At 58.8% G+C, this 57,671-nt stretch carries 53 protein-coding genes (2 of these 53 only partly in view); 8 read left to right on the top strand and 45 right to left on the bottom strand.

Features of this window, described 5'->3' with window-relative positions:
- The 12 genes from FJE54_RS07895 to FJE54_RS07840 all read right to left on the bottom strand — a co-directional run.
- On the bottom strand, positions 1–865 hold the 5' portion of the coding sequence (locus FJE54_RS07895; protein WP_255467279.1) for a lipase family protein. 464 nt of this gene lie to the left of the window's left edge; 865 of the gene's 1,329 nt are visible here — the first part of the coding sequence; its start codon is at positions 863–865; the stop codon falls past the left edge of the window.
- A 300-nt stretch (positions 866–1,165) separates the two neighbouring features.
- Positions 1,166–1,909 carry a TorD/DmsD family molecular chaperone gene (locus tag FJE54_RS07890; RefSeq protein WP_139652135.1) on the bottom strand — a complete coding sequence of 248 codons (744 nt, stop codon included), beginning with the start codon at positions 1,907–1,909 and terminating at the stop codon, positions 1,166–1,168.
- The gene (locus FJE54_RS07885; RefSeq protein ID WP_139652134.1) at positions 1,902–2,375 is read right to left on the bottom strand and encodes a DUF4405 domain-containing protein; all 474 of its coding nucleotides are present in this window, start codon (positions 2,373–2,375) and stop codon (positions 1,902–1,904) included. Before FJE54_RS07885 ends, FJE54_RS07890 begins: the two co-directional genes overlap by 8 nt.
- A gap of 8 nt (positions 2,376–2,383) precedes the next feature.
- Positions 2,384–2,740, bottom strand: a complete 357-nt coding sequence (locus tag FJE54_RS07880; protein WP_139652133.1) for a hypothetical protein — start codon at positions 2,738–2,740, stop codon at positions 2,384–2,386.
- A gap of 73 nt (positions 2,741–2,813) precedes the next feature.
- Positions 2,814–4,040 carry an NrfD/PsrC family molybdoenzyme membrane anchor subunit gene (nrfD, locus tag FJE54_RS07875; protein WP_139652132.1) on the bottom strand — a complete coding sequence of 409 codons (1,227 nt, stop codon included), beginning with the start codon at positions 4,038–4,040 and terminating at the stop codon, positions 2,814–2,816.
- A 19-nt stretch (positions 4,041–4,059) separates the two neighbouring features.
- A complete protein-coding gene (locus FJE54_RS07870) occupies positions 4,060–4,689 on the bottom strand; it encodes a 4Fe-4S dicluster domain-containing protein (RefSeq protein ID WP_139652131.1) in 630 nt (209 codons plus the stop codon).
- Between the two features lie 2 nt (positions 4,690–4,691).
- Positions 4,692–7,241, bottom strand: coding sequence for a molybdopterin-containing oxidoreductase family protein (locus FJE54_RS07865; protein WP_139652130.1), 2,550 nt, complete (start codon positions 7,239–7,241; stop codon positions 4,692–4,694).
- A gap of 288 nt (positions 7,242–7,529) precedes the next feature.
- A complete protein-coding gene (locus FJE54_RS07860; protein ID WP_139652129.1) occupies positions 7,530–8,486 on the bottom strand; it encodes a slipin family protein in 957 nt (318 codons plus the stop codon).
- A gap of 41 nt (positions 8,487–8,527) precedes the next feature.
- Positions 8,528–8,941 carry a GntR family transcriptional regulator gene (locus FJE54_RS07855; protein WP_255467278.1) on the bottom strand — a complete coding sequence of 138 codons (414 nt, stop codon included), beginning with the start codon at positions 8,939–8,941 and terminating at the stop codon, positions 8,528–8,530.
- A 16-nt stretch (positions 8,942–8,957) separates the two neighbouring features.
- Entirely contained in the window at positions 8,958–9,986 is a 1,029-nt protein-coding gene (gene nrfD, locus FJE54_RS07850) for an NrfD/PsrC family molybdoenzyme membrane anchor subunit (protein ID WP_255467277.1), read from the bottom strand.
- Positions 9,987–10,655: 669 nt separating this feature from the next.
- A complete protein-coding gene (locus tag FJE54_RS07845) occupies positions 10,656–11,798 on the bottom strand; it encodes a DUF362 domain-containing protein (protein ID WP_139652127.1) in 1,143 nt (380 codons plus the stop codon).
- 128 nt (positions 11,799–11,926) lie between these two features.
- Complete coding sequence (locus FJE54_RS07840; RefSeq protein WP_218971900.1) at positions 11,927–13,123, bottom strand: MFS transporter; 1,197 nt, start codon at positions 13,121–13,123, stop codon at positions 11,927–11,929.
- A gap of 157 nt (positions 13,124–13,280) precedes the next feature.
- On the opposite strand from FJE54_RS07840, the gene FJE54_RS07835 reads away from it, so the two are divergent.
- The gene (locus tag FJE54_RS07835; protein ID WP_139652126.1) at positions 13,281–14,186 is read left to right on the top strand and encodes a LysR family transcriptional regulator; all 906 of its coding nucleotides are present in this window, start codon (positions 13,281–13,283) and stop codon (positions 14,184–14,186) included.
- Between the two features lie 695 nt (positions 14,187–14,881).
- Here the strand turns inward: FJE54_RS07835 and FJE54_RS07830 are convergent.
- From FJE54_RS07830 to FJE54_RS07780, 11 genes are all read right to left on the bottom strand, one after another.
- Positions 14,882–15,373, bottom strand: coding sequence for a DUF4405 domain-containing protein (locus tag FJE54_RS07830; protein WP_139652125.1), 492 nt, complete (start codon positions 15,371–15,373; stop codon positions 14,882–14,884).
- Positions 15,374–15,733: a hypothetical protein gene (locus FJE54_RS07825; RefSeq protein ID WP_139652124.1), complete on the bottom strand. Its 360-nt coding sequence runs from the start codon at positions 15,731–15,733 to the stop codon at positions 15,374–15,376. It lies immediately after the preceding gene.
- Positions 15,734–15,798: 65 nt separating this feature from the next.
- Positions 15,799–17,025 carry an NrfD/PsrC family molybdoenzyme membrane anchor subunit gene (gene nrfD / locus FJE54_RS07820; RefSeq protein WP_139652123.1) on the bottom strand — a complete coding sequence of 409 codons (1,227 nt, stop codon included), beginning with the start codon at positions 17,023–17,025 and terminating at the stop codon, positions 15,799–15,801.
- A gap of 18 nt (positions 17,026–17,043) precedes the next feature.
- Complete coding sequence (locus tag FJE54_RS07815) at positions 17,044–17,664, bottom strand: 4Fe-4S dicluster domain-containing protein (RefSeq protein ID WP_139652122.1); 621 nt, start codon at positions 17,662–17,664, stop codon at positions 17,044–17,046.
- Between the two features lie 10 nt (positions 17,665–17,674).
- On the bottom strand, positions 17,675–20,164 hold the full coding sequence (locus tag FJE54_RS07810; protein WP_139652121.1) for a molybdopterin-containing oxidoreductase family protein: 2,490 nt from the start codon (positions 20,162–20,164) through the stop codon (positions 17,675–17,677).
- A 224-nt stretch (positions 20,165–20,388) separates the two neighbouring features.
- On the bottom strand, positions 20,389–21,336 hold the full coding sequence (locus FJE54_RS07805; protein ID WP_255467275.1) for a slipin family protein: 948 nt from the start codon (positions 21,334–21,336) through the stop codon (positions 20,389–20,391).
- 25 nt (positions 21,337–21,361) lie between these two features.
- A complete protein-coding gene (locus tag FJE54_RS07800) occupies positions 21,362–21,769 on the bottom strand; it encodes a GntR family transcriptional regulator (RefSeq protein WP_255467274.1) in 408 nt (135 codons plus the stop codon).
- Between the two features lie 28 nt (positions 21,770–21,797).
- Positions 21,798–22,730 (bottom strand): NrfD/PsrC family molybdoenzyme membrane anchor subunit, encoded by a 933-nt coding sequence (gene nrfD / locus FJE54_RS07795; RefSeq protein ID WP_139652119.1) that lies wholly within the window; start codon positions 22,728–22,730, stop codon positions 21,798–21,800.
- Between the two features lie 178 nt (positions 22,731–22,908).
- Complete coding sequence (locus FJE54_RS07790; RefSeq protein WP_139652118.1) at positions 22,909–23,889, bottom strand: Rieske 2Fe-2S domain-containing protein; 981 nt, start codon at positions 23,887–23,889, stop codon at positions 22,909–22,911.
- Positions 23,890–24,089: 200 nt separating this feature from the next.
- A complete protein-coding gene (locus tag FJE54_RS07785; RefSeq protein ID WP_139652117.1) occupies positions 24,090–24,536 on the bottom strand; it encodes a type II toxin-antitoxin system VapC family toxin in 447 nt (148 codons plus the stop codon).
- On the bottom strand, positions 24,533–24,838 hold the full coding sequence (locus FJE54_RS07780) for a type II toxin-antitoxin system RelB/DinJ family antitoxin (RefSeq protein WP_139652116.1): 306 nt from the start codon (positions 24,836–24,838) through the stop codon (positions 24,533–24,535). The genes FJE54_RS07785 and FJE54_RS07780 overlap by 4 nt, the downstream gene beginning before the upstream one ends.
- Positions 24,839–25,064: 226 nt before the next feature.
- On the opposite strand from FJE54_RS07780, the gene FJE54_RS07775 reads away from it, so the two are divergent.
- Positions 25,065–25,508 carry a DUF6541 family protein gene (locus FJE54_RS07775; protein ID WP_139652115.1) on the top strand — a complete coding sequence of 148 codons (444 nt, stop codon included), beginning with the start codon at positions 25,065–25,067 and terminating at the stop codon, positions 25,506–25,508.
- Positions 25,460–27,163, top strand: a complete 1,704-nt coding sequence (locus FJE54_RS07770) for a DUF6541 family protein (RefSeq protein ID WP_180326633.1) — start codon at positions 25,460–25,462, stop codon at positions 27,161–27,163. The genes FJE54_RS07775 and FJE54_RS07770 overlap by 49 nt, the downstream gene beginning before the upstream one ends.
- A 169-nt stretch (positions 27,164–27,332) precedes the next feature.
- Here the strand turns inward: FJE54_RS07770 and FJE54_RS07765 are convergent, their stop codons facing one another.
- From FJE54_RS07765 to FJE54_RS07725, 9 genes are all read right to left on the bottom strand, one after another.
- Positions 27,333–27,992 (bottom strand): TorD/DmsD family molecular chaperone, encoded by a 660-nt coding sequence (locus FJE54_RS07765; RefSeq protein ID WP_139652113.1) that lies wholly within the window; start codon positions 27,990–27,992, stop codon positions 27,333–27,335.
- Between the two features lie 98 nt (positions 27,993–28,090).
- Positions 28,091–29,311 (bottom strand): NrfD/PsrC family molybdoenzyme membrane anchor subunit, encoded by a 1,221-nt coding sequence (nrfD, locus tag FJE54_RS07760; RefSeq protein WP_139652112.1) that lies wholly within the window; start codon positions 29,309–29,311, stop codon positions 28,091–28,093.
- Positions 29,312–29,323: 12 nt separating this feature from the next.
- Positions 29,324–29,941, bottom strand: a complete 618-nt coding sequence (locus FJE54_RS07755) for a 4Fe-4S dicluster domain-containing protein (RefSeq protein WP_139652111.1) — start codon at positions 29,939–29,941, stop codon at positions 29,324–29,326.
- 10 nt (positions 29,942–29,951) lie between these two features.
- The gene (locus FJE54_RS07750; RefSeq protein ID WP_139652110.1) at positions 29,952–32,381 is read right to left on the bottom strand and encodes a molybdopterin-dependent oxidoreductase; all 2,430 of its coding nucleotides are present in this window, start codon (positions 32,379–32,381) and stop codon (positions 29,952–29,954) included.
- 268 nt (positions 32,382–32,649) lie between these two features.
- Complete coding sequence (locus FJE54_RS07745; RefSeq protein ID WP_139652263.1) at positions 32,650–33,588, bottom strand: slipin family protein; 939 nt, start codon at positions 33,586–33,588, stop codon at positions 32,650–32,652.
- A gap of 78 nt (positions 33,589–33,666) precedes the next feature.
- Positions 33,667–34,149, bottom strand: a complete 483-nt coding sequence (locus tag FJE54_RS07740; protein ID WP_139652109.1) for a GntR family transcriptional regulator — start codon at positions 34,147–34,149, stop codon at positions 33,667–33,669.
- Positions 34,150–34,200: 51 nt separating this feature from the next.
- The gene (gene nrfD / locus FJE54_RS07735) at positions 34,201–35,166 is read right to left on the bottom strand and encodes an NrfD/PsrC family molybdoenzyme membrane anchor subunit (RefSeq protein ID WP_255467273.1); all 966 of its coding nucleotides are present in this window, start codon (positions 35,164–35,166) and stop codon (positions 34,201–34,203) included.
- Positions 35,167–35,168: 2 nt separating this feature from the next.
- Positions 35,169–36,473, bottom strand: a complete 1,305-nt coding sequence (locus tag FJE54_RS07730; RefSeq protein ID WP_139652107.1) for a radical SAM protein — start codon at positions 36,471–36,473, stop codon at positions 35,169–35,171.
- Between the two features lie 245 nt (positions 36,474–36,718).
- On the bottom strand, positions 36,719–37,270 hold the full coding sequence (locus tag FJE54_RS07725; RefSeq protein ID WP_139652106.1) for a hypothetical protein: 552 nt from the start codon (positions 37,268–37,270) through the stop codon (positions 36,719–36,721).
- A gap of 249 nt (positions 37,271–37,519) precedes the next feature.
- Between FJE54_RS07725 and FJE54_RS07720 the strand changes: the two genes are divergently transcribed.
- From FJE54_RS07720 to FJE54_RS07710, 3 genes are all read left to right on the top strand, one after another.
- Positions 37,520–37,975 (top strand): protease inhibitor I42 family protein, encoded by a 456-nt coding sequence (locus tag FJE54_RS07720; RefSeq protein ID WP_139652105.1) that lies wholly within the window; start codon positions 37,520–37,522, stop codon positions 37,973–37,975.
- Positions 37,976–38,646: 671 nt separating this feature from the next.
- Positions 38,647–40,509: an ABC-F family ATP-binding cassette domain-containing protein gene (locus FJE54_RS07715; protein WP_139652104.1), complete on the top strand. Its 1,863-nt coding sequence runs from the start codon at positions 38,647–38,649 to the stop codon at positions 40,507–40,509.
- Positions 40,510–40,563: 54 nt separating this feature from the next.
- Positions 40,564–41,799: a DEAD/DEAH box helicase gene (locus tag FJE54_RS07710; protein WP_439653128.1), complete on the top strand. Its 1,236-nt coding sequence runs from the start codon at positions 40,564–40,566 to the stop codon at positions 41,797–41,799.
- Between the two features lie 125 nt (positions 41,800–41,924).
- Here the strand turns inward: FJE54_RS07710 and FJE54_RS07705 are convergent, their stop codons facing one another.
- From FJE54_RS07705 to FJE54_RS07665, 9 genes are all read right to left on the bottom strand, one after another.
- On the bottom strand, positions 41,925–42,569 hold the full coding sequence (locus FJE54_RS07705) for a TorD/DmsD family molecular chaperone (protein ID WP_180326632.1): 645 nt from the start codon (positions 42,567–42,569) through the stop codon (positions 41,925–41,927).
- Between the two features lie 80 nt (positions 42,570–42,649).
- Complete coding sequence (gene nrfD / locus FJE54_RS07700) at positions 42,650–43,879, bottom strand: NrfD/PsrC family molybdoenzyme membrane anchor subunit (RefSeq protein WP_139652101.1); 1,230 nt, start codon at positions 43,877–43,879, stop codon at positions 42,650–42,652.
- A gap of 13 nt (positions 43,880–43,892) precedes the next feature.
- Complete coding sequence (locus FJE54_RS07695) at positions 43,893–44,510, bottom strand: 4Fe-4S dicluster domain-containing protein (RefSeq protein WP_139652100.1); 618 nt, start codon at positions 44,508–44,510, stop codon at positions 43,893–43,895.
- A gap of 7 nt (positions 44,511–44,517) precedes the next feature.
- Positions 44,518–46,935: a molybdopterin-dependent oxidoreductase gene (locus tag FJE54_RS07690; RefSeq protein WP_139652099.1), complete on the bottom strand. Its 2,418-nt coding sequence runs from the start codon at positions 46,933–46,935 to the stop codon at positions 44,518–44,520.
- Between the two features lie 206 nt (positions 46,936–47,141).
- A complete protein-coding gene (locus tag FJE54_RS07685; RefSeq protein WP_139652098.1) occupies positions 47,142–48,101 on the bottom strand; it encodes a putative endonuclease domain-containing protein in 960 nt (319 codons plus the stop codon).
- Positions 48,102–48,670: 569 nt separating this feature from the next.
- Complete coding sequence (locus FJE54_RS07680) at positions 48,671–49,612, bottom strand: slipin family protein (RefSeq protein ID WP_139652097.1); 942 nt, start codon at positions 49,610–49,612, stop codon at positions 48,671–48,673.
- Between the two features lie 10 nt (positions 49,613–49,622).
- Positions 49,623–50,024, bottom strand: a complete 402-nt coding sequence (locus FJE54_RS07675; RefSeq protein WP_255467272.1) for a GntR family transcriptional regulator — start codon at positions 50,022–50,024, stop codon at positions 49,623–49,625.
- 84 nt (positions 50,025–50,108) lie between these two features.
- Entirely contained in the window at positions 50,109–51,026 is a 918-nt protein-coding gene (gene nrfD / locus FJE54_RS07670) for an NrfD/PsrC family molybdoenzyme membrane anchor subunit (protein ID WP_180326631.1), read from the bottom strand.
- A 149-nt stretch (positions 51,027–51,175) separates the two neighbouring features.
- Positions 51,176–52,447, bottom strand: a complete 1,272-nt coding sequence (locus FJE54_RS07665) for a helix-turn-helix transcriptional regulator (protein WP_139652094.1) — start codon at positions 52,445–52,447, stop codon at positions 51,176–51,178.
- A gap of 341 nt (positions 52,448–52,788) precedes the next feature.
- Between FJE54_RS07665 and FJE54_RS07660 the strand changes: the two genes are divergently transcribed.
- Positions 52,789–54,048, top strand: coding sequence for an aminopeptidase (locus tag FJE54_RS07660; RefSeq protein WP_139652093.1), 1,260 nt, complete (start codon positions 52,789–52,791; stop codon positions 54,046–54,048).
- Positions 54,049–54,103: 55 nt separating this feature from the next.
- Here the strand turns inward: FJE54_RS07660 and FJE54_RS07655 are convergent, their stop codons facing one another.
- Positions 54,104–55,060, bottom strand: a complete 957-nt coding sequence (locus FJE54_RS07655) for a DMT family transporter (protein WP_139652092.1) — start codon at positions 55,058–55,060, stop codon at positions 54,104–54,106.
- Between the two features lie 178 nt (positions 55,061–55,238).
- Here FJE54_RS07655 and FJE54_RS07650 point away from each other — a divergent pair, with 178 nt between their 5' ends.
- Positions 55,239–56,201 (top strand): LysR family transcriptional regulator, encoded by a 963-nt coding sequence (locus FJE54_RS07650; protein WP_139652091.1) that lies wholly within the window; start codon positions 55,239–55,241, stop codon positions 56,199–56,201.
- On the opposite strand, the gene FJE54_RS07645 is transcribed toward FJE54_RS07650, so the two are convergent.
- The 3 genes from FJE54_RS07645 to FJE54_RS07635 all read right to left on the bottom strand — a co-directional run.
- Positions 56,111–56,815 carry a Pr6Pr family membrane protein gene (locus FJE54_RS07645; RefSeq protein ID WP_139652090.1) on the bottom strand — a complete coding sequence of 235 codons (705 nt, stop codon included), beginning with the start codon at positions 56,813–56,815 and terminating at the stop codon, positions 56,111–56,113. The two genes, FJE54_RS07650 and FJE54_RS07645, sit on opposite strands and share 91 nt — an antisense overlap.
- Positions 56,816–56,903: 88 nt before the next feature.
- Positions 56,904–57,203, bottom strand: coding sequence for a helix-turn-helix domain-containing protein (locus tag FJE54_RS07640; protein WP_139652089.1), 300 nt, complete (start codon positions 57,201–57,203; stop codon positions 56,904–56,906).
- 278 nt (positions 57,204–57,481) lie between these two features.
- Positions 57,482–57,671: the 3' end of a radical SAM/SPASM domain-containing protein gene (locus tag FJE54_RS07635; protein ID WP_255467270.1), read on the bottom strand. 1,019 nt of this gene lie beyond the right edge of the window; only the last 190 of its 1,209 coding nucleotides appear in the window; its start codon lies off the right edge, out of view; its stop codon occupies positions 57,482–57,484.

The raw sequence follows: 57,671 nt of genomic DNA, 5'->3' as shown, positions 1-57,671 counted from the left end.
CTTGGGCGGGGGCAAGCGCGCGTTCGGTGCCGCTCGCGTTATCGAGGTCGGCGGCGAGCAGGTTCGCAACCGCGCCTCCCCTGCTGTGTCCTGAGACGAGGATTTTCGTGTGCTCGGGATCCGCGCCGATTTCCTTCGCATAGCCTTGCAGCGACTCCATGACCTCGGCTTCGGCCATCTTGAATCCTTGGTGATCACGGCCCTCCGCAGATTCGCCCTCGCCGACCATCTTGAAGTTGCTCAGCCACTCGATGCCGTAGCTGCCGCGCACGCCGACGAAAATGAGCGTCTGGTCGGGCGAGCCGTTTTGCCCTGGGAGGGTTTTCGAAGCGAACGCGTAGGCGGCGACATCATGCGAGCCCGCGAACAACGCGCCGATCTGGTCGAGCACGTGGCTGCGCAGCGCGAAGGATTCGGTGCGGATGTTTTCGAACCCGAGGGCACCGAGCGTCTTTTCCGCATAGGGCACCGAACCCGCCACGCTTCCGTAGAACTGCGATTCGGAATTGACGATCGCGCTTAAAACGGCGCACGCTGTGGCGAGCTCATGGTTGTACGTGCGCGAATCGTGTGCGAACCACGAATCGTCGAACGTGAGGGCAGTCGAGGTGAGGCCCGAAGGGTTCTGAGGATCACTCGAGGCGACGACTTCGCTACAGTAAGAAGCGAGCACGGTTGCCCGACTACCGGGAGCCATCCGTTGCTCGCCCTCCCCCGGCTCGTAGGCGTTTGCCTGCGGCACCGGAAGCAATCCGACAAGAGCAGCGTTGTAGCGCATTTGTACCGAGAAGAACGAGACGAGCACGAGGCAGAGGCACGTGGTCGCCATGATGCGCAGCACCGATCGCACACGTTCGCGGGCCACAAGCCGTCCTTTCTCGTCAAGGTGCGCATCTGCCGCACACCCGTCGCGGTGGGTTTTCGACAGTATAGAGGCCGAAAGCGCAATCCACGCACAGGTGAGCCGAACCGAAAGAGGATCTCCACGTTTGTAAGGGTGATGTAAGGTTTTGCGGAAAAGAGCGACTTGCCAACACACGTCTGTTCGACAAGCACCGATGTTCGCGTGGGAGACAGCAGCTCCCATAGACCCACTACGGTGTCGTCGAAGCGAGCAGGTCTTCCGAACAACAATGCAGCGTGCGTGCAATCCGGCATCGACCGATCAGGCCTTCTCGAGAACGGCTTTCAGCAGCCCTGCAGCCACCCGGTAGAACGGCTCGCGGGCCTCTTCGGCCACCCTGTCGGCAAAGCGAGGCATCCAGGTGAGCGCGTGCTCTTCGAGAAAGCGCTTATGGGTGGCTGCCCATGAGCCCGCGGGGTTGCCGAGCGCGCGGCCCGCGGGCGTGTCCGGGCCCCCTGCGGTTTCCGATCTCGCGGGCGGCTCGGCACTTCCGGGCGCGGCGGCCATGCCCGCCTCGAGCATGCAGAGGTACTGGAGGAACTCGAGCTCCGTATCGACGCGGTCCAAGGGCTCGTTCGTGCCCTCGGGGCGGCCGAGGCCGCACGACCTCATGAAGCGCTCGACGGCCATGGAGTGGGGGTTCACGAACAAAAGCGCCTGCACCCCGTCGTCGGCTGCGCGCTGCACGCCCTCGTAAGGGCTGACAGCCGGCTCGGGCGCCCCCACGAACAGGCGGGTTGCCTCGGCGCGCAGGGCGTGCAGGAGGGCTTCCGGGTTCCAGCCCGCGTACTCGTCGAGGCCTTCGTCCCAGCCGTCGGGCAGTACGAGGCCGAGCGCGCCCGCGACCTCGGCGGCGGCTTCGGCCCACTCCCCGGAGGCGACCGCTTCAGCGAGCTCAAGCGTCGGGTAGCGGAGGGAGAGCGCGAGGAGCTCGTAGGCCACAGCCCATGTCCGCAGGTCCGCGGACGTGCAGCCTTCGGCCTGGTTCTTCTCAGATTCAGCCATCGGTCCCCCCTTCGTTGTCGTTTTCGGCTCGCACGGCTTCGCTTTTCTTCCGAATGAAGTTGTACAGCCACTTCCAATGCACGACGACGTGCACGAGCAGCAACGCCAACAGTACCTTGGCTGCTATCGAGTGCAGCGGATCCCAGAAGTAGTAGCCGTCCGCGTACAGCCCGAACGCGGGCAGCACGGCCCCTGAGATGCATATTCCCGACACCGTAACCACCATGAACGCGACGAGGATGAACGCGTCAAGGATTACGTTACCCGTTCGCACCCATGATCCAGAAATAACGTTTCGCAGCGCCTCGACTACCCAATCGAAATGCACGATGCCGTGTACGAAAAAAACCAGCAGCACTCCGAGACCCAACCACTCGTGTAACCCTATTCCAGTAAGCGATGGATTAGCTACTATCAAGTATATAAGAAGCGCCACAACGTCGATGATCATGTGTTTCTTATCCACTATGCCCCCTAAAGCTTTCTTACCAGCAGAATCAAACCGACGACGAGCGCAACAGGTGCGAGAATCCACACGTTCAGGCTCATATCGGACGGCTGGTAGTAGCGGTCGACGAGCGTTTCCCACGCATGGCACTCGGCTGACGTACATGTTGCCTCGGGACACGTCATCTCGTGTAGACCGTCTGGTTCGGGAACGGCTTCGAAGCCATGACACTCGCCCGAAGCGCACCTCGTCGCTGGGCACGGCGAGTCCTCGGCTATCGCCTGCGGGATACCCACCGATCCGTCGGCGAGCATCCCGGCGCCAAAAACACATGTTCCGATAAGAACGAACACTGCAAGTGCAATGAGAGTCTTGCGTATCATTTCGACATCCAGTTCTCAAAAGGGGCGTGCGAAGACCCATTGGGGCCATCCGCACGCCCTTCCAACGGAGAGGTTAGTGGGATTCGGACACGGGCCTCAACGGAAGGAACTTGAGCCCCAGAAGAAGCACCAGCGCACCAAGACCTATCACGCCAAACACGATGCCTAGCTCCAAAGGAGTCGGCCAGTACACCATTCCCTGGTAGGCCTGCCCGAGCGTACCCGAAGCATCGGTAACCGTATAGCCTGACATCGGACCTGCGTAGTCGAGGTTCGGGATCTGGAAGCCGCCGACAAGCAGCTGCACACGTTTGCAGAAGATGGCGACAACCGCCGCGAGGGAGGCCACGACTATCAGGCCATTGCGACGCAGAGCCGGTACGAATGCGACAACAGCAGCGAACACGCTAAGCGCTATCTCTGCCCAGAAGAACGGCGCGAGGGGACCCGTGGTGAGCATTGCGACAACGTCAGCACCCGAACCGCCGGGGAAACCCTCGGTGAGCAGATCGCACGCGAAGAAGTAGAGGTCAACGCACACGAATGCGCCGAGCATCTTCGCCATTTTCACGACGTTCTCCTGCGCGAGCTCCATATAGCCCGCACGGCGAAGCGCTATCACAACGACGAGCACGAGCGCGGTGCCGCACACGAGCGCAGAAGACACAAACCATGGAGCCATGAGTGCCGTATGCCACATCTCGCGACCAACGTTCAGCGAGAAAATCCACGCGGTCACGCTGTGGACGAGAATGGCACACACAAGCGCTATCACCGAGATCACGCGAAGAACCTTTTGGGAGGCCTTGCCGGCCTCGGCACGCAACGTCGCCCATAGGTAAACGATCGACAGGATCAAGTACACAGCAAGTACGATGATATCCCACATAAGCGGAGACGAAAGATTCGAGTAGGCAAAGAGCTCCCACAGTCGCAACGGCTGCCCAAGGTCTACGATCACAAAGCCGATGGCGAGCACCGTGCAGCAGATCGATGTCCACACGGCGACCTTCGATACGCCGCCGAAGCCTTTGATGCCCAACGCCTTCGGTACCGAACTGATGATGAGGCCACCCGCAGATAGCCCTACAAGAAACATGAACATCGTAATGTAAAGGCCCCACGAATCGAGGTTGCGCATCCCAGTCTGCGCGAGGCCACCCGTAAGCTGTATTCCCCACAGCACGATCCCGGCAATGGCCACGGCGGCTGCAATGACGATTGCGACGTTAATGCCTTTGCCCCCGAACCTGGCAGCAGGAGCCTTTGACGACGGTGTCGCCTGGTTGTTCTCAGACATTTGTTATCTCCCTTTCTGCTTAGACGAGGTAGTAGACGGAGGGGTTGGTTCCTTCGCTTGGAAGGAGCTGCATGTATTCTCGCGTTGCTACGAGCTGTGATACTTCCGATTCGGGATCGTTGAGATCTCCGAAGTATCGGGCATACGCGGGACAGCCGTCGACGCAAAGTGGGTTTTGACCTTCGGCAATACGGTGGTAGCACATCGTGCACTTCTCGACCACATGCTTCTGATGAGCAGGCACGCTCGCCTCCCCCATGGCAAAATCGACCGAGTAGGTCGGATCTTCCCACGTAAAGGACCGAACACCCGTATAAGGGCAAGCTGCCATGCACATGCGGCAACCGATGCACTTGTCAAAGTCCTGCCGCACAGCTCCCGTTTCAGGATCTTTGTAGGTAGCGCCCACAGGGCACACTTTTACACATGCAGGATTATCGCAATGCTGGCATGCGATGGTGATGAACGTCCGAGATGCCGCCTTGTATGTTCCGCCGAACGAGTCCATACCTTCGCCGCCATCGGTCATGACGCGGTTCCACCACATGCCATCGGGAATGTTATTCTCCATTTTGCACGAGACTGCGCAGGTGTGGCATCCTATGCAGCGCTTTGTGTCAACAACAAATCCAAGTCTCTGAGCAGCCATTGCTAGTTCCCCCCTTCCCATTTACGTACCTCAACGCAAGTATCGCCAAACGAAGCGTTCACGGCGAACGGCTCGCAGCGTAAAGAGCACAGGGAGGCGAGATCGCCTGATTTGTATTGACGTCCCTGGAACCCTTTTGGATACGTCATCATGCCGGGGCGTTTGCCTGCACAGAGCCGCGCCTTGGCAACACCCCTGCCTCGATCGTTATACACTTCGACGTAGTCGCCTTCTTCGATGCCTCGTGCCTTGGCGTCGTCGATGTTCATCCGCACGATCGGCTCAGGCTCGATTTCGTTCAACCAAACCCCATCGAATCCTCCCGTATGGAATCGTCCACGCGAATGCTCGGGGATCAGGATGAGCGGATACTTCTTCATAGCTTCGGTTTCCGGCCACGCTTCGTAAGGCGGATAGAACCGAGGGAGGCGCTCGGGGGCAACATCCAACTCAAGTCCAAGGTCAACGCGCGGAAGGGGCTTTTCGCAATAGAATTCGACTTTACCCGTAGGAGTCGAATAAACGCCGTCCGCATACGCCACACCACCGGGCATGAAGCGCATATTCTTCTTTTCTCGAAGCGCATCAAGTGTGATTCCCTGTGCCGTCAAAGCAGGCGTATCAAGCTGCTCGCGAAGCCATGATTCATCGTCGCCTTCAAAGTACTGCCCCAAACCCAACCCTTCGGCGAGAAGCTTGGCGATTTGCAGATCGGGCTTAGCCTCGAACGCAGGCTCGACGATTTTTGGACCGTGCTGCACATGGTAGGACAGGGTCGAGCCGTAGATGTCTTCGACTTCGTAATAATGCGCGGCGGGAAGCACGATATCAGCATACACGGCAGAATCAGTGAATGCGACGTCTTGGCATACGATGAATTCCATTTTGTCGATAACGTCGGAAATGATCTTGTTCTTATCGGGACGCCCGCCCACAAAAGCCGATCCCTTGATCCACAACGATTTCGCAGGGGGGTAGTCTTTGTTCTTAAACGTGCCCGTCTGTATCACCTCGGGAAGCTGAAGTACCGGGATGCTCGTGGTGAACGTGCCGGTCGGAAATAAGAATGCGGCGTTTCTCAACCCGATGAAAGCAGTTGCCTGCACGCCGGCTCCAGGTTTTCCCACCATACCGGTCACCGCGAGAAGAAGTCCGAGAGCCGACCCGAACTGCAACCCGTTATCGTAAGCTTGAGACCCGAGACCAAACATATGGGAAACAGGGCCATCAACCGCCAACCGGGCCAGTCTGCGTATATCTTCCGCAGGCATATCAATGATATCAGCAACAGCTTCGGGCTTGTATTCTTGAACACTTTCGACCATGAGGCTGTAAGCCGTTGTGACCTTGAAACCTTCGATAATCCATGAGCCCACAAGTTCGGGATCCACCGCTTCAGTCGATGACACTTCTTTTCCAGAGGACGTATCCCACACTACCGGTGGATCGATGGTGGTTGGTTGACCCGTCATGGGATTAACGGGACCTTCGGTAGGCTCGACACCGAGATCGCTCATGCGCAGAAACTCTTTGGTATCATCGCGAACGAGGAAGGGGCCTACGGTGTCGCTTTTCAGATAAGCGACATCTTGCAGATCTTCGGCTATGATCTCTTGAACCATCGAGAGCATCAACGCAGGATCGGAGCCGGGGCGCAGGGTATACCATTCGTCCGACCGCGCTACCATGGTTGTCTCGTTGGGATCAATCGAAACGATTCTCATTCCTTTTTCCTGCGCTTCCACAAGGTAGCGCCAGCGTTGGGGGTATGCCTCTGACAGATTGTTACCCCACATGAAAACGGTTTTCGTGTTGAAGATATCCTCTTCAAACGGCTCGTTTCCAGGAGCTGTCATAGTGCCCGGAGCAGGGTTGCCGTATACACGGTGCAACCCGTGGTACACAGCCCAGTCCGCGCACATCTCGATATTGGTCAACTGAAGAATGTTGTCAAGGCGCATGGATCCCGATACGCTGAAACGAGCACCCGACGACCCCGTGCTCACAAGTATTGACTGGCCGCCGTACTGCTCGATGTATCCTTTCCATTTTTCGGTAATGGTTTGGATGGCTTCTTCCCAAGTTATACGCTCCCATTTGTTTTCCCCACGCTCACCAGCGCGCTTCATGGGATATTTGATGCGATCGTTTGAATACATCCACTGCGGAAGGGAATAACCCTTGAGGCATGGCCTTCTTCCAAATAATGCATCGGGATCAGGCGATACCTTAACTGCGCGCCCATCTCGCACGGTGACGTTGTAGTTACACGAAAAGCACCCGCCAAAATAGCATCGACCAGGTACCACCTTTTCCTCGGATTGACTTTCATCCGCTTTTTGATCAGCGGCTAACGCGTACAACACGGGCTGCGCGCCACCCGCAACGGCGGCAGCACCTGCAGCCAATCCGGTTGTCTTCAGAAACCCCCTCCGCGTTAACGTGCATGCCGAGCCTTTCGCTTCTGACATTTCTCCTCCCAACTTCGTAGAAAAGAATGCTTTGAGAACAGGTTCTAGCGGCTGAGCCTTAGCGAAGCGACTAATCCCCAATTCCCCCTATCAGAATCGGCCGATCCTTCTTGTCCTAGTCTGCCATACGTCACTATGATTATCAAGAGTAAAGTATGACAGTCTATGACAAAGAATTATTCTATTTCGTAGATGATCGCGCTACACGGGAGCATATCCAGTGCTTTATTTCGTTTAAATAAATAGAGTCCCATCTGATTGATGCGCTGCAATCTGCGAAAAAGCCCGATTGCACTTTGGACTTACGGCGGCATATCGTCAGCGGAAGGAACATCACGCAGAGCCTCCAGGCGATCAGCGCCTTCCTACTTACTCGCTCTTCTCCCCCGCCCCATCGGTGAATCCCTCGCTGAACGCGCTCGGGATCACGAGCGTGCCGCCCGACTTCTTCACGCTCTCGTAAGCGAGGTGCATCGTGCGCAGCTTCATGGCCTCGGGATTGTCTTTGTATGCCCCGGAAGCATCGGCGAGCATATCGGAGATGTCCCTCTCGGCTTCAGCGAGCACCATGCGGGCGTTCTTCTCCCGCTCGGCGATGGCCTCGAGCGACATGGCCTCCTGCAGCTCCTTGGGCACCACGATGTCGCGCACCTCCACATCGATGATGTCGATACCCCAGGGGCTCAGCTTCTCTTCGATGGCCCCTTTGAGCTCCTCGTCGAGCTGATCGCGCCGCATGGCCACCTCGGCCACCGTCGCGCGTCCGATGGCCTTGCGCATGGCGGTTTGGGCAACCCATGCCACCGCAGCCGAGTAGTCCTCGACCTCGACGGTTGCCTTCTTCGGGCTGAACACCATCCAGAACAGCACCGCGTCCACGTTGATGGGCACGAGATCGCTCGTGAGCGTTTCTTCCGCACCGAAGTACGTGGCCGACACGCGCTGATCGATGCGCAGCGTGTAGAACTCGACGATGGGAATGGTGAATACGACGCCAGGCCCTGCCACGCGGTTGAATTTGCCGAGCCTGAGCACCACCGCTTTCTCCCACTCGAGCACGATGTGGACCGACGATGCAGCGAGCCAGCCCGCAACCGCCGCCACGATGAGCGCCGCAATGCCGATCCCGCCGAAACCGAGCTGTGCAATCACCAGCACGAGAGCAAACGCCACGGCGAACATGACGATGGCGAACACCACGGCACCGTTTCTCGATGCGCGTCGGCGGGTCGATTCAAAGCGGGGATCATTGGCGGACCGGCCCCCTTCGGGAGCAAACGACGGGCTCGAGACCGTACCTGCTTGCTGAGTCTTGTTGCGATTCATCGTGCATACCTCCTCAACGCATGCCTGCGCATGCGGTAGCGTTAGTTTCGTTTCGCCTTCGCATCCGCGAGGCAGATGCCGAACTGCTCCTCTATATCCTCAAGCGTCATACCGAGCTCGTTGCAGCGTTTCAAATACTCGATCGTCACGATCTCTGCGGTCGAGGCGATGCTCACGCCCGGTTTATCGCTCACGTCGAGCACGAATGCACCCTGGCGGCGCTTCGATTCGATGTAGCCGTCCTGCTCGAGGCTCATGTACACCTTGCTCACCGTGTTGTAGTTCACCTCGACGTCGGCTGCGAGACCGCGTACCGTGGGCAGCTGATCGCCCGGCTTGTAATACCCCGACGTGATAAGGTAGATGAACCGGTTCTTCAGCTGCAGCCAGATGGGGATGCTGCTCTTCTCGTTGATCTCGAACAGCGCTGCGTTGGTGTTTTCCTTATCCCTCAAATGCGACAACCCACTCTCATGTTCCGAACATTTCATCGGTAATGGTAAACGTTTCTTCCGTCGCTGGCTCCAATACCAGCTCGCGATGCACCCCTGCCTCGACAATGCCGAAGCGCAGGCAGAACGCTCCGACGAGCACGAGTACCGCGGCGATGCCGAGAAGCACCTGCGCCGCCCGGTTTCGCACGCTTACCGCCTCGATGACCAGCGGAGCCGCAAGCCCGCACGCAACAAAACCGAACCACCATACGGCGGCAACGCTTCCTTCGGTAAGCGCGAAAAGCGATTCGCGAATACCCGAATGCTCGCTCGTGCCCGCTAAGGCGACGAACGCAGCCGCGCACACCGCTTCCAGCACGATAAGCACCGCGTCAGCGCGCACGAGGCCTCGCAGCATGCGCACGCTCGCATAATCCTGCTCCACGAAACACGCCACCGCGAACAGCAGCGCCGCGCCGCTCGAAAGCGACGACAGCACGAACAGCACGGGCACGAAGGGCGACGCCCAAAACGCAACGCCCCCGATAGTCTGCAGCAAAAGCCCCGTGTACAGCATGACCGCCACGCCTACGACGAGCCCCGCACCCTCGAGCACCACCACTGCCGAGCGCGGCACGTCGGGAAGGTACAGAAACCTCACGAGCGCCAAACATGCCCCGATGAGCGCCAACGCCGCAAGCGCGTACGACCCCACAGTCAACAGCGTTGGCGACGGGCTCAAGAACAGATCGAGCGCCCGGTCGATGCGGCCGAGGTCGAACAGCAAGCTCACAATGCCCATGACGAGCGCGATAAGGCCGACGAGGAACCCGAAGTCGACGATACGCCCGCGCGGATCGATCGAGGGCCCGGGAACGTAGGCCGCCGTACCGAACGGCTGCTTCACCCAAACGAGATCGATCAGCGAACACAGCGCGATGGCTCCCGCCCCGGCACCGCCGAGGAACAGATAGACCACTGCAAGCGTACCGAACATCGCTTTCCCGTCTGTAGAGAACCCGCACCCGCAGGATGCACCCACCGTATCCGGTTCAGTATGACACAAAAGAAGCGTTCCGTATATGACAGCGTGTCATAGGCAGAACGCGCCCTGTTCGGATCAGTTGGCGTTTTAGAGGAAGCCCCCTTGGCATTTTAGAGGATTTATCGCTTGGCATTTTAGAGGCTCCGCAAGATGCGGTTGCAAGATGCACTACTGCAGCAGCCCTCTGCATCAGGCGAGAAAGTCAGATACCTACCGTAAAACCAGGGGCCTTACGGATTTAGCAACGCCGCATTGGGACAGTCCCTTTGCAGTGTATATGGAAAACGCCGCATGCTCCGCTGTCAACCGGGGCGCGGGCGTATGCCGACGGCGGTTCAGCGGCGGAAAAGCCGTCCCGAAGCCCAAAAATCGCCGTCGTAAAGCGTTCGGCGAGCCTTAAGGCACCGACGGGACGCGCAGACGAAAGACTTCCGCATGCACCGAGGAACCGACGAGCCGATGATCAGGGGTTAACTTTGCCGAGGAATTCGCCTGCATCGGTAATGCATTATGGAACCCTTCACAGCGGCGATTTTAGGGCTTCGAGGGGCTCCGCCGGCATGGGGTCCACCACTTTTAGCCAATATCGACACGGCCCCGCAAAGCACCCGGCGACGCCCCGGACGAGCGCACGGCGCCCGACGGCGATTTGGCGCATCAATGCTCCGAGCCGGCGCGCAACCCCGTCTCCTACCCCGAAGCACCGAACTCCCTCGCCACCAGCTCGATGCCCTCAGGTCTACCGAGATTGCGACCGTAAAGCTTCTCGGCCGCGTTGTTCCAGTGCTCGTGCACGCCGAGGTTGGCCGGCGAAGCGCCGACTGCGGCTCCGTAGACTGCACCCGACGGCGATCCCGCGGCGGCAAGAGCGGCTTCGTGGAGGTAGTTTTCCACGTTGGGGTTGTTGCGGAGAGCCCCGTTGCGCTCGGTGACGGCAGGCTCGTTTCCGTTGAGAAACGATCCGAAGTGGTTCTTGCCGCAGAGCGTTATGCCGTAGCTGTGACCTTTGAGGTTTGCGAGGTTCACGAGGTAATCGGCTTCGGTTACGCACGTGGGAAGATAGCACGTCGACCCTGAGAATTTGTGCGACCACCGGATGGGCGCGCTTTCGTCGGCGACGGCGGTGTCGCGACCGACGAAGCGGACGTCTGCAAGATCGCCCTGCCTGACGTATTCGACCAAAGGACGCGGAAACAGCCGCGAGGCGTCGTACACGACGATGTCGCCCGCAGCAATGCTCGCGTCTTCGACCATGGATGCAATAAGAGCGCGCAGGAGCACCGGGTTCGTGTAGCTGAGCTGCGTTTCCCCCGAGTCATCGTCCCCGAATACGCCCGAACCGTTGATGTTCGCCTTGATGGCTATGGTTTGCCCCGGCTGGTATCCGCCCAATCTCCCGCTTCGCTCGTTGTGGGCGCGGAACAGCTCCTGCCAGCCTGCGGCTGCGGAATCCTGGCCGCCGAGCACGGCGATCGCATCGTCGACGAGCCTTTGCACCGCCTCTTCGTCGAAGTTTTCGGTTCGCCACCAGTACCCTTCGCCATCCCAGGCAACCGTTGCCGCATCATGCTCCCACACGACACGGCCCGGGCATGCGCCGATCCCCTCGCCGTAGGGTTCGTGGCCTGGAAAGACCCCATCGTAGGGAAGAGGGGGATCGGGTATCGCGCCTCCCGAAGCGTCGTCTTCGGGAACGGGTGCCGCGCCGTTGCGTTCGGGGACAGGAACCTCATCCGAGGCTGCGCACCCGCCCAGCACTGCCGTAGCCCCCAAGGCCACCGACACTTTCAGAAACGTCCTGCGCGGGATTCCCTGTTTTCGGTTATCGCTCATGTTGTGCGCCTTTCTAATCGCTCCGCTGCTTCCAGATGAGTGCGCACCGCCCATGCGAAGCCCCATCACGAAAGAAGCGCTTCGCCCGACAACCTTCGCCCGAGCGTTGGCGCTTCCGATGCATCCAGCTACCGAACGCCTGCGGCGGCGGCCTGGGTACGTATGCCACCAGCCCTGCGGGCCAGAGTCTGCCGAACGCCAATGAGCACGATCGCCGTTGCAACCAAAACGAGTGATCCGACAAGGGCGAACCGGGTATCGACAGCATCGATGAAGACGCCACACAGCGCAGTGCCCGCCGTAACGCCCAGGTTCGCAGCGGTGAGGTAGAGGCCGTTCGCGAAATCGGGCGCTTCGGGCGCCGCAGTCGAAACGAGGTACTGGTTCACGTTGTTCGCGATGCCCACGAACACCCCGAGAACGCTCACGGCGATGGCCGATCCCACGCTCAACTGTCCGACGAGGAACAAGACGGCAAAGGCAACGCCGAGGGCGAAGGGAATGACTGCGATCGTCTGCGCCGCCCGGGAAGCGAGCGTCCGACCCGCAATCAGGTTACCCACGATGTTGGCCAAGCCGTACACGAGCAGCATAGCGCTCACGCCCGCAACCCCCAACCCCGTCACGGTGCTAAGAAAATCAGCCAAGTAACCGTAGAATCCGAACATGGCTCCGTTGAGGGCGACGACCGAGATAAGAGACATCCACACCAGCGGCTTTTTGAGAACAGCGATCTGACCTGCATAGGAAATTCTCTTCTCAACGGGCATCGTCGGCACTAAAAACACGGTCATAACAAACACGGCCGCGGTGCCGACGGCAAAGAACGCCATGGAAGCCTCGAACGATACGACGCTCGCAAGCAGCGCGGCCACAGGAGCACCGACCACCATGCCCGCCGAGACCCCCACGAACACCCGCGCACTTGCTTTGGCCGCCTGCTTCGCATCGCCCATCTGCGAGGCGACGGCAAGCGCCATCGAAACGTACAGCGGATGGAAGGCCGCAGGAATCACACGAAGCGCCATGAGCACTTCGAAGCTCGGCGCGAACACCGCCGCGGTGTTGCACACGGTGAAAACACCCAGCGACAAAAGCATGACCGTTTTCCGATTCACCTTTGAGAACAGAAGCGGCATCGTGGGACCGGCAAGAGCCACCACGAGCGCAAAGCCGCTCACGAGCAGCGCTGCGTCGACCACGCTGACCTGGAAGCACTGGGATACCTCGGGTATGATGCCGACCACGCCCATCTCGGTGTTCAATATGCCGAATACGCCCACGGCGAGGATGAAGGTCATAAGACCTGGTTTCTGCTTGATCACGACTTGCTAGCCTCCTTGCATCAGCCGGCAGCATCCATGGTTGAGCGCCAGCACCGGTTATCGTGTTTGATTCTATGCTTGTTCTGATTTCATGTAAAATATCTATATTACATAGTTATTCATTCAATATTCGAATACTTTGGGAAGAGGAAAACCTATGGAACTGAGGGTGCTGCAATACTTTCTCATGATTGCACGCGAAGGAACCATCTCGGACGCGGCAAGCGCCTTGCACGTGTCGCAACCCACGCTATCGCGCCAGATCATGGAACTCGAACGGGAGCTGGGCACCACCCTGTTCACCCGAGGCGGCGGACGGCGTATCGAGCTTACCGATGCAGGAAACCGTCTGCGAAAACGGGCCGAAGAGATAGTGGACTTGGTTGGCAGAACCGAATCGGAGTTTCGCGTTTTAGGCAACGCAGTCGAAGGCGAAGTGCGCATCGGAGGCGGAGAAACGCCCGCAATCGATCTCATCGCCCGCGTGATCGAAGAGATTCGGCTTGAGCATCCGGGCATCCGGTTTCAATTGTTCAGCGGTAATGCCGAAGACGTGACCGAAAGGCTTGATACAGGCCGTTTGGATTTCGGCTTGTTCGTAGGGGAAGCCGATTTAGGCAAGTACGACGAGGCGCCGCTTGCCGCCGTCGATACGTGGGGCGTGTTCATGCGCCCCGACGATCCGCTTGCGCACCTTGACGCCGTTGGCCCCCGCGATTTGAGGGAAAAACCGCTCATCCTTTCGCGCCAGGCGGTAGGCGAGATGGAAGCGTGGCTCGGCCGCGAAGCATCCCGGTTGAACATCGCTGCTACGTTCAACTTGCTGTATAACGCGTGCGCACTCGTGAGGGCCGGCGTCGGGTACGCCATCAGCATCGACGGTATCGTGCGTGCGGAAGGAGTCGCTGACGGCTTGCTCTTCAAACCGCTTGCGCCGGAGAAGACGGCCCGCCTTACCCTAGCTTGGAAGCGCCATCAGGCGTTCTCCCCCGCCGCGCGCGTGTTCTTAGAGCGGGTGAGGAAGATGGACAACAGCTTTGCAGGTGCAGAAGAGGGACATTGATCGCAATTTGCCTATGCCCCGAGCGACCTGAGAGGAATTACGTACACGCCATCTTCAACCTTCCGTGCATACTCAGACACTCCCGCTATGACGGCGACGAACTCCGGGGGACGCGTTCGCACGTTCGGATTCTCCGACACCTTCTTCCGCAATCGCTTGAGGCTTGCCACCCCTTCCCCGATCTTCGACTCCCGCATGGTTTAGAAAATCCGAACTTTCAGCCGTTTCGGCTACGAGAGTCCGACTACAAGCGTTACCAAAAAACGCAGAGAGAAACCCTGAGCGAAGGGCGGTTTCGAAGTTGATAAGCAGGTACGATTCGCACACACTTTGCGCGAACCGCTCTGCCAGGGTGCTTTTACCGGTGCGTCGCGCCACCGATGAGCACGACCGATTCTCCGCCGTTCTGCTTCGAATAAGGAGACATCGTAGGCCTTACGTTTGAAAAGCATTTTCGACCTCAGCATTTCAATTATTTTGCACGAAATGATGAGTATAGATTCCCGAATATTTCTCGAAATGGGGGCAAGATATAGACTCAAGCAGCACGGTAAGCATTAACCCAAAGTACGTATCAGCAGAGCGCGAGGAGCTCGCAGGCGGTGGCGAGAACCTGCGGGCTCACGGGCGCGCCGCTTTCGGCCGGGTCGTTCTCGGTCATTGCAGCCCCCTCTGTCGGCTTTTACTCGGCATCATCATCGTTTCGGCCGCACTCGGGCCCTTCCTGGGTCGCACCTTGGCCCCTCGCCTGGCCCGCCCTTCTTCTGCTTCGCGAAGTTGCACAGCCACTTCCAATGCACGACCACGTGCACGAGCAGCAGCGCCAGGAGCGCCTTGGCCGCTATCGAGTGCAGCGGATCCCAGAAGTAGTAGCCGTCGGCGTACAGCCCGAGCGCCGGCAGCACGGCGCCCGAGACCAGCAGCCCCGACACCGTCACGACCATGAACGCGACCAGGATGAGCGCATCGAGCGCAAGGTTTGCTATGCGCGCAGGCGCAGGCGACTTCACGGCCGTGCTGACGGTATCGGCGATCCATCCGGCATGCTGGACGGCGTGCGCGAGGAACACGACGAACACGGCGAGCCCCAGCCATTCGTGGACGGCGATGCCGGTAAGGGCGGGGTTGGCGACAACGAGGTAGACGGCGAGTGCGATGGCGTCTACGACGAAACGCTTCCGGTCCATCTACTTCACCTTCTTCACGAGCAGCACGAGGCCGACCACGAGCGCGACGGGCGCGAGCACCCAGAGGTTCAGGCTCATGTCGCTCGGCTGGTAGTAACGGGTTGTCAGCACGTCCCACGCGTGGCACTCGGCGCTCGCGCACGACGCCTCGGGGCACTCCATCTCGTGGACGCCGTCGGGCTCGGGCACGTCGCCGAACCCGTGGCACGCGCCCGACGCGCACGCGGTCGCGGGGCACGGCGAGTCCGCGGCGATCGCCTTCGGGAGCCCCGCCGACGGGTCGGCGAGCGCGCCCGCGCCGAACACGCACGCGCCTGCGAGCAGGAACGCCGCGAGGGTTGCGAGGGTCTTTTTGACCATGTTCATCCTCCGTCGGAGCCGCCTGGGGCGCCCGCAGCAGCAGCGGGCGCCCCGGCGGATCTGTGCTAGTGCGAGTCCTCCGTCGGCTTGAGGGGCAGGTACTTGAGGCCGAGCAGCAGCATGAGCGCCCCGAGGCCGAACACCCCGAGCGCCACGCCGAACTCGAGGGGGGTCGGCCAGTACACCATGCCCTGGTAGGCTCCCGCCATGCCGGCCGTCCAGTCGGTGGCGGAGTACTGGGTCATCGGGCCCGCGTAGTCGAGGTTCGGTATCTGGAAGCCCCCGACGAGCAGCTGCACGCGCTTGCAGAAGATGCCGGCGATGGCGAGCAGGCCGGCGGCGACGAGCAGCGGGTCGGTGCGCAGCTTCGGCACGAAGCAGACGACAGCGGCCAGCGCGCAGCCGACGACCTCGACCCAGAAGAACGGCGCGAGGGGGCCCGATACGAGCATCTCGACCACCTCGGCGCCCGAACCGCCCGGGAAGGCGGACGTGAGCAGGTCGCAGGCGAAGAAGTAGAGGTCCACGCACACGAACGCCCCGAGCATCTTCGCCATCTTCGCGACGTTCCCCTGCTCGAGCTCCATGTAGCCGGCCCTCCGCAGCGCGATGACGACCACGAGCACGAGCGCGGTGCCGCACACGAGGGCGGAGGTCACGAACCACGGTGCGAGCAAAGCGGTGTGCCAGAACTCGTGGGCCTGCTGCAGCCCGAATATCCAGGCGGTCACGCTGTGCACGAGCACGGCGCACGCGAGCGCGACCACCGATACGACGCGCAGCGCCTTCTCGGAGACTTTCCCCGCCTCGGCGCGCAGCGTCGCCCAGAGGTAGACGACCGAGAGGATCAGGTAGATCGAGATGACAGCGATGTCCCACATGAGGGGCGAGCCCAGATTGGAGTAGGCGAAGAGCTCCCACAGGCGAAGGGGTTGGCCGAGGTCCACGACCACGAAGGCGATGGCGAGCACCGTGCAGCAGATCGAGGTCCACACGGCCACCTTCGAGATGCCGCCGAAGCCCTTCATGCCGAACGCGCGGGGCACCGAGCTGATGATGAGGCCGCCGGCCGACAGGCCCACGAGGAACATGAAGCAGGTGATGTAGAGCCCCCACGAGTCCATGTTGCGCATGCCGGTCTGCGCGAGGCCGCCTGTGAGCTGGACCCCCCACAGCGCGATGCCGGCGACGGTCACGACGGCAGCTACGACGATGCCGATGTTGAGGCCTCTGCCCCCGAACCCGGCAGCAGGGGCCTTGGGCGACGTCGTCGCCTGGTTGTTCTCAGACATTGTTCTCTCCCTTTCTGCTTAGACGAGGTAGTAGACGGAGGGGCTGGTTCCCATCTCGGGAAGCAACTGCATGTACTCACGCTCGCGGATCAACTGCGACACCTCGGAATCAGGATCGTCGAAGTCGCCGTAATGGCGTGCCCTTGCCGGGCAGAGATCCATGCAAGCGGGCACCTCGCCCCGGGCTTGCCGCTGATAGCAGAACGTGCATTTCTCAACGACGTGTTTCTGGTGCTTCGGAATATCGGCATCTCCTATCGCGTGGTCGACCGCGTACTTCGGCTCTTCCCAGTTGAACGAGCGCACGCCCGTGTACGGGCAGGCAGCCATGCACATGCGGCAGCCGATGCACTTGTCGTAGTCCTGACGCACAATCCCCGTAGATTCGTCGCGATAGGTCGCACCAACGGGACACACCTTCGCACAGGCGGGGTTCTCGCAATGCTGGCAGCTTACCGTCACGTACTTCATCGACACATCGGGGTATACGCCCGACGGAATGTCAGGCATGTCGCCACCGACTGTCAAAGCACGGGTCCAAAACACGTTATCAGGTATGTTGTTGACCATTTTGCACGCCAAGGTGCATGCGTTGCATCCAACGCAGCGTTTCGTATCGATCACCATTCCATACTGCATGGCAGCCCCCTTACTGATACTTCTCGACTTCGCACAGGAAGTCATAGAACGCGCTGTTCGACACGAAATCGTTCATCTGAATGCTGGTCAGGTCCTGCGTGTGCCCTTCCACAAACTGCTCCTGCTGCCATCCATGGGGAATCGAAACAACGCCCGGCTTGATGCCTTCCGTTACAAGTGCCTTGAGCACGGCGTAGCCGTGGTCGTTATACACCTTGACCACATCGCCCTGCTCGATGCCGCGCTCTTTTGCATCGCTTGCGTTCACTTTGAGCAGTGGCTCGGGTTCCAGCTCCCTGAGCCACGGCGTATGCGCGCATTGCGAGTGTACGTGGTACTTCGGATGCTCGCTACATCCCATGAGCGGATACTTTTCGCGAAGAGGGTTTTCCCAGTACGCTTCGTTGGCGTGCTCGTAATGCGGGATTCGCTCGTAGTCGGCGATCTCCTGGCCGAAATTGTTTCGCGGCATGGGCTTTTCTATGTAGTACTGCAGTCGCTGGGTCGGCGTTTTCTCAAACGTATCGACAAGGACCTTTTCGGTAAACGCATAGTTCTTTACCAGCTCCCCTTTATGGAAGTCATCGTAGCCGCAACCGCCTTGGATATTTGCGGGGGTGTCGATAATGGCACGAAGGAATTCTTCGTCCGATTTCGCGTATATCTCCCCCATACCGAGCTTGTCTGCGATAAGACGCATGATCTCCAAATCTGTCTTGCATTCATAGTGGGGGTCGACAACTTTATGGTAATACGTCGGGAAGGGCGTAGAACCTCCGCCGTCGAAATCTTCCGTCTCATATGCATGCGTGACAGGCAGAAGAATGTCGGCAAAACGGGCGGTGTCCGTCATGTTGACATCGGCGCACACGATACAATCAACTTTCTTAACGGCTTCAATCAGCTTCACGCGACCCGATTCACAGGACAGCATATTGCCGTTCGTGCAGAACAGCATGCGAATATCGAGATCATTGCCCGCCCACTTCTTTGTCTCAATGATCTGCGGTAAGTACATTCCGCAAATGTTGAGCGCGACTTTGCCCAGCATAAACTCTTGCGAATTCGTTGGCATGCTGGTTCCGTAAGCACGAAATAGCATTGCTCCAGGTTTCCCGGCATTTCCCGTAAGAGCCCCAATCAACGACAGGTTTTTATAGTTATGGTGCGAATTCACGTGATGGCCGATGCCCTGATACGTGAGAACCGCGACGGGACCTTCAGTGGCATAGGTTTTTGCCAACATCTCCACGGTCTCCACGGGAAGATCGCATATCTCCGCAGCCTTTTCCACCGTATACTCAGTGATACTGTCTTTGGTCTTCTGATACACAGTCTGCACGCTCACGCCCTCGACCTCGAAGCTGCCGAGCAGCTCGGGATCGCTCGCCATCGCAGCCATAACGGGGCCGTTCGCCGCACTATCCCATACGACATTCGGATCGATGATGCTCGGCATGCCCGTATAAGGATTGATTGGTCCCTCAGTAGGCTCAACGCCGAGGTCGCTCATACGAAAATACGTGCCGTCCTCTTTAATGAGCAGCGGCGACACGGTTTTTTGTTTCATAAAATCATAATCGATCAGATCGTTTTCAATGATGTAGTTTGCCATTCCGAGCATTAATGCACCATCAGTTCCGGGGCGAATCGGCACGTAGATATCGGAATGCATGGCTGACGCCGTATACTGCGGGTCGATCGTGATAAGTTTTGCACCCTTCTCGCGAGCCTCGCAGACGAACTGCCAATCGTGGATGTATGCTTCAGCTGGATTGCCGCCCCACGCCATGATGGTTTTCGAATTTGCAATGTCGGCGCAATCGTTGCCCGTCACCGCAAGATCGGACATCTGAGTTTTGAGCTGGGCATAGTCTGCGCTTGCACCAAGCACCGTGATACCCGTTGAGGTGATGAAGCGACCGTACGCAACCGACATGAACCCAGCCGACGTACCGTTCAGTACGTTGTTCGACCCGTAGGAGGTCCAAAGGGCAACAGACGAGGGTCCGTGCTCTTTCATGATCCTGCCTATTTCCGCAGAAACAGTTTCAATGGCTTCGTCCCAGCTGATGCGCTCCCATTCGTCGTTACCACGCTGCTCTCCGTTAGGGCTCTCAGGGCTCCATCCGACGCGCTTCATGGGGTATTTCAGGCGATCGGGCTCGTAAAGGCGCTGCGGTTGCGTATAGCCTTTCACGCATAGTCGACGGCGAACGTTGTCCTCGCCGGGAAGCTGCGCTGCGGTCGTACGTACAACCTTGCCGTCTCGAACTACTACTTCTTGCGGACAGCGACTACCGCAATTACCCCGGCATGATGTGCGAAAAACCTGTTCGCCGTCAACGGCTGCAGCTCCCTCGGCGTGCGCTTCCGTAACGGCGACGCTGCTCAGCATCGAGCTGACACCCACAACCCCCGCAGCTCCCGCCACAGCCCCGGTCGTCTTGAGAAAGCTTCTACGGGTAAGCCCGCCTTGCGAGCTGTTCGTTCCCGACATTTCTCCTCCTAAGATTCTGTCGGGATATCCCCTTCTGGCTCCCATCGCCCAATGCATGCGACGCGAACCCCATCCTTCAGGATATCCCCCACTATACCTTCTGAGAATTGGCCAAATCCCACTGGTTGCACGATACCAAGTTGTACTAGGATAATCAAGACTTGTCCTAGTACAACTTTCGAACGAATTATTCTATTTTGTGGATAAATTCAGCGCGCAAAGCGCTATTTCCCGAGGATTTTTCCCACATCATCGGGGAACACGTCGCCGAATCCTTCGGCAAACGAGCTCGGCACCACAACCGTGCCGCCCGTGTCGCGCACGCTCTCGTACAGAAGGTGCATGCGCCTGAGCTTCATCGCATTGTCGTTGTCGCCGTACGTCTCGCCCACTTCGGTTGCCATCTCGGAAATCGCCTGTTCCGCCTCCATGAGGATGATGCGCGCCTTTTTGCGCTGTTCGGCTTGCGCCTCAAGAGACATGGCCTCTTGGAGCGCCTCGGGCACGATGATATCCCTGATCTCGACCGACATGATGGTAATCCCCCACGCAGACGTCTTCTCGTCGAGCACCTGGGTGAGCTCCTTGTCGAGCTGGTTGCGGCGGATGGTTATCTCGGCCACGCTCGAGCGGCCGATCGCATCGCGCAGCGCGGTTTGGGCGGCCAGCTGCACGGCGAGGCTGTAGTTGTTGATTTCCATGCACGCCTTCTCGGCATCCCACACCATCCAGTACAGCACGGCATCGATGTCGAGCGGAATGAGATCGGCCGTGAGCGTTTGCTTCGCCCCGAACGGAACCGAGCGCGTGCGCATGTCCACCCGAAGCGAGCAGTGCTCGACGATCGGTATCGTGAACACGAGCCCCGGCCCCGACACCCTGTTGAGCTTGCCGAACCTGAGCACGACTATCTTTTCCCATTGGTTTGCAATGTGCACGGCAGACGTCGCAAGCCATGCCACGATAATCGAAACGGCCACACTCGCCACATCGGCAGCGCCCGCCGCGTACAGCCATACGCCCTGCACGAGAGCGAATACGACCACAAACAGCGCGATCGCGAATATGAGCGCACCTGCCTTCGATGCGACTCGATCGGTTTCAAGCACCTGGGTTTCGGCTACCACCCCGTGGCGGCCCGCTTCTTTGACCTTCGCCTTCTCGTCTTTCATACGGCCCGTCCTCTTTCGTCCCGCCTCAGCCATCGGTTCTGGTCTTTTCCATCTCGCGCATCTTCTTCTTGATGCGTTTGTTCACATCGTCGAACGTAAGCCCCATGGCCAGACACGCATCCACGCAATCCTCGATGAGCGTGTCGACCGATTCAAACTTTTCCTTCTGTTCCTGCTCGACCTCGCGCACGATCGCACCGCGACCGGGCTTCGAATCGATGTAGCCCTCGTCAACCAAGCTGATATAGGCCTTGTTGACCGTGTTGAAGTTGATGGATATCTCGGCTGCCAAACCGCGCACGGTCGGCAGCTTCTCACCCGGCTTGTAATACCCCGTCGTTATCAGGTAGACCAGGCGGTTTCGCAACTGCACCCAGATGGGAAGATCGCTCTCTTTGTCTACCTCGAACAACACCACGTCGCTTATCTGCACCTCTCGCTTATGTCTTCCGTGATCGCACTCATTGTATCCCAAGCACGCCCATGACCGAAGCCACGATATCGGGTGCCATACCCGCCTCGGCTACACACCAGCGAAGGAAGTACCCGCCTGCCAGCACAAGCCCCCCTGTCGCTATCACCGCATACGGGTTCATAGCCCGGTTGACCGCCTCGAGCACGAGGGGCGCCGCCAACCCGAGCACGACAACGCAGCCCCAGAAGACGCTCGCAAGATCGCCCTGTATAAGGCGCTCTGCAGATAGGCGCGCAGTATCGCCGCCGAAAACAGCCGAGGCAACGAACAAGGCGAGGACGGCGAGTTCGCACACGATGATAACGGCATCGGCTTTTTGGATGCGGCGAAGCGTCGTTGTGAACTCGTCGCCCGAGCCTGTGAGCACAATCACACACACGAGAAGAGCCAGTCCCGCCGACAGCGCCGAGGCGACGAACAGCACCGGCAGCCAGGGCGATGCCCACAGGGGCACCGAAGACATGCTCGAAAGGAAAAGCCCCGTATACACCATCACGACTGCTGCCGCCACCATACAGCACACGCGCACGGCGCACGCCGCAGCTTTCGGAAGCGACAACGCGCCGAGCATCCAAACCGCAAACAACACGGCAGCGATCAGCATCAAGATCACGAGCGCGAACGCGCCGACCGTGATGAATGAGGGGGTCGGCTGCAAAAAGAGGGCAAGAGCCCGATCGCTACGACCGAGATCGAGCAGCAGGCACAGCATCCCCAGCGCCACAGCGGCGATGCCTACGCCGTACGCTGGCCCGAAAAAGCGGGCGTACGCCTCCTTCGGCACATACCGATTGCTGCGCGCGGCGCGGGTGCGGTCTACGGCATGCGGCGAGAGCGATTCGAGTACGGCGGCCGAAAACAGCAGCCCAGCGCCAGCTCCGCCAATAAACAGGTACCACACCACCAAATCTTCCAGCATCCGAACCTCACCCCCTCGCCCGTTCGCACGATGCGCTTTCGCGGTGCAGCGCCCCCGCGACGCCGCACCGCTATTCTAAGCGATGCGGGCGAAATAGCAAACGAGCAGTCGTGCGGATACCTCACGCACGGTTACCCAGCACGGTTCCAGCACGATGAATCACCGCGAACGCGTTTCGCTACTCACAACCTTTGCCGCCCCGCTTAAGCTCCTCACGACGGGAGCGGAACTCAATAACGGGGCTATCGCCGCGAAGCAGGTTCTCTCCCATCTGGAGCTCGGTCTTCTTCGGACGCTGCGTGAGAACAACGCGCCGATCCTGATGGAGGATCACACCGTTCGCCACGTTGCCCGCGGCGCACATGAGTCCACGCAAACCGGGGATGCGAACCATACGCTGGTAAAGACGCAGGTAGATCTTCGTATGCTCATCGTCGATGGGAGCAAACGCCGCCATGATGCGCAAGTCGTCGGATATGCGGTTCTGCCAGAGATTCGGCACACGGTATTGGAGGCTTGTCAGCTCATCCCAATTCTCGATCTCCTCTGCCGTCTGAGGCGTCTGACCACAGTCGGGCTCGTTCTTCACGTAAAACGTGAGCGTTTCGTCATCCCACTTCGTCACAGGGCCGTTCACGAGCGTCTTGTGACCCCGCCCGATGGTGTTCGGATGCACGAACGGCAGATGGATGACGTCGAGCTGGTTTTCTATAGCGCGCGAGTAGTGGACGTCCCACACCTCCGAGCGCTCCGCATAGGGGAAACCGTAGCGAAGCTCCTCGAACATCGGCAGATCGTCGGGAGCGTCCTCGGGCTTGCCGTAAAACACCCAGATGAAGCCGAACGCATCAACGGCGAGCCATGGTCGCACACGGAAGTTTTCGGGCACCTCGGCATCGAGACCGTTCGCCGGAATGGCCACCACACGCCCGTCGGCCGCATAGCGCAATCCATGGAAGGGACAGTGCACGTGATCGCCCTCGACGCGGCCCGCCGCCAAGTCCGCCCCGCGATGACAGCACGTGCCGTCAAGGCAGGCCACGTTGCCGTCCTCGTCGCGCCACAGCACAAGCCGTCGCCCAAAGCGCAGAACGCCCACCGGACGGCCGCGCTTCACTTCGGAAGATGCCATGATGGCGTACCACTGATCGGGAATCATGCGGGCCTCGCTTTCGACGGCGCGACAAAGCCGCGCGTTGGTTTCGACAGCCCTATTGTCATGCCCTCGCAACACCGATGCAACCAACGGCTCGCCTACCCCTGCGCGACGGATCGATGACTTTCCAGGAAGCAAGGCATACCGCGAAAGCCCGAGAAGCTGCTTCGCCGAACGCGCTCCGAAGCCGCGAAGATGCTCGGTCAAAAATCAACCATCTCGTATTCCAAGCACTCGGGTTTGTAAATGGCGACGAACTCCTTAGGAGTCAGCGCGGGAACGGGCGATTTAAGGAAATCCTTCTTGTTGCGCGTGATGATGAAATCGATTCCGTTTCTTTTCGCAGCATACGCGATGAGAGCGTCTTCGAAGTCGCCCATGTCGCTTTCGTTCGCCTGCTTGCAATCAACGGGCAAGGCGTCAAGCAGGTCAAACATTTCCATAAGGCCAGCGACCGATGCACGTGCTTGCTTTTTCGAAAGGTATTTCCTTGCAGCAAGCACGTAAACGATATCAGAGACAGAGGAAACCGTCGCATACGGGGTGAATTCCTTCGCCAGGGCAACATCGTACGAAACGTACGAATGAAAGAAATCTTCCGACTTCCCAAGAATGTCTACCACGACGTTCGCATCGTAGAGTATCTTCATACCCGAACCCCCGGTTCGGTCTTTCGCATCAACCGCTCGTGACGAACGGCGTCGAAATCGAAATCCGGGGGGAGCGATACGATGCCCACGAGCTGGCGCAAAGCACGTCTCCTTCGCTCGAACACGTCATCTTTCGATTCTGTGCCTTCGATGAGCCATTCCGGCACCTTCTGCTCATCCTCGAGATATCGGTAAAGCCCCCTTACGGCGTCCGACACGCTTACGCCCTCCCGTTCGAGCACGCGATCGCCGTTTCGTTTCAAGTCCTCAGGCATGCGAACGTTCAAGGTCGCCATTCCCATTGCTCCTCCTTTCGAAGAGTGCCTTCACTATACCATTTTGCATTACGTAATGCAAAAGCGCCGACACATCTAAAGAGCACCTTCAACGAAATCCTCGCCCATCGCCCAGCTCCTCGCCGACCGATCATCGCAGGTCGATTGCGTAACAGGTTAATATCGCTATAATCATGTCTGTCATAACCGAGATATGTCGAGCGCATCGCATGTGCGCTCTTGAGGGGTTCCCATGTGGTTCACGCTGTTTTTCGCCGTCATCGTCTGCTGTGCGGTGCTGTACATTCCCGGCTACCTGATCGGACGCGCGCTTTCGATACAGCGCACCGTGGCTTGCGCTGCAGCCCCCGCGTTCTCCCTTACGCTAGTGGTCGCTTTAGGCGTCATCTTCCGCGAAGCGAACATATCGTGCCATGCATTAGTGCTCGCAGCCGCAACGGGCGCGCTCGCCCTGATCGCCTTCGCACTGACCTGCGGCATCCGACGCAGACGTCCGCTCGGGCCGGACCACGCGAACAACACGCCCCCGGCCAAACGACCTGAAAACCCACCCCCGAAACGCCTCGCCACGCAAACCTGCCTCCGAAGACGAAAAGGTGCTTTCACGCCGCTTCACCTGGCAGGCTTATGCTCTACCTATGCGTGGGGCTCATCGTGTGCATATTCGTATTTCTAACCGCCATCGACGGACCCGACTCCTTTGCGCGGAAAGACGATACGACCGTGCACCTGTCCATCGTCCGCGCCTTCCTGGATTCGGGAACCTATTCCACGCTTAACAGCAGCTCCTTTCTCGACCAGGGAACCACCGGCTCGTATTATCCTTCTGCCTGGCATATCGTTGTTGCTATAGCCGCGTCGTGCATCGGCGGGGGCGTGGGTATCGCCACCAACGCCGCAACGCTCGCATTCACCGCAATCGTGCTACCTTTAGGAGTATGCCTGCTCCTGTGCACTGTCTTCCCGAATCGGCGCGGAGTCGTGTTAGCTGGATCGCTGTTTGCGGCGAGCTTCGCCATCATGCCCTGGGGGTTTCTGACCAAAGGCCAGCTTTTACCCAACCTGGCGGCCTTCGCGCTTATCCCTGCTGCCATCGCGTTGTTCGTATCCGCTGTCGAAGCGAATGGGAAAGGCGGGCGGGCGCGCTACGCCGCAGGAGCGCTCATCGCGCTTGCCTCCATCGCGCTCTGTCAACCGAACGGTGCGTTCACCTGCGTCATCGGGATGGCTTCCTATGCCCTCTGCCGTATCTTCCGCGGACCCCAAGACAAGCAAGCTTCTATCACGCCGAAGAAGATCGCTTGCGCCGTCGGCCTTGCAGCTGGAGCCTGCGCGCTGTGGGTCGCTCTGTTTTTCGCTCCGCCCTTGCGCGGCGTGGTTACCTACGGAACCTGGGATACCTTGCTCTCGTTTCCCGAAGCGATGATGTCCGCCCTGTCGTTCATGTATGTGAAATGGGGCGGGATCCAGCCTTTCCTCTCTATCGCAGTGCTCTTCGGCCTCATTGCCGCCCTGCGCGACCGCCGCTGGCTCTGGCTCGCTGTGGCATACGTGATCGCGCTTGTCATCTACCTGGGCAACGTATGCGCCGACGGTTTCTTGCGTCAGATCATCGCAGGATTCTGGTACTCGGACTACTATCGCACCGGTGCCATGAACGCCCTGTTCGCCATTCCCTTGGCAGCACTCGGATTCGCTTGGCTCATACGCTTATTCGGTTCGCTGCTGTCCCGCCTGCCGAAGCTCAAAGGACGCGAGACCGCATTCGCAACAGCGGCGCTCGCAGCCGTATTCATTCTATGCCAGGTGATACCCTTTCACATAAGCCTCGGAAAGCGCACGATAGAAAACGGATTGCCCGCAATGCGGCATCAGGTAGCAAGCCTCTATTCGTGGGACGACATCTACACCGCCGATGAGCGCGCTTTCGTGCAGCAGGCGGCCGCCCTTGTCGAAAAGGGCGATACGGTCATAAACATCCCCAACGATGGAACTGCTTGGTGTTACGGAACCGATGGATTGCCCGTGCTGTTCCGCCGCACCGGCGACAACGGCAGCACCCCCTCCCCCGCCGCAACGAACGAGGTCATCCGCACACGCCTGGCAAACATCGCAACCGACGAGGAGGTGCAGCAAGCGGTGCGTGAGGTGCGAGCGAAGTACCTCATCCTGCTCGACGAGCCCACGGGAGACAACCCCACTACAACCGATCAGCGCTACGAAGCCGCCAAATGGGAGGGCATCGAAACCATCACCGAGGACACGCCCGGATTCACCCTCGTGCTCAGCGAAGGCGATATGCGACTGTACCGGATTGACGAGGTTGCCTGACGAGGGCTCTCGCGCATATACAACGAGAAAAGGTTTGTACAGCGGAAACACGCAGGAAGATGGACTTACTCCGAATCGGTTCTAAACAGGTCGTTGGGCGATCGAGAGCCGAGATCGTATGCCTCAATCGCAATGAGGAAAAGCCGGTTCGGTGCGTCTGGCAGATACCCTAACCCCTACTCCGCAGCACGTTGGCATGCCACGCAAGTACGCTTTCGGCCAAGCCGAGCAACGCTGCAAAGTACCCATCGGGATACGCTTGCGCCACCCGTGCTCGAAACGCTCCGATCCATGCAAGCGGATGGCGGTCGATGAAGTCCAAAAGCTCGGATGGGTCCAACTCATCGCCTCCCACCGCAGCAGCTCCGCCGACCGAGCCTGCAAGGGCGGCACAGCGGGTCGAGAGATACAGAAGCTCGATACCCATGTGATCCTCGTACTGACGGTTCTCGTTCTGCAACTCCAGCCCGGCTTCCCGCAGGATCCGCTTCATCTCGAACGTCGGCTCGCCGAACCCAACCGTGGCATCCGCAGATCGGTACAACGTTTCCCACGGGGCCGCGGCCGGCGAGGGAGGTCCGACGAACAGGCGCGTATACTCGACAGCGGCCCGCTCTACCGCATCTTCGCCCTGCGCCGCCGCCTGCTCGGCATAGCGCGCGCACTCGGCGACAGCTTCGCCGACTGATTGGTCGCCGAAACCGGGAAACGACTTCCAGAACGTGGGGTCGATGCCCACTGCCGCAGTCTGGGTCATCGGCTTAAGCAGCGAATTGCCGAGAAAGCCGTAGACATCGGCTAGAACGGCTAAAGGGATGGTGGCAGACATGCGAATCTCCTTCGGAATTTGCGTCGAGGCGGGCGACGCGGCGTTCGAGTAGCACCGCAAAGCCGCCTGCGCACAGCTGCGCAGGCGGCTTGGGGCACCTAAACGGCTTCGCCCACTGGCCCGCATTCGGACGTCTCGGCATCCGAAGCGGTACGATTTCCGGGTAGCAGCCTCTTGCAGAGGATCATGAACGCGAGCACGCCGAGTGATACCACGCCGACGGCAACGACGATCTCGACCCATGTCGGCGCATACGCGCTTGCAAGCGCCCACGCTTCGCTTCCCGCAGCATGGGCAGCAGACGACGATCCGCCGATGATTCCGGGGGCACCGGCAACGTTGAACTCAGCAAACGAGGTGAGCAAGAGCCACAAGCGCTTGCAGAACACGCCGACGACCACGCAGACGCTCGCCGCGGCGACGAGCCCCATGCGAGCCCGGTTTTTCGCGAACACGAGAATGGCGAACGGGATCAGGATGCCCACGATGATTTCGAACCAGAAAAACGGAGCGGTTGCCCCCGTAGCCATGATCGCGAGCGTCTCCGCTCCCGCAGCCCCGGGGTACGCCATGGTCAGAACTTCGCATCCGATGAGGAAACCGTCGATGGCGATGCAGACGGCGAGCAGCCCCGCAAGGTTGGAGAGTAGCTTCTTATCGGTCTTGAACAGACCCGATTTATTCAACCCCATGAGGGAGAGCAGCAGCAACGCCAAGCCGGAGTCCATGGCGGATACGACGAACAAAGGAGCCATGATGGCCGAGTACCAACCTTCGCGAGCCAGTTCGAGCCCGAATATCCAAGCGGTCACGCTGTGGACGAGGATGGCGACCGGCAGCGCGAAGCGGGACACGATGGCCACGCGGTTCTCGGCACCGGGCTTCTTCGACATCATGAACACCAGATACACGACATTGATGGCGAGGTACAGCGTGATCACGCAGATGTCCCAGAACAAAGGCGAGGTCGGATTGGGCGATACGATGATCTGCCACACCCTCTGAATGCTGCCGAGGTCGATGAGCACGAACATGCCGGCCAAACAGATGCACACGGTCGAGAGGATAACGGCGGGAAGCGCCACCTTCTTGTATTCCTTGACGTGGAATACGCTCGCCGACGAGGCCACGATGAGCCCGCCTGCGGAAAGCCCGACGAAGAACATGAAGCAGGTGATGTAGAGGCCCCAGGAGGTGCCGTTGTTCATGCCGGTGACGCCGAGGCCGCCCACGAGCTGGTAGATCCACGCGGCGATGCCCGCCGCCGTCAGAACTGCGAGCACGCCCGCAGCAGCTTTGAATTTCACTGAAGTTTGCATTGCGCGCACCCCTTATCTGAAGTAGTGGACTTGGGGACGGGTACCCTGCTCCTCGAGCAGCACGTCCGCGTTTCGCTCGCGTACGATCCGCGAGATTTCGCTATCGGGATCGTCGAGATCGCCGAATACACGCGCCCTCGTCGGGCAGCACGCAACGCACATGGGATCCTCGCCGCGATCGGTACGCTCCTTGCAGAGCGTGCACTTCTCCACGACGCCCTTGGGTCTCACGGGCACTTCTTTGTCTCCGTACACGAAATCGGGACTGCGGCTCGGCTCGTTCCAATTGAATACGCGTGCGTTGTACGGGCACGCCGCCATGCACATGCGGCAGCCGATGCACTTGTCGTAGTCGATCTCGACACGGCCTTTGTCGTCTTTGTACGTGGCACCCGTCGGACACACTTTCTGGCACGCGGGGTTTTCGCAGTGCTGGCAGGCAACGGGAAGATAAGTACGGGAAAGGTTCGGGAATTCTCCCTGGGCCCCGTCGATCACATCGCAGCCATCCGTTATGACGCGGTTCCAGCGCATGCCCGAAGGAACGCTGTTTTGCATTTTGCATGCGTAGGCGCACGTTTGGCAGCCGATGCAGCGGGTTTCATTGATGGCTATTCCAAGCTTAGTCATTTCGCACCACCTAAGCCTTTTCGATTTGGACGAGGGTATCGTTGTAGGGTATCTGGGGACCGTGGTACATCGCGTAGCATCGCTCGTTGCGCGCCGGATTCGTCACGTTCTGCAAGAAGCCCTCTTTGTAGTATTTCGTATAGGTCGTCTCGGCCATGAACAGCACGCCAGGCTGCAAGCCGGGATTCACAAGCGCCGTGCAAACGAACGATCCTCGATCGTTGTACACCTTCACATCGTCACCGGTCTTGATGCCGCGCGCTTCCGCGTCGGACGGGAAGATGTTGACGCAAGGGCCGTAATCCTCCTGGAACCACTGGGATGCGCTGTAGTACGCGTGGATACGGTAGCGCGATTTGCCCTGCATGAAGTAGAGGGGGTAGGTTTCCTTAAGCGGGTTCTTCTCGTACGCCTCGTTCGCATCTTCGTACACCGGGAACTGATGGCCCTGATCCAATAGGTATTCGTAGTAGAGCTCGATCTTCGTCGAAGGCGTATTGTACACCTGGTCGGCGTGTCCGTCGGGACGCCAATCGTCACCCGTTCCCGCTATCGGCATGCAGCCGCCGTTCTTGAGCAGCGCGTCGTAGGTGATGCCCTTCATGTTCGGGTCGAGTTTGTCGACGCCCTCGAGGGAGAACCTTGCCAGCTCTTCGTACGTTTTCGGCAGAAGATCCTCAAGGCCCCATTTGGCAGCGAGCAGCCGCTCAATCTGCAAGTCGCTTTTCGACTCGAACAGCGGATCTATCATGCCGTTCGCGAGCATGACGTAGCCGAAGCTGTCGCGCAATTGCTTGACGTCTTCCTCGCACTCGAACTTCGTGCACGCAGGCAGCACGATATCGGCGTAATCGACAGCCGATGAATGGTAGATGTCGATAATGGCGAAGAAGTCGAGGCCCTTCACCCATTCGAGCATATCGTTGGCGCTTGCCGCTTCGAGCGTGAACGCATCGCCGAAGGTGATCGCGCAATGGATGTTGTTTTCCACATACGGCATCTCGTACATGGCTATGCCGGAGTCGTTGTAGTGGTATTTCTCGGGAAGAACCCAGGGATTCATCGTTGCAGCAGGATTGTCCGACCCCACACCGCCGTAGAAACCGAAGCCCGAGCCTTTGCGACCGTAGTTGCCGGTTATCGCGGTGAGGATCGACATGGAATGCCCGAGCACGTCGGCGTTCGTATACTTGTCGGGTCCGCCCAAACCATAGTCAATGATCGCAGGGCCGTTATTCGCGTAGCGGTCGGCAAGCTCGACGATCGTAGCCTGATCGATTCCCGACGTTTCAGCGGCCCACTCGATCGAATAATCGGAAATCCACTCTTTCATGAGCGTGAACTCGGTGGCGAACTCTTTGCCGCCCACCTTCCACGTACCTTCGAGAGCAGGTTCGACGCCCTCGGCATCGTAGAGTTGGGGCGAATCGCTCACCTGATCCCACACGTACGGCGCACCCGTTTCCTCGGCTGTCACCACCGTCGGATTGGGGCACAGCACCTCGTCGCTGCGATAGCTCTTGCCGGTCTTTCGGTCGACCAAAAACGAAAGCGACGTGTTCGCGCGCATGAATTCCTCGTCGTACCACTCGTTGTCGACGATTGCGCGGATCATGCCTTGTATGACCGCCGCATCGGTGCCGGGAAGAACGGGCAACCACAGATCGGCCTTAGATGCCGTACCGCTGAAACGCGGATCGAGTGCGACGATATAGGTGCCCGCCTCCTTTGCGTCCATCAGGGCACGCGACCAGACGATTCCACTCTCGAGCGGGTTATGCCCGACTTCGATGATGGTCGCCGCGTCGGAGAACTCCCAGATGGAACGGGACGGACAGTAGCTGAACGCACCGAAAGCCGGCGTTTGCCCGTTCGGCTGACCGCGGTCGAGGCCCCAGTTGCCTCCTTGGTCGGCCAAGAGCAGCTGGCCGATGAAATCAAAACCGATCGAAGCCTCGGTCGATTTGCGAACGAATACGGAATCCTTTCCGTACTTGTCCCACGAATCGTTGACGGCCTTTGCGACCGCATCGATCGCCTCATCCCAAGAAATCGCTTCGAATTTGCCTTCGCCCCGCTCGCCGACTCGTTTCAGCGGCGTCTGCAGCCGGTCTGTCGAGTATATGTGCTCGATCTCGTTGATGCCGCGCAGGCATACGGTGCGATGGCCCTCGTCGACAAGGTCGCTCGGTTCGATAAGAGACACGCGCTCGTCGCGAATCGTGCACTTGAGGTTGCACCCTGTCAAACAGTGGAACTGGTGGCAGAGGTGCGCCACCCTCTCTTCCGGCTCGGCGAGAGCCTTCGCGGGTGCAAGCCATCCCTCAGCCGTTGTCATGCTTGCAGCACCTGCAAGTCCCAGCACCCCCGCAGCAGCGCCGGAGGCCTTCAAGAAATTTCTGCGCGTAAGCCCGCTGTGCGAGCTGTTAGCTTCTGGCATTTCTCCTCCTAAAGCTTTGGCAGGATATCTATCGATCTGCCCGCCGCACGTGATCGCGATTTCACTGTGCGGGCGCAATTCCGTAGATCCCCATCGTCCCGTGTCGGAATTGGCCAAATCCGTCTATCACGCACTATACGAAATAATCATATGACAATCAAGAATTGTCATATGATTATTTTCCAAGTTTTATTCTATTTTATGAATAATATATATCTAAGAATACCCGTGTCGAGCGGGGTCAGTCGATTCCTAGCGTGAATCACGCTTACGCACCGGCAATCGAATCCTTGACGCTGTCGGGAAGCACGTCGCCGAAACCCTCCGAGAACGAGCTCGGAACCACCACGGTTCCCCCTGTCTCCCGAACGCTTTCGTAGAGCAGATGCATTGCGCGCAGCCTGAGCGCGGCATCGTTTTTGGAGTAGGAATCGCCCATGTCGCTCATCATCTCGCAGATGTCCTGCTCGGCCTCCATCAGGATGATACGCGCCTTCTTGCGCTGCTCCGCCTGCGCCTCGAGCGACATGACCTCCTGCAGCTCCTTGGGCAGCAGGATATCGCGAACCTCGACCGAAAGGATCGTGATGCCCCAGGGCGCCACCTTCTCTTCGAGGATGCGCTTGAGCTCCCGATCGAGCTGCTCGCGGCGGATCGCAACCTCGGCGACCCCCGCCCGCCCGATCGCGTCACGCAGCGCCGTCTGGGCAGCCAGTTCAACGGTTCTCGTGAAATCGCCCACCTCCGTACAGGCCGCCTTCGCATCCCACACCATCCAGAACAGAACGGCGTTCACGTCGAGGGGAACTAGATCGGCGGTTAGCGTCTCTTCCGCTCCGAAGGAAGTGGCCCGCACGCGCCCGTCAACACGCATGGTGTTCTGCTCGACAACCGGTATGGTCCAGAAAAGCCCCGGCCCCGAAACGCGGTTGAACTCGCCGAAGCGAAGCACAACGACCTTTTCCCACTGCTGGGCGATGTGGACCGACGACATCACAGCGAGTGAGACAACCAGAGCGAGGAGAAGCGCGATCACTCCGATTTCGCCCGTCAACGCCCAAGCCGCCGCCAAAACCAGGCCAAAGGCAAGAAGGAAGACCACTGCCGAAAACAAGATCACACCCGAACTCGAGGCGCGCTCTCCAACCACCTCGGTACTCGCCTCGGGAACTACGCGAAACCGGGATCTTCGCTGCGGGGAGTTCACCGCATCACGGCCCCGCGACGATCTGCCCGCCGAATACCCCGCCGCGTACGCGTTTTCCTTTTCGATACTCACGACATCCTACCTTTCGCCTTCGCGCATCGCACGCTTCGCGCCGATGTCGATCGCAACGATTCGGCCCGAGCCTGCGGGTGGCGTCTCGCCGGCATCCACCAGGCCCTCTGCAACTTTGATCTGCTTGATCTTCTTCGCCATGCATTTTTCGATGTCGTCAAGCGGCAAACCGAGATCGCGGCATGCGAGCACGCAGTCGTCCATGATCCGCTCGATTTCCTTGGTGTACTCTTCGTCCAGCTCGGCATCGAGGTCGCGGACGAACACCCCCCGCCCCCGCGTCGATTCCAAATAGCCGTCCGACACCAGGCTCAGATACGCCTTGTTCACCGTGTTGTAGTTGATGGAGATGTCCGACGCAAGTCCGCGCACCGTCGGCAGCTGATCGCCCGGCTTGAAATAGCCGGAGTTGATGAGGTAGATGAGCCGCTGGCGCAGCTGCACCCACAACGGCACATCGCTTGTCGTATCAACTTCGAATGGAAACATAGTTCACCTTACGTCGCTTCGAACACAAACCCGCAAATCCTTGTGGATCCGTCATCCGCCCGCAGCCAGCGCAAGCACCGGATGCATGCCGGCCTCCACAATGCAGAATCGCATAACGAACCCGCCGAACAGCACGCACGCAGAAATCGCAAGCGCCAATCCGCGCGATGAGACTTTCGCGCAAAGCAGCGCCACCGCTTCGAGTGCGAAAGGCAGCACGAGGCCGACACCGACAAATCCGACCCACAACAGCCCCGCGTTCGAGCCCGCAACTAACTCGCGATACGAACCTATCGCGGCCTTTGCCGTGCCGCTCGGCTCGGCGCCGATCGCACTGGCGCATGCAACGAGAAATGCCGCAACGGCTGCCGCTTCGAGAACGATAACGATCACGTCGCATGCGATGAGCCTCTTGAACAGCGAGGGGAACATGCTGCCCGCTTCGCCGAAATGCGCCACGCCGACCACGAGCGCGATGCCGCACGATACCGAAGACAGCACGAAGATCACTGGGAGCCACGGTACCGTCCAGAGCGGCACCGCAGCCAAGCTCTGTAGCAGCAACCCGGTGTACACCATCGATACGAGCGCAACGGGAACGGAAAGCACCTCGAACGCCCGCGCCAGGCCAACGGGAACATTCCGCACGACACCCGTCCACACCAAGGCCAACATGACCGTCAGCACGAAGCAGGCGGCATACGCGTATGCACCCACGGCGATATGGGAAAGCGACGGCACAGTCAGTAAAAGCAGCAATCGATCGGCGCGGCCCAAATCAGCGATGAGGCACACCATGCCGAGCAGGAGAACAACGAGGGCGCACGCGTAAGCCGGGACGAACAGGCCTCTATACGAGCCAGACGCTGCGAAAACCGTGCCGGTTCCACCGCGCAATCGCTTCGGTCGAGCGGTCAGCTCAGACGGCACGAGCAACCCGACTACGGCAAGAACCAGACACGCCCCCGCACCCGCTCCGCCAAGGAAAAGATACAGTATGATCGGAAGGCCGAACACCGTCACCCCTCGGCACGTGCAGTTATCGGAGTCAACGCCAGTTCGCGCAGGATCACGCCCTCGTCGCGCCATTCGAGCACGTTGGCCGATTCGGCAAGATCGACGGGCACACCCGCAAGCAATGCCGAAAGGTCGGGGTGGACAATAAGGCACTCATCTTCCGTATCGTAGCGCCAGCTGCGCCCCTCGCCGTCTGCCGCTTTCTCGCTGAGCACAATGCGCGCTGCTTGGGCGCTAGCCCCAAACGTCTTGACGGTTTTCCAAAAGAAGTCGTTCTGGTCGAGCTCGTAGCACAGGTCATCGAACGGTACGGCATGGTTTTGCTGGCATATCTGATCGCGGTGCTTGTTCTCGAGCGAGCAGTAGTGCACACCCATCGCGAACTCGCGGTCAAGTGCGAAATCGAGCAGTTCGAGGCATGCCTCCTCGCTTCCCTCGATGGGGAGGCTACCAGCGTATTCGTAGTTGTACAGTATCGGAAACGGCGGGTTCTTCACTTTGAAGCCGCGTCGCGCGAACTCGGTCCAATCGGTAAACGGGAAGCAGAACTCCAGCAGGTTGATGCCCGTGATGCCGATAGCGTCGAGCTCTTCGAGGAGCTGTTTCATCTCATCGGTCGTGCCCGGCATAACCGGCATCTCCACCATCACGTCGACGTCGTGTTCGCACGCCATGCGGATGCGGTCGAGCACGCCTTCTTGTACCGTCTTGTCGTCTTCGAGCTTGATGCTGAAGCGGATCTCGCACAGGCCGCGAGCGATCATGTCTTCGAGCACCTGTTCGTCGAGCAAGTCGCCCGCAGTGTAGAGCCGCAGGTGCGCCGAAGGCCACAGGGCGTGGGCCTCTTCGAAGAACGCGAGCGTTTCGTGCGCGCGAAGCAACGGCTCGCCGCCCGTGAGCGCGATGTGCGTCATGGCGCGGCCTTCGCGTGCGAGCTCGCGGAACTCACCGCGCCAATCGCGGTCGTGCTCGAGATGCTCTCGATAGTCGAGCTGGTTAGGGTTGAAGCAGAAATAGCAGTTCCGGTGGCAGCGCAGCGAAAAGTAGAACGTCTGGCTGCCCGCACACCCCGTACAGGCCACGCATGCCGTCGATATTCCGTTAATCGATATGCTCGCGTCTCCGTTTCTGAACAGCGCCCCCTTATCGCGCAAGCGCTTTTTGAGAGCAGCGTTTTCTTCGGCGTGCATAAAGCGATCGCCGAATTCGACGCCCGCATCCTCCAAAGATTGCATGAAGTCGGCGTAAATTCCCTCGTATTCGTCAAGCCACTCCCGAAGGATCGGCTCGGTTACTTCGTCCGCCATGTTCGTCCCCGCCTTCGCTTACCATGTGAGGCGACTGCACGCAGTCGCGATAATCATATGATAAGTCTACGATACGGAACAGGGCATGGCAAGGGCGCGCCAAGGCCCGAAATAACTTCCAACGATCTGGCACAGCACGCCATCGCACGGTACGCGGCGCGATACGGCAATCCAGAGGCGCTGCGCCGCATCGGACAGCAGCACGCCCTAGCACAGAACGCGGCAGGAACGGTCAAGAAACCTCCTTATCGATGCCCGCACACGCATGCTGCCGTTTCCGCAAGCATCCGCCCGCGGTCGCTCAAAGCGAACAGCGGGCTATCGAACGCGACGCAGGCCGGGACAATGTTGATGCTTTCGGGCGGCTGCTTGAACCCGTCGACTCCCGGACGACTTTCGGGAATACGCGACACGTCAGCATCGATCGGCACATATATGTCGTAGGCGCAAGCCTGTCCCGAATCCGACTCCCAGCCCTCGCGCCACACGCGTACGAAATCGCTTCTCCCCACCACTTCGACAAGCCGCGCAAGCGTCAGATCGGGATCGCATGCAACAAGCGCCACCAGGTGCGCGTTCCCATCGACCAGACAGAACCGCCCCGCAACCTCATTGACAATCATCGCCTTACCAGATCCGCACGGGTATTCCTCGTCGATGAACGCTTTCGCGCCTTCGCGCTCGATCCGCTCGCAAAACGACTGCAACCTCGTGCGTGCCGAGTCATCTTCAGTAAAGTAACGATGATGCCGCACGGCCCCTACGAAACCGCCGCATCGCTCGCTCATCGCATTCATCGCCGCCTCCTTCGTCCAGCACCCGCATCCCTATAACCAGGGTACATCTATAGCGCCAGTGGCGACCTTCCCGCATCCAGCGCCACCCTCGCCCACGGGGACCTTGCGTCCGCCGCACTGCATGATACCGCCGAGTCCTTCGTTGCAGCAACGTTCCCGCACAAAAACGAACAGATTACCTTCTAATCGCTTGGACGGTCGTTGCCCGTATACTGGCATCATCTGAAAGCGAACCACCAAGGAGCAATTATGGATACCTCACAAACAAAGCCTATATCGAAGATAGCCCTCGTCATCGCAGGCATCGCGGCGCTGGCAGTCGTCGCCGTGCTTTCGTCATGCTCGTCGACGCCGCAGCAAACCATCAAGATCTCGCTGCAATCGAACGCGGGGACCGGATACGAATGGGTCGTCGACGGCGAAACGCCGAGCACGCTGCAGCAGATGGAAGCGAACACCGAACCGGAAAGCAGCGACGAGATGGCAGGCGGTCCCGTCACGACCACCTACATGTTCCAAGCTATCCAGGAAGGCGATGGCACCATCTCGTTCAGGCTCGAACGCTCATGGGAACCCGCCGAAGATGATCTGCAGGTCACCTATCACTTTACCGTTGACAAGGATCTCAACGTCACATTCGACGGCTCCGAAGGAACGTACATCGAGGGCGAGGAAATCCCCCAACCCGAGATTTACGCGCAATAGCACCGTTTGCACGACAGAGCACGGGGCACCGTGCTGATACTTGGCAGAACCTGGTGCCCCGCTCTTGTCGCTTGAATCAGAAGCAAGCTCTCACCACAGTCGATCGCTACGGTGCGAGTAACCACGCTTGCCGCCCACCAACCTGAGCTGCCGGCCGGCGGTCCGCTTGCAACCGAAGCATCGCCCAGGGCAAGAAAACCAGCTCTTTGTAACGGATTTTTGCGGCTTGTGCACGCCTTTCGGGTCGTTCAGCGGTCTTTTCCGGCCCGTTCGCAGCAGTCGTGCTGGCCTGCTCCCATCTTTCTAACGTTTTGCCTGATGAGATGGCACGATCCCGAACCCATGGGGCGGAAGCGGCCTAGCTGCGCTTTCCGCCGTGCACAAGTCGCAAAAATCCGTTACTCGAAGTCGTTTTTTCTGCCCCGACGATGCAAACCGACGAGATACGCTTCATAAGATCACGACCTCGGCCATAAGCGCGATTCAGTTAGCCAAGGTTAGCCTTCGCACACAACACCCGCATTGACCGGACATTTCTTATCCATCGAGGCAAAGGACCGCTCCCAGTCAGCTCCTTCCCATAGGGTACGCTTTCCGCCCCATACACACGCCATCTCCCCCATTCGCCCAACTTCGGCTATCATAGACGCTTGAGCAAGAAAGGTATCTGCGTGGCGATTCTCATAACTTCGAAAGATGCCGAGCTGGAGTTTCCTACCAAGAAGGTTTTCGACTCGGTCACCCTCGGCGTCAATACCGGCGATCGCATCGGCATCGTCGGCAAGAACGGCGACGGCAAATCTACGCTGCTTGGCCTGCTCTCAGGCGCTATCGAACCCGACTTGGGCGAAATAATCAAACGAAGCGGCGTCACCGTCGGCAGGCTCGCCCAAGCAGACGAACTCGCCGATGAAGACACTATCGAGCACGCCGTGGTGGGCGATGTGCCCGAATACACCTGGGCCGCCGACCGCACAATCCGCAAGATCATCGCCGCCCTTTTAGGCGACATCCCCTGGGACGGACCGGTCGGCGAGCTTTCGGGCGGCCAGCGCAGGCGCGTCGACCTCGCCCGCCTGCTCATCGGCAACTGGGATGTGCTCATGCTCGACGAACCCACCAACCACCTCGACGTGCACGCGATCGCCTGGCTCGCCGACCACCTCAAGCGGCGCTGGCCAAAAGCCGAGGGCGCACTGCTCGTGGTTACGCACGACCGCTGGTTCCTCGATGAGGTCGCAACGAGCATGTGGGAGGTCCATGACGGCATGGTCGAGCCGTTCGAGGGGGGCTACTCTGCCTACATCCTGCAGCGCGTCGAACGCGACCGCCTCGCACAGGTTGCCGAGCAAAAACGCAAAAACCTCGCCCGAAAGGAACTCGCATGGCTTTCGCGGGGTGCTCGTGCCCGTTCCTCCAAACCGAAGTTCCATCTCGAAATCGCCCGCGAACTCATCGCCGATGAACCGCCGCCGCGCAATCCTCTGGAACTGAAGCGCGTTGCAGTCACCCGCCTCGGCAAGCAGGTCATCGATCTTCTGAACGTGAGCGAGTCGTTCGGTGAGAAAACGGTGCTCGACGATGTGACGTGGCTCATCGGGCCCGGCGACCGCTTGGGCATTCTCGGCGAGAACGGCGCAGGCAAAACAACGCTTCTGCGCGTGATCGACGGCACACTCGCCCCCACCAAGGGTCGCGTGAAAACCGGCAAGACGGTGAAAATCGCTGTACTCTCGCAACGACTCGACGAACTCGAAGCGCTGTCGGGCGATCGGGTGCGCGAGGTGCTCGCCCGCTACCATACGCGCTATATGGTGGACGGCAAATCCATCACGCCTGCTCAGTTGCTCGAGCGCCTGGGATTCGAGCGCAATCACCTGCAAGCGTTCGTAGCCGACCTGTCGGGCGGGCAAAAGCGCAGGCTCCAGCTTTTGCTGACGCTTCTGCAAGAGCCCAACGTGCTCATCCTCGACGAGCCGGGCAACGACATGGACACCGACATGCTCGCCGTGATGGAAGACCTGCTCGATTCATGGCCGGGCACGCTCATCCTCGTCAGTCACGACCGCTACCTCATGGAGCGCGTCACCGACGACCAGTTCGCGCTCATCGACGGGAAGATTCGCCACATGCCGGGCGGTGTCGACGAGTTCTTACGCGTACTCGACCAGCGCGACGAAAAGGCGCATGCGGGGGATGCCAGCGGAAAGCCCACCGCAAACAAACAGGCATCCGGAACGAGAGCAGAAAATGCCCACAAGCCGAACGCGAGTAGCGAAGACGGCGATCCCAGCCATCAACCTGCGCTTACCGGCGGCGAGGCGTACCAAGCACGCAAGACCCTCGCAGCAACCGAGCGCAAGATAGCCGCTCTCGAGGAGCAGGCCGAGAAAACGCGCGCCGGCATGCACGACATCGACCCGACCGATTTCGTAGCGCTCGGCGATAAACAAGCGGAAGTGCAGGCGATCCTCGATCAGATCACCGAACTCGAGGAGCTGTGGATTAACCTATCGGAACAACTCGGCGAATAAGCCGAACGCGCACGCTGCGGCATGCGAGACCATACTATGTTTTGGAGAAGTACTGTGAGCACAACGTTTCAAGACCTCGGCCTGTCCGAGACTACCCTGAAGGCCGTCGAGAAGATGGGCTTCACCACGCCTACCCCAGTGCAGGAGCAGGCGATTCCCCTTGCCCTCGAAGGTCGCGACGTCGTAGCCGCCGCCACCACCGGCACCGGCAAAACGGCGGCGTTTGCGCTTCCGCTGATCGAGCGCATCGGGCATGCCAAGCGTCCCGGCTCACCGCGAGCGCTCGTCGTGAGCCCCACGCGCGAGCTCGCCCAGCAAATCGATGCCGCCTGCACGGAGCTTGCGAAAGGATCGGGGCACCGTATGCTCACCGTCGTCGGCGGCGTTCCGTACAAGGGTCAGCTTGCCAAGCTAAAAAAGGGCATCGACATCCTCGTTGCCACACCGGGCAGGCTTTACGATCTCATGGAGCGCGGCAACGTCAAACTCAAAGACGTGGAGGTGCTCGTGCTCGACGAAGCCGACCGCATGCTCGACATGGGATTTTGGCCAACCATGAAAAAGGTCGTCGCCGCCACGCCGAAAACGCGCCAGACCCTGCTTTTCTCGGCAACGCTCGACCGTAAGGTCATGCAGAACGTCTCGCCGATACTCAAAGACCCTGCATTCGTGGAGGTATCGCATAAGGGCGAAACCGCCGATACGGTCGACCAGTTCATCATCCCGATCGGCCAGATGAAGAAGCCTGAACTTCTGCGCGCCGTCCTTGAAGAGCGCGGCAGCAAGCGCGTTATCATCTTCACCGGCACCAAAACCCGCTCCGAGATCTGCATGAACCAGCTGAAGCGCGCAGGCTACCGCGTCGATTCCATCCACTCCGACAAGACGCAATCGCAGCGCAAACGCGCACTCGACAACTTCAGCAAGGGAGACATCGACGTGCTTATTGCCACCGATGTGCTCGCCCGCGGCATCGACGTATCGAACATCGACTACGTGATCAATTACGACCTGCCCGACAACCCCGAAGACTACGTGCACCGCATCGGCCGCACCGGACGCGCCGGGGAAACCGGCTACGCGATCTCGTTTGTAAGCCCCGAGGCGAAGCCCGAGCTGCTCGAAATCGAAAAGCTGCTCGACACGAAGATCCCCCTCATGCACCTCGAAAGCTACGATACGTCGGAGGCCGAGGCCGAGCTCAAGAACCACTACGTCCCGAAGTCGAACCAACGCAGCGCTGCCGCGTTCTCGCACGCCATGCGCGGCAGAGGGCGCGGCAGGAGGTAGACGGGTCATCGCAGTTCAAACATACCTCTGATAGCCGACATAATCGAACGCCTTTCACACGCAACGCAAGCGGCCGCACCCATCGGATGCGGCCGCTCTCTTTGTAAAGCAAACAACGTCACCACCTAAGAGGCAAGCGCTGCTTTCTGCCATGCCAGCACACCTTCGGCAAGTTCGAGCAATCCCGCCACATACCCGCGCGGATACTCCGCATCGACCTTCTCGCGCAGCGCTTCGATCCACGAAAGCGGATGATCGTCGATAAAGCGGGCGATCTTCTCTTCGGCATCTTCCCCGCCCTCGCCCCCTGCCAAGCGGCGGCACAGCTCGGACAAGTACAAAAGCTCGATGCCGATATGATCTTCGCACTGATTGTTCTCGTTTTTCACCTCAAGGCCCGCTTCGCGCAGAAGCCTGCGCATCCGAAACGTTGCCTCACCGAATCCGACGGTCGCTCCGTCCGCACGATTCATCGTCTCCCACGGCGCAGCAGCAGGTGCAGGAGGTCCGATGAACAGGCGCGTGTATTCGACGGCCGCCTGCTCGATAGCTTTTTCCTCGCCGAGCGTCTGCGCATCAAAAGCGTATGCGCGCAGGTTCGAGAGGCCGCCCTCTACGTGCTCGCCCGAGAAAACGATCGGAAAATCCTCCCAGAACGCCGGGTCGAGTCCGATCGAGGGCGTCTGGTTCATCGGCTTTAAGAGCGAATTGCCGATAAAGCCGTACGTTTCACCAAGGAGCATCCATGTTTCCCGATTCAAAGCGTTCATCGAAGGTCCTTCCGTCAACTCGGTGTGCAAGACGGTGCTGTGCCCACTGTAGCGAGCACAGCACCGTCGATCCATTACAATCAGGCGGTCTGCGCAGCGGTCGTCGAGCAATCGTCTGATGCCGGATCGTCCGCTTCGCCTTTCGGAGCTTGAGCCAGAAAACGCCTCGAAAGCAGCATGAAGGCCAACACCCCAAGCGACACCACGCCGATGACCACAACGATCTCAACCCATGTGGGAGCATATGCACCCGTAAGCGCCCACATCTCGGCACCCGTCGCATGAGCTGCTTTGCTCGACCCCGACGCAATGCCCGGCGCGCCGTAGAGGTTCGGGTGGATGAACGAGGTGAACAGAAGCCATACGCGCTTGAAGAACACGCCGACGACTACGCACACCGAGGCGAACAACACGAGTCCCGTTTTCTGCCGGTTTTTCGCGAACACGAGAATGCAGAACGGAATGATGAGACCGAGAATGATTTCGCCCCAGAAGAAGAGCGCCGTCGAACCGGTGAACATCTCGCCGAGCAAAGCCATACCGCCTGTAGCCTGGGGATACGCAACCGTCAACAGCTCGCAGCCAACGAAGAACGCGTCGATGGCAATGCAGGTGGCAAGCAAGCCCGCAAGGTTAGCGATCAGCTTCTTGTCGACGTCGAACAGCTTCGCCTTCTTCAGTCCCGAAAGCGCAAGGATGAGCAGCGCCAAGCCGGAATCCAAAGCCGAAGCAACGAAGATCGGAGCCATGATTGCCGAGTACCAGCCTTCGCGCGCGATCTGAAGTCCGAAGATCCATGCGGTCACGCTGTGGACGAGGATGGCGACGGGCAGCGCGAAGCGGGACACGATGGCCACTTTGCGAGGATCGGCCTTCTTCGACACCATGAAGTACAGGTACACGATGTTGATGATCAGATACAGCGTAATCACGCAGATATCCCAGAACAGAGGTGACATGACGTTCGGCGAGAGCAGCAGCTGGTAAATGCGCTGGACGCCGCCGAGGTCGATGAGCACGAACATGCCGGCTAAACAAATGCACACGGTCGAGAGAATGACAGCGGGAAGCGCCACCTTCTTGTATTCCTTCACATGGAAGACCGATGCCGACGAGGCCACGATGAGCCCGCCTGCGGAAAGCCCGACGAAGAACATGAAGCAGGTGATGTAGAGGCCCCACGAGGTCCCGTTGTTCATGCCAGTGACGCCGAGACCGCCCATGAGCTGATAGATCCAAGCGGCGACGCCAACAACGGTGAGGACGCCCAGAACCGCCGCGGTAACCTTAAACGCATTCGATGTTTTCATTATTCCTCACCCCTTACACGTAGTAGTAGACTTGCGGCTCGGTGCCCTTTTCCTCGAGCAGCCGCGTAGATTGCCTCTCGCGAAGGACGTGCGATATCTCGCTATCGGGATCGTCGAGATCGCCGAACACGCGCGCCTTCGATAGGCAGCACCGCACGCACATGGGTTCCACGCCGCGGTCGGTACGTTCTTTGCAAAGCGTGCATTTCTCAGCTACGCCTTTGGGACGCACGGGAACATCTTTGTCTCCGTAGTTGAAATCGGGATCGCGCTTCGGCTCGTCCCAGTTGAACACACGTGCGTTATACGGACATGCCGCCATGCACATGCGACAACCGATGCACTTGTCGTAGTTGATCTCCACGCGACCCATCTCGTCTTTGTACGTAGCACCCGTCGGGCACACCTTCTCACACGCGGGATTCTCGCAGTGCTGGCACGCGACAGGCACCGTCATACGCGAAAGGTTCGGATACGTGCCCTGAGCCCCAACTTCCGCATCGCAGCCCTCGTTGATAACGCGAACCCACATCATTCCCATGGGCACATTGTTTTGCATTTTGCATGCCACCGCGCACGTGTTGCACCCTGTGCAACGATCCACATTGATGGCTATACCGTATTTCGTCATCACCCACCTACGCTTTCTTCACTTCGATAAGCGTGTCATTGAACGGTATGACCCTTCCTTTGACAAGCGCTTTTCCTCGAGGATTAACGGCATCATTCGTTACGTTTTGGAGATTGCCGAAGTTCATGTACTTACCCCATATCCCTTCGACGACGACGGCCATACCCGGACGAACCGCCTCAGTGGCAACGCACTCGCAGCTAAAGGAACCGCGGTCGTTGAAGGCTTCCACCATGTCACCTGACGAGAGGTTGCGCGCGACAAGGTCGATAGGATTCATTTCGATCGTGGGTTTGTAGTACTGGCGCATCCACGTAGCGTCCATAAAGTTTTGGTGGATAAAGTACTTCGATCGACGCTGCGTCATATGGAGCGGGTACGTCTCGCGCAACGGGTTATCCGCGCGAGCCTCGTGGGGAGCTTCGTATTGAGGCAGAGCCTGATCGTAGCCCACCAAATTCTCGTAATACACGTCGATCTTCCCCGACGTGGTTTTGTACGTCTGATTGCTGTAGCTTCGCGAGATGTCCGGCTGGTCCTTGAGTGCAACGACCCCGTTGTTTGCGATAACCTCATCGAGCGTGATTCCGGCAAGGGCTTTGTCGGTAGACTTCTCAAGTTGATAGCGGGTAAGCTCTTCCTGACTTTTGGGCATCGCATCCCCGTACCCTAAGCGTTTTGCTATCTCGCATTCGATCCAAAAATCCGTTTTGCTTTCGAAGAGCGGTTCGAGAACTTTTTGCTGAAGCAGCACATGGCCTCGCAAAGCCCGCACGAAGCCCACTTCTTCGTCCAACTCGAAATGAGAACACACGGGAAGCACGATATCGGCCCAATCAACAGAAGGCGTATGCCAGATATCCTGGACCACGACGAAGTCGAGTGTTTTCGCCCATTCGTCGGTACGGTTCTGATTGCCGGCAATCTGCTGGAATGCACCGTTTTGCACCCACATGAACCTGATGCCGCTTTCCTCGTCGCGGAAGTCGACGCTGTCTTTAGCTGCTTTTGCGGTCGTGCATTCTTCAGGCAAGGGCCAGCTCGCAAGTTTGCCAGCACCGAATATTTTCTGATATGCGTTAACGTAGGCACCTGCGCCCCAACCAGGAATATCGGTACCGAACGATCCGACCAGCGTTGCGAGCAAAACAGCTGCATGACCCGCCACGTCTGCATTGTAGAACTTCTCGCCGCCGCCAAAGCCGAATGAAAGAATCGAGGGCCCGCAGTTAGCGTATTTATCGGTAATCTCGATAAGCGTCGCTTCGTCTATGCCCGTGGTCTCTGCAGCCCACGAAGACGTATACGGCTTTTGATTTTCTTTCAACAGCTTGAATACCGTCGCGTAGGTTTCGCCGTCAAGCGTGGTTTCGAAGTCGAGGGCGGGTACCGCTCCTTCCGCATCGTACTCGACCACTGAATGGGAGCCTTCATCCCACACCATGAACGGATTCTCGCTACCTGCCTGCTCGATATCGGTGGCGGGATCCCTTCTCAAAAGCGAACCATCGGCACGGTTGACCAAAAACGGCATGCTCGTATTCTCTTTGAGATACGGTTCGTTAAACCACTCGTTGTCCAAAATGATCGAAATCATTCCCAGGTAAAGCGCCGGATCGGTACCGGCAATCATAGGTACCCACTGCGTGCTCTTGGCTGCAGTGACGCAGAAGTTAGGATCAAAGGTGATGATCTCCGCCCCTGCCTCCTTCGCCTCGAAGAAGTACCGCGCTGTTACCATGCAGGTTTCGAGCATATTGCACCCGACGTTCAAGATGGTTTTAGCGTTCTTCCAATCGGTCACCTCGTTTGACGATGCACCCTGCTGACCGGATTCGGCTAACGCGGGAGAGAATCCGTTTCCCAAACCTATATCGATACCGCGGCGAGGCTTCTCTTGCCCCTTAAGTAGCTTTGGAAGCGATGTGGTCAAAGAATCAACCGCCGTTTGAAATGCGATAGCCTCGGCACCGTACGTATCCCACGTCTCTTTCACCTTCCCTGCAATGGTATCGAGTGCCTCATCCCATGTAATCTCGATAAATTCACCCGAACCGCGCTCACCGACGCGCTTAAGCGGAACCTGAAGTCGATCGATGCTGTACGTATGCTGGATCTCCGAGATTCCTTTGAGGCAAACGGTTTCGTTTCTCTTATCCGGCCAGTCATTGGGCTCGATAAGCGCAAGCCTCCCGTCGCGAACAGTGCACTTGAGATGACAGTTGCACTGGCAGTGGCGATAATGGAAGGTATAGCTCGTTTTTTCTTCTGATGATTCGGCATGAGCAGCCATCGGCGCAAGCCAGTTTTCTGCAGTTGTCATGCCAACGGCGCTTGCTAAGCCCAAAGCACCCGCCGTAACGCCTGCCGTTTTGAAGAAGCTCCTACGAGTGAGCCCGCTCTGCGGGCTTTTCTCTTCTGACATTTCTCCTCCTACATGCTACGTCGGAATACGATGCGAAATGTTATAGTTTAAGTAATATAATACCATTTCACGTGGCACAACCGCGCCGCGTACCCCCATCAACACATTCACAAGACCGGCCGGATCTTTGTAATCATATTATCATATTGAAATAGTACAATATAGCAATTTAATTATTTGAATTCAAGAATAATTTTGAAAGGCACTTACTGGCCAATATTCAAGTTAGCCCGCAAAGAAGCTCGTTGCTCTGTCCAATCACAGGGAGTCGATCGTCGATCGATGCCGAGGCATCGCTTTATCTGGTTGACGACGAGATCGAGTTCGCTTTGGTTGAGCATCTGCTGTTTCGTCACGGTGATCATCGTGTGAATACCCAATTCGGCAAGCGCTGTACGCCTGATCGAATCGCTCGGCACCTTCCCCTCATGCTCGGCTCCATCATATTCAACTGCGAGCCCGGCTTCCGGCCACAAGAGATCACATCGATAACTCGACCGCCCCGTTGCCTTTCGTATGGCTTCGGTCGTCGGAATCGACTGGTTGAGAACTGGCAGGGGAATGCCGTATCCTCCTAGAGTGATCGGGAAGCACAGCAAGATCACAAGGTTCGCCTCCATGGGCGATTCCGATCCGTCGCGAATGAACCGAAGGGCGCGTTTTGCTTGGACGATCCCCGGCATGCTACCGCAGCGTTGCAGGTATTCGGTCAATGCCGCAGCGCTTGTCAGCGGTGGTCCCTGAAAGAGGACCGGCTGCTCCCCTACGGGCATACGGAATGCACCGCATAACTCGAGACCCGTAAAAACAGCGAGCGGATACTTAACGAGATGCGCCGTTTGCACGAAGGCAAATTCGGGGCGACATGCATACACATCGTCGGAGATCCTGATAAACGACCCCCGCGGAACCCTCTTCGGACACACATGGCACACTGCATTTTTTCTTACGGTTCGAAGCTTCGCATTAGGTACGAGAAGGTGAACGGGCTCCGACAGAAATTCAAATCCCTGACTTCGAATGCGCTTTATGCGGGAAACGCTCAGGTTCTGAACACCTTCGCCGATCATGTCTGCAGCCGGAAAGCGTTCAGGGTGATATAGCAGGTGCTCATTGCCGAAGCGCCAAAACTCGAGAGCCGAGGTATGTGACAGAACGATCATCATGCAAGCAGAGTATCATGCATCACCTCGCAAATATATAGGCATTCTGGTATCTGATCAGGTATTGCTGGCTTTCGTCGTCTTGACCAGCCGTTTAATCTTCCCTGTTTGAACACTGCATTGCGGTGAAGGTGGCGAGGCATGATTGGTTCGTCTTTCCCCGATTGGTAATGTACACCCTGCATCGTTTTGTGATAAAAAACTGGGCGCTAGTCTGTTGGTCTTGAACGTTTTGCCTGATCGCAAAATATCAGCACTTCCGAGAAACGGAATAATCGTCGCAAAACGATGCAGGGTGTACATTACCTTCCGAAAACGCGCATCCGCCACTCGCACCAAAATGCTGCACTCGCAACGAAACACCTATGTGAATGGAAACGAGCGGTATAAAAGCAGTGCCACTCGGGTATCGCGGATCGCACCGCAAAGCCGCAGCTGCACTCGCAACGATCAGCAGCCCCCGGCCATCATCGTCGAACGGAATTGACCGAGCCGCGCCAACGCACAACGAACCGCCAGTCCACACGAGATTCCAGCGCCGTTTGCGATTCCCGGATCACGCCAGCGAACAGCTACTCGCTCCCAAACAGCTTGCTCACGTCGAATCCGTCGGCTAGCGAGCTCGGGGCGAGCACCATGCCGTTGCCGTCCTTCGCGCTTTCGTAGGCAAGGTTCATCGCGCGCAGCTTCATCGCCTTCGGGTTCTTATCGTACACTTCGGCCGCCTCGACGAACATCTCGGAGATATCCTTTTCGACCTCGGCGAGGATGATGCGCGCGTTTCGCTCGCGCTCGGCTTGCGCTTCCTTCGAAAGCGCATCCTGTAACTCCAGGGGAATCACGATATCGCGAATTTCAACCGACATGACGGTTATCCCCCACTGCTCGCATTTCGCCCCCATGACCTCTTGCAGCTCGCGGTCGATCTGCTTGCGGCGCATCGAAAGATCGGCGAGATTCACCTGACCGATAGCATCGCGCATGGCGGTCTGCGCCGACCAGAGCACGGCTTTCGGATAGTTCTCCACCTCAAGGCACGCCTTTTCGGCATCCCACACCATCCAGAACAGAATCGCATCCACATCGACAGGTACGAGATCGGCGGTAAGCGCCGCCTCCGCTGAAAAAGACGAGGTCATCACGCGATGATCGACATGAATCGCCGCGTATTCGACGAAGGGAATAAGCGCGTACACGCCCGGGCCCGCCACGCGGTTGAATCGCCCGAGGCGCAGCACCGTCACACGCTCCCATTGCGGCGCGATGCGGACGCACGCTGCAAGCAACAATCCGACGACGGCCGAGGCAATCACAGTGGCGATCGACATCCATGCGATTGTCGCTGCAAACACGATACCGAATCCGAGCACGAACATGACGATCGAGAACACGTACACGCCCGCTCGCGTGGCCTCGTTCGGCTCGAGCTCCGTCGCGGCAACCGAACGCCGTTCGTCGAGCTTCGGCGTCGAAACGTCTTTTCTCTTCTTCTCGCTTCGGAAGTTAAATTTCATAGCTGGCCCCTTACCGCTGATCTGCTTCTTGAAGGCGTCGTGCAACAAGCTCGGGGATATCTTGTCGGGGAATACCGAGCTCGCGGCATTGGCGAATGAAGTCATCGATAAGCGAATCCGCTTCGCTTTCCGCCGCTCCCTCGTTTTTTAAGTACTTGTCGGATACGAACGTGCCCCGTCCCCGATACGAAACGATATAGCCGTCACGCTCGATATCCTGATAGACCTTGCTGACCGTATTGTAGTTGATGCCCAGATCAACAGCGAGCTCTCGCACCGTTGGAAGCTTATCGTCACAAGCGAACGCCCCTGAGCTGATAAGATACACCAGACGGTTGCGAAGCTGCAACCAGATGGGGATGCCGCTATCGGCATCGATGGTGATCTGGATTGTCCGACTGTCGTTTTCCACTGCGTCCTTACATCTACTTTTTCGGATTAGAACCTCGTACATGATACAAGAGGCGACGGCAATTGCCATAAGAAACTATGACAATCACGAAAAGCCTCCCACGGCAAGCGGCGTATACAGAGCCGCTCCCACGATGCAGTACCGGACGAAGAACCCGCCGACGAGCACCCCTGCGCAGCCGAACAGCAAAAGCGCCTCGCCCCGCATCTTTTTGTACAGCACATGAATGAAAAACGGTGCAACGATGCCGCATACCACAATGCCGAGCCAAAAGAATCCTGCAAGATCGCCAGTCAGAAGCGCCTCGACCGAGGCGGAGGCCGTTTCAGAAAAAACAACTCGGTCGACAAGGTACGCAACCAGTACCGCCGCTTCGAGCAGACCGAGAATACCGCTTGAAAACCAGAGCCGCTCGGTCGGATCGGTCAGGCGATTGCCAAGCAGCGCCCCTATCGCGAGCACGCACGCCAGCCCCGTTGCAAGCGACGAGACGATGAACAGAAGGGGCAGAAGCCACGTGTGCCATACATCGATCGCTACGAGATCGGAAAGCAGCAAGCCCGTGTAGGTCATGACCCCGAGCCCGAGCGCGCTGCCGGCGATCCACGAGAACCAGAGAAACCACGAAGGAACGGTTCGGGCGACAAGGCCGCAAAGCGCGACAATCGCCGATAAGACCAGAAACAAAACTACGAGCCACGCTCCCACCGAAACGACCGATTCAAACGGCGTCAAAACCACCTGCCACGCTTTTTCGGGAGACCCCAAGTCGATGAACAAGACCAGCGCCGCCAACATCATGACAACCGGCGCAACGATAAATCCGCCCTGCGCGCGTACCGCAAGCGCTTCGGACGCATTCGTTCGCTTGAGCGCATCGTAGGCGGAGCAGAGGGAGGCGACAACGAAAGCACCGCTCGCTACTCCAGCAAGAAACAGGTACCACACGATGTACACGCTGAAAATCAAAGGCTCCCACGCATCCGCCGCCAGCATCCTCATACCGCCGCCCATTGTACCATCTTTGTCATAAAGAACTAGTACATTCACGTTCGGCCTTGATCGGAGCGAGCCGCTGCGACAAGACAAAGACCCCGGGTGCTGACCTGTAACCTGCACCCGGGGCCCTTGAACAACTTGTTCTGGTCGTCTTACTTCGCCTCCACCTCGATGACGTCGGCTTCTTTCTTGCGGCGACGCCACCAGCGGGAAGTCCAATGAACAGCCCACTCGACAAGGGGAATCGTGAGAAATGCGACCCAAGCGGGATGCGGCTGGTTCAGCACGAACGCCATCCAGAGAAACCACGCCGTCACTGCAATCGGGTACAGGCCGCCGACGAAGTGTGCGTATTTCTTCGATTCGACCGCATGTCCGATCATGTAATACACGGGAATCGTGAAGAACACGAACAAGCCCGTACCCCACTCGTTCGCCATAAACCCGAGCAGCAGGTACACGATGATGACGACGAGCGGGTACGGGAATTTCAGCCACCCAGCCATACGGTAGTGCTTGCGAACGGGAATGCTCTTGCCCACTTCGCTCCCGTAGCGGGCGCGCGCTTCTTCAAGCGTGTCGAAGTACTCGCCGTTGACGGTATAGCCGCTCGGCCGGCCCCAAGATCCGCCGTGTCCATGGCCGTATTTCTCGTTTGCATCGTGCCAGTTGTCGAACTGCTCGCCGTTGATCACGACCCCATCGCCCGTCCATGCGACGGTGTTGCCCTCGTCGTCGCCCGCAGCGCACCAGTCTCTGCCGCTGCCCTCGCCCGAACGCGTCCCTTCGTCGCGATGGCCGTGCCGGCGGCCATGGTTCGACCCCTCCTTCACGTGAACGCCGTTCCACCCAACATGGACCTCATCACCGTCTTTGGAATCCTTCACGTGGACGCCGTCGCGCCATGACACGTGCACATAGTCCTCTCCATCGAGCACGTGGATACCGTCGAGGCCGATGTGCACCTTCTCGGGCCCTTTGCCGCTTGTCCATCCCGAAGCGTGTGACGACGAAGTAGCCGTATCGTCCTCGACAGGTGTCGAGCTGGGCGCAGGAGGCGTTTCGGAGGCTGCGTTTGCCGATGACGCTTCGGCTTGTGGGATCCCCGACCCCGGCACCTGCCCGGATGACGGCGCCGGTCCGCTTTGGGTTGCTGCATTCGCCGCCGCACGTTCGGCTGCTCGGTCAATTTGCTCGAATACCACATCTTCCTCGATGCTGCCGTCTACATAGAGCAGGTCGTCGAGCGACACGCCGTAGAGCTTCGCAAGCGCGATGAGGTTATCGGTATCGGGTGACGATTCCGAGCGCTCCCACTTCGAAACCGCCTGCCGGGAAACTCCGAGCTTCTCTGCCAGACCTTCCTGGGAAAGCCCCGCTTCCTTGCGCCGTGCTGCGAGGCGCTCCGCGATCTCCACGTTCATCGTCAACCCTTTCTTCGGTATTGCTTCATCTTAACGTATCCCAGCTTACGGTTGCGGGCACGGCTGTTCGACCAATTCCAGTTGGAATTTTAGGAAACTATTGGTTGCGGGCATCGTTTTCCTTATCTGATCAGGATATTTGGGGCACGGATTTTTTCCTTGCGTCCCCTAGAGCCTCTTCCAGAGTGTTCTCTATGCTTGCGAACACCATAATCCCGAACATGCGAAGCCCCGATTTGCGGGAAAGGCATCGACCTTCTGACATCTTACCGACCGCGAGAGCAAAGCGCGGACCCGTCGCCTATACTATCTACGATCACATTACGAAAGCAAGGAGCACCATGACCGCATCCCCCGCAACCGCTCTCGAAGTTAACCTCGAAAAGTACGCCCGCCTCATCGTCGAAGCAGGGTGCAACCTCCAACCGGGGCAAGAACTCTTTCTCACGTCGTCGGTGGATACCGCCGCATTCGCACGGCTCATCACGCGCACAGCGTACGAGCGGGGCGCGAAGCACGTAACCGTTCGCTACACCGACGAGCAGATATCACGCATGCACTACGACAACTGCGCTCTCGAAGTGTTCGAGACCATGCCCGAATGGGCTGCATTGCTCAACAACTCGATGGCGCGCGAGGGCGCCGCCGTCCTCTCGATCATCTCTGAAGATCCCGAAGTCATGACGGGCATCGATCCTGCGAAGGCCGTCGCAAACGCACGCGCCGCACATGCAGCCTGCAAGGAATTCTACGATGCGCTCGATTTCGGCCGCACCGTTTGGTGCATCGCAGGAGCAGCCTCCCCCGCATGGGCGCGCAAGGTATTTCCCGACATGCCCGAAGCCGAAGCAGTCGAGAAGCTCTGGGACGCCATCTTCACCACCGCCCGCGTACATGAAAACGATCCGATCGCAGCGTGGGAGGCGCACCGCGCAAGCTTCGCCGCACGCACCCGTCTTCTGAACGAGCAACGCTTCGATGCGCTGCGCTACCGCACCGCGCGGGGAACCGATTTCACCGTGGGCCTGCCTGAGAAGCATCTTTGGAACGGCGGGGGCGACACCACAACAAGCGGCACGCAGTTCTTCCCCAACATCCCCACCGAAGAGGTATTCACCACACCCCACCGCCTGCGGGCCGAAGGCACCGTGGTATCTGCGCTGCCGCTCATACACAACGGCACGCTCATCGACCGCTTCAGCATCACGTTCGAGAACGGCAAGGCGGTATCCTTCGAGGCAGAAGAGGGTTACGACACGCTGAAATCGATCATCGAGACCGACGAGAACTCGTGCAGGCTCGGCGAAGTCGCACTGGTGCCGTTCGATTCGCCCATCCGCAACTCAGGCATTCTGTTCTACAACACGCTCTACGACGAAAACGCCTCGTGCCATCTTGCACTCGGCCAGGGGTTTCCCGACTGCTACGAAGGCGGAACCGACAAAGATGCCGACGAGCTTTTGCAGGCGGGCGTGAACAAGAGCGCGACGCACGTGGATTTCATGATCGGAACCGACGACCTGTCCATCGAGGGCATCAAAAACGACGGTACGATCGTGCCTGTGTTCGAAAACGGCACCTGGACAGGCATCTTCGCCTAGCACCCGCGTTCCGGGCCGAAAGACGCAGGATCACCATGCAGGATAGGGTGCCCGCCTAGTATCCGCCATCTTCGGCGCGAGCGGCTCGAGCCAGCGCAGAAGGCGACGATGCCGACGGGGAAAGCGTTTGCGCCCGGCGCGGCGGACGTCCGTCGAGGTACGTTTCGACAAGAACGCACACCACGATGAGCGCCGCACCTGCAAAGCCAATACCGGTAAGCACCTCGCCGAGCACGATCCACGAGAACGCAGCCGTGAACAGCGGTTCACCGCACAGCAGCATCGAAACCATCGTCGATGACAAGCGGGTGAGCGCCGCGTTTTGCAAGGCGAAGGTCACGCAGGTGCTCAAAAGCGCCAGAAACGCGATCACGGCCCATGCAGTGGGCTGAACTGCCGCGACATCGACCACCGGTTCGAATACAAGCGCCCCCGCAACAGACAGCACGAACGTCACGCCTATCTGAGTAGCCGAAACCGTTGCCACATCGAGGTTCTTCAAGCCCCGCTCGCCGAACACGAGCGCTCCGGCGAGCGATGCGGCAGCGACGAGGGCCAGCACCTCTCCCCATCCGAAGGCGAAGGCCCCGCCGTTGCAGCACAGAAGATACAGGCCGAATACCGCAAGGGCCTGAAACGGAAGATGCACGATCCTATACGGACGCTTGAGCACGAGCGCAGCTACGATCGGAGTGAACACGATCGGGAGCGCCACAAGAAAGCCTACGTTAGTCGCACTCGTAAGCGCGAGGGCGACGTTGCACGAAATATAGGACGCCGCCATGCAAAGTGCAGCAGGGAGCCAATCGACGAGCTTCGCCGTGCGCAACTGTGCCACCACGCGACGGCCGAAAAACAGTCCGAACACCACAAGGGCGAGTCCGAAGCGCAGGGCAAGGCACCAAAAGGGCGTTATGCTGTCGTAGGCGAGCTTCGTCACGGCATTTCCGAATCCGAATATCACCGTTTGCGCCACCACGCACCATACGTATGTCCACCGCGTCGATTTCACGACCCCATCCTTTCCAATCACCGGCAATCATGGTACTGTTGGACTCGATATAAGTAAAACGAGATTTTCTAAGGTGAAAGTAAAGAGTTTCTTGTTCACCGAGACGCCCACGAGCCGCTGCCGCGCTCGAGTGCGGCAGCGGCAGCGGCAGCGACAGCGACAGCATACAGGAGGCACGGTGAAAGACCAGAAATACGAAGCGTTCATCAAGGTTGCCGAAGCAGGGAGCTTCAAACGCGCTGCAGAGGAGCTCGGTTACACCCAGGCGGGCATCAGCTACATGATCAATGCGCTCGAAAAGGAGTTCGGCTTGCCGCTGTTCGTACGCGAATACGGGGGAACCAGGCTCACCGCCGAAGGCGAGGCGCTGCTTCCGTGGGTGCACGGCGTTCGAACAAGCGAGCGCCAGCTCGCATCACGGCTCGACGAGCTCAAGCACCTTGAAGGCGGGTCGGTGCGCATCGCAACATTCACCAGCACCTCCATACACTGGCTTCCCGGTATCGCCAAACGGTTTCAGGAAATCCACCCCGCCATAAACCTCGAGTTCATCAGCAACGACAATCAAAGCGAGGTTGAGGACATGGTCTGGTCGGGCGATGCCGATTGCGGGTTTTTCGCCCTGCCCGTCGCACGCGAGCTCGCCACGGTGTCGCTGCGCCACGATCCCATGCTCATCGTGCTTCCCGAAGACCATCCCGAAGCGAATGCCGCATTCTTCTCGAAAGAAGCGATGGCAACGTATCCATGCATCAAAATCGATAACGGCGTGTATACCGAGATGGACGAGGTGTATCGCGTGAACGGCGTCGAGCCGCATATCGCATATTCCATCGATAACGACTACGCGGCGCTGGCCATGGTCGCCGAAGGACTCGGCTACTGCGTGTTTCCCGAATTGATCCTGCGTGAGCCTTTGTTCGACGTCGTATGCAAACATCCCGAAGTGCCGACGAGCCGCGAACTCGCCATCGCCGTTCGATCCTTCGAAAACGCCTCGACCGCCACGAAAGCGTTCGTTGCATGCACGCAAGCGTGGGTGGGCGATGCTTACAGCCGCAGCGATTCCGCTTCGCCCAAGGGGCCCCTTCGGGACGAAGGCATGCGTCCGAGCGCTCGATCGAGCGCGAACACAAGGTAGCCCAGGACGAGAAACGCGGCTGCCACGAGCACCACGTTTACGACCACGCCCGTCCAGCCGATCAGATCGGCGTCGATGAAGAAATACGGATACCGCGCGCCGGCCCGGTACACGGCACCCAGCTGCGCAGCAACCAACGCGAATACAAGGTAGTAAGCCGGGAGCGCAAGCCATCTGACGGGATCGGCGACGCGGATGCAGCCCTTCTCATCGAACAGCGCCCAATCCGCCACGACCATCACGGGCACGATTAAGTGTACCGTGAGATTCGATGCCGCAGTGCCGTTCGGGATCATGGCGAAGTCGGCCCCCACGAGCACGAACCAGTAGATCAAAAGCGTGACGACGATGCCCATGGAAACCGCCCCTTTGATCGCCGGGGAATAGTTCACCGTCCCCCTCGATCCGCTGAATCTGATTTCGCGCGCGCAGGCAGCGGCCGCGAAGGCAAAATAGGCGATAACGAACAGATTGCTCTGGATCGTGTAATACAGAAGCGGATGGAGACTCAGAGGGCCTTCGGGAAAGCCAAGGTTGAGGAGCACGCCCCATGCCCCAATGAGCACGATCGCGGTCTTCCAGATACACGAGAGATATCTGTTTTTGATGCACATGATGATTGCCTTCCGCCTGCACGTTCGGTTTCGTACGTACTGTAACGGGATACCGCACGCGCAATGCGGCTGCGCCGCAATCTGTAATCTATTCGGTATCTTCGTGCGTCGTATCCGTTTTCTCCGATTTCTTTTCGAGCACCTCATCGGCATCGTCGGAAACGGCAACGGAACCGGCATCGACACGGGGGGCGTATTCGAGAAGGTCCCCTGGTTGACAGTTAAGCGTCTGGCAGATCATCTCGAGCGTCGAGAACCGAATCGCCTTTATTTTCCCCGTCTTGATGCGGGACATATTCACGTTCGAGATACCCACTCGGTCGGATAGCTCGTTAAGAGACATCTTCCGGTCGGCCATGATACGGTCCAGTCTGAGGATGATTGGCATTTCCTATTCAACTTCCTGTGTGCAAGCTCTTCGGGTTTAGCGGATCTGAAATGTTGCTACTCGCATATATCATAGAACGGTTACCATTCTACCTCTTGTCAAGCCACCGTTGACGCCATGTCCTCTTCTCGAAATCTGGTGAGGTACAGACATATGTCATAGTACCGCGCTCATAGAATAACGCAAGACAAGGAAACGACCCTTGGATTCAAAGGCTCAAATCGCGTTCCAGATCGGTCTTCTGCACCCATCCGACGGTTTTAGGCTCAAGCATGCGTCTACCGGGAGCCCCGTATCGTAGCAGCGTTCTTGAGCATGTCGCCGTAGCCGCCGAAGAACTCCTGCATCATTGCACAATACGGATCGAAGGAGGTAAGGTCTCCCGAAGCGAACAGGGACCGGGCGCGACATCCGCCCCCGCACAAACGCTCGTACTCGCATGCGGAGCACCGCTCAAACGACTCGGTT

The organism is Raoultibacter phocaeensis (genome assembly GCF_901411515.1).
In the GTDB taxonomy this organism is placed as follows: domain Bacteria; phylum Actinomycetota; class Coriobacteriia; order Coriobacteriales; family Eggerthellaceae; genus Raoultibacter; species Raoultibacter phocaeensis.
The sequence above is the reverse complement of the archived record's forward strand: the minus strand, read 5'-3'. Positions and strand labels throughout refer to the sequence as shown.

Bases quoted from the DNA above. Each gene is read 5' to 3' on its own strand.
- FJE54_RS07890 (WP_139652135.1), bottom strand. From the start codon at position 1,909: ATGGCTGAATCTGAGAAGAACCAGGCCGAAGGCTGCACGTCCGCGGAC.
- FJE54_RS07880 (WP_139652133.1), bottom strand. From the start codon at position 2,740: ATGATACGCAAGACTCTCATTGCACTTGCAGTGTTCGTTCTTATCGGA.
- nrfD (WP_139652132.1), bottom strand. From the start codon at position 4,040: ATGTCTGAGAACAACCAGGCGACACCGTCGTCAAAGGCTCCTGCTGCC.
- FJE54_RS07870 (WP_139652131.1), bottom strand. From the start codon at position 4,689: ATGGCTGCTCAGAGACTTGGATTTGTTGTTGACACAAAGCGCTGCATA.
- FJE54_RS07860 (WP_139652129.1), bottom strand. From the start codon at position 8,486: ATGAATCGCAACAAGACTCAGCAAGCAGGTACGGTCTCGAGCCCGTCG.
- FJE54_RS07845 (WP_139652127.1), bottom strand. From the start codon at position 11,798: ATGAGCGATAACCGAAAACAGGGAATCCCGCGCAGGACGTTTCTGAAA.
- FJE54_RS07835 (WP_139652126.1), top strand. From the start codon at position 13,281: ATGGAACTGAGGGTGCTGCAATACTTTCTCATGATTGCACGCGAAGGA.
- FJE54_RS07830 (WP_139652125.1), bottom strand. From the start codon at position 15,373: ATGGACCGGAAGCGTTTCGTCGTAGACGCCATCGCACTCGCCGTCTAC.
- FJE54_RS07825 (WP_139652124.1), bottom strand. From the start codon at position 15,733: ATGGTCAAAAAGACCCTCGCAACCCTCGCGGCGTTCCTGCTCGCAGGC.
- nrfD (WP_139652123.1), bottom strand. From the start codon at position 17,025: ATGTCTGAGAACAACCAGGCGACGACGTCGCCCAAGGCCCCTGCTGCC.
- FJE54_RS07815 (WP_139652122.1), bottom strand. From the start codon at position 17,664: ATGCAGTATGGAATGGTGATCGATACGAAACGCTGCGTTGGATGCAAC.
- FJE54_RS07810 (WP_139652121.1), bottom strand. From the start codon at position 20,164: ATGTCGGGAACGAACAGCTCGCAAGGCGGGCTTACCCGTAGAAGCTTT.
- FJE54_RS07805 (WP_255467275.1), bottom strand. From the start codon at position 21,336: ATGAAAGACGAGAAGGCGAAGGTCAAAGAAGCGGGCCGCCACGGGGTG.
- nrfD (WP_139652119.1), bottom strand. From the start codon at position 22,730: ATGCTGGAAGATTTGGTGGTGTGGTACCTGTTTATTGGCGGAGCTGGC.
- FJE54_RS07790 (WP_139652118.1), bottom strand. From the start codon at position 23,889: ATGATTCCCGATCAGTGGTACGCCATCATGGCATCTTCCGAAGTGAAG.
- FJE54_RS07785 (WP_139652117.1), bottom strand. From the start codon at position 24,536: ATGAAGATACTCTACGATGCGAACGTCGTGGTAGACATTCTTGGGAAG.
- FJE54_RS07780 (WP_139652116.1), bottom strand. From the start codon at position 24,838: ATGGGAATGGCGACCTTGAACGTTCGCATGCCTGAGGACTTGAAACGA.
- FJE54_RS07775 (WP_139652115.1), top strand. From the start codon at position 25,065: ATGTGGTTCACGCTGTTTTTCGCCGTCATCGTCTGCTGTGCGGTGCTG.
- FJE54_RS07770 (WP_180326633.1), top strand. From the start codon at position 25,460: ATGCTCTACCTATGCGTGGGGCTCATCGTGTGCATATTCGTATTTCTA.
- FJE54_RS07765 (WP_139652113.1), bottom strand. From the start codon at position 27,992: ATGTCTGCCACCATCCCTTTAGCCGTTCTAGCCGATGTCTACGGCTTT.
- nrfD (WP_139652112.1), bottom strand. From the start codon at position 29,311: ATGCAAACTTCAGTGAAATTCAAAGCTGCTGCGGGCGTGCTCGCAGTT.
- FJE54_RS07755 (WP_139652111.1), bottom strand. From the start codon at position 29,941: ATGACTAAGCTTGGAATAGCCATCAATGAAACCCGCTGCATCGGCTGC.
- FJE54_RS07750 (WP_139652110.1), bottom strand. From the start codon at position 32,381: ATGCCAGAAGCTAACAGCTCGCACAGCGGGCTTACGCGCAGAAATTTC.
- FJE54_RS07740 (WP_139652109.1), bottom strand. From the start codon at position 34,149: ATGTTTCCATTCGAAGTTGATACGACAAGCGATGTGCCGTTGTGGGTG.
- FJE54_RS07730 (WP_139652107.1), bottom strand. From the start codon at position 36,473: ATGGCGGACGAAGTAACCGAGCCGATCCTTCGGGAGTGGCTTGACGAA.
- FJE54_RS07725 (WP_139652106.1), bottom strand. From the start codon at position 37,270: ATGAATGCGATGAGCGAGCGATGCGGCGGTTTCGTAGGGGCCGTGCGG.
- FJE54_RS07720 (WP_139652105.1), top strand. From the start codon at position 37,520: ATGGATACCTCACAAACAAAGCCTATATCGAAGATAGCCCTCGTCATC.
- FJE54_RS07705 (WP_180326632.1), bottom strand. From the start codon at position 42,569: ATGAACGCTTTGAATCGGGAAACATGGATGCTCCTTGGTGAAACGTAC.
- nrfD (WP_139652101.1), bottom strand. From the start codon at position 43,879: ATGAAAACATCGAATGCGTTTAAGGTTACCGCGGCGGTTCTGGGCGTC.
- FJE54_RS07695 (WP_139652100.1), bottom strand. From the start codon at position 44,510: ATGACGAAATACGGTATAGCCATCAATGTGGATCGTTGCACAGGGTGC.
- FJE54_RS07690 (WP_139652099.1), bottom strand. From the start codon at position 46,935: ATGTCAGAAGAGAAAAGCCCGCAGAGCGGGCTCACTCGTAGGAGCTTC.
- FJE54_RS07685 (WP_139652098.1), bottom strand. From the start codon at position 48,101: ATGATGATCGTTCTGTCACATACCTCGGCTCTCGAGTTTTGGCGCTTC.
- FJE54_RS07680 (WP_139652097.1), bottom strand. From the start codon at position 49,612: ATGAAATTTAACTTCCGAAGCGAGAAGAAGAGAAAAGACGTTTCGACG.
- nrfD (WP_180326631.1), bottom strand. From the start codon at position 51,026: ATGAGGATGCTGGCGGCGGATGCGTGGGAGCCTTTGATTTTCAGCGTG.
- FJE54_RS07665 (WP_139652094.1), bottom strand. From the start codon at position 52,447: ATGAACGTGGAGATCGCGGAGCGCCTCGCAGCACGGCGCAAGGAAGCG.
- FJE54_RS07660 (WP_139652093.1), top strand. From the start codon at position 52,789: ATGACCGCATCCCCCGCAACCGCTCTCGAAGTTAACCTCGAAAAGTAC.
- FJE54_RS07645 (WP_139652090.1), bottom strand. From the start codon at position 56,815: ATGTGCATCAAAAACAGATATCTCTCGTGTATCTGGAAGACCGCGATC.
- FJE54_RS07640 (WP_139652089.1), bottom strand. From the start codon at position 57,203: ATGCCAATCATCCTCAGACTGGACCGTATCATGGCCGACCGGAAGATG.